The 40,484-nt window shown below is 64.8% G+C and carries 39 protein-coding genes (1 of these 39 cut by a window edge); 18 read left to right on the top strand and 21 right to left on the bottom strand.

All coding sequences use genetic code 11. The annotated features are described in order from the left end of the window. On the bottom strand, nt 1-389 hold a 389-nt coding region (locus AC1D1A_RS18620; protein WP_476948416.1), incomplete at its 3' end, for a thiolase family protein. A 130-nt stretch (nt 390-519) separates the two neighbouring features. Continuing rightward, nucleotides 520-1,941, bottom strand: a complete 1,422-nt coding sequence (locus AC1D1A_RS18615) for an NAD-dependent succinate-semialdehyde dehydrogenase (protein ID WP_476857344.1) — start codon at nt 1,939-1,941, stop codon at nt 520-522. Between the two features lie 177 nt (nt 1,942-2,118). Here AC1D1A_RS18615 and AC1D1A_RS18610 point away from each other — a divergent pair, with 177 nt between their 5' ends. Continuing rightward, entirely contained in the window at nt 2,119-2,877 is a 759-nt protein-coding gene (locus tag AC1D1A_RS18610) for an enoyl-CoA hydratase/isomerase family protein (RefSeq protein WP_476857345.1), read from the top strand. Further along, the gene (locus AC1D1A_RS18605) at nt 2,877-3,755 is read left to right on the top strand and encodes a 3-hydroxyacyl-CoA dehydrogenase family protein (RefSeq protein ID WP_476857346.1); all 879 of its coding nucleotides are present in this window, start codon (nt 2,877-2,879) and stop codon (nt 3,753-3,755) included. Before AC1D1A_RS18610 ends, AC1D1A_RS18605 begins: the two co-directional genes overlap by 1 nt. 162 nt (nt 3,756-3,917) lie before the next feature. On the opposite strand, the gene AC1D1A_RS18600 is transcribed toward AC1D1A_RS18605, so the two are convergent. From AC1D1A_RS18600 to AC1D1A_RS18585, 4 genes are all read right to left on the bottom strand, one after another. Beyond that, nucleotides 3,918-5,609, bottom strand: a complete 1,692-nt coding sequence (locus AC1D1A_RS18600; RefSeq protein ID WP_476948415.1) for an HNH endonuclease signature motif containing protein — start codon at nt 5,607-5,609, stop codon at nt 3,918-3,920. Between the two features lie 774 nt (nt 5,610-6,383). After that, a complete protein-coding gene (locus AC1D1A_RS18595) occupies nt 6,384-7,223 on the bottom strand; it encodes an aminoglycoside phosphotransferase family protein (RefSeq protein WP_476948418.1) in 840 nt (279 codons plus the stop codon). A 306-nt stretch (nt 7,224-7,529) separates the two neighbouring features. Next, nucleotides 7,530-9,173 carry a flavin-containing monooxygenase gene (locus AC1D1A_RS18590; protein ID WP_476948414.1) on the bottom strand — a complete coding sequence of 548 codons (1,644 nt, stop codon included), beginning with the start codon at nt 9,171-9,173 and terminating at the stop codon, nt 7,530-7,532. A 50-nt stretch (nt 9,174-9,223) separates the two neighbouring features. Further along, a complete protein-coding gene (locus AC1D1A_RS18585) occupies nt 9,224-10,150 on the bottom strand; it encodes an alpha/beta hydrolase (RefSeq protein ID WP_476857350.1) in 927 nt (308 codons plus the stop codon). A gap of 250 nt (nt 10,151-10,400) precedes the next feature. Between AC1D1A_RS18585 and AC1D1A_RS18580 the strand changes: the two genes are divergently transcribed. Next, nucleotides 10,401-11,477, top strand: coding sequence for an alcohol dehydrogenase (locus tag AC1D1A_RS18580; protein WP_476948413.1), 1,077 nt, complete (start codon nt 10,401-10,403; stop codon nt 11,475-11,477). A gap of 6 nt (nt 11,478-11,483) precedes the next feature. Continuing rightward, nucleotides 11,484-13,343, top strand: coding sequence for a sigma-54-dependent Fis family transcriptional regulator (locus AC1D1A_RS18575; RefSeq protein WP_476948412.1), 1,860 nt, complete (start codon nt 11,484-11,486; stop codon nt 13,341-13,343). A 19-nt stretch (nt 13,344-13,362) separates the two neighbouring features. Here the strand turns inward: AC1D1A_RS18575 and AC1D1A_RS18570 are convergent, their stop codons facing one another. Beyond that, the gene (locus AC1D1A_RS18570; RefSeq protein ID WP_476851123.1) at nt 13,363-14,259 is read right to left on the bottom strand and encodes a LysR family transcriptional regulator; all 897 of its coding nucleotides are present in this window, start codon (nt 14,257-14,259) and stop codon (nt 13,363-13,365) included. A 111-nt stretch (nt 14,260-14,370) separates the two neighbouring features. Between AC1D1A_RS18570 and AC1D1A_RS18565 the strand changes: the two genes are divergently transcribed. From AC1D1A_RS18565 to AC1D1A_RS18555, 3 genes are all read left to right on the top strand, one after another. Then, entirely contained in the window at nt 14,371-15,618 is a 1,248-nt protein-coding gene (locus AC1D1A_RS18565; RefSeq protein ID WP_476948411.1) for a CaiB/BaiF CoA transferase family protein, read from the top strand. Beyond that, entirely contained in the window at nt 15,618-16,817 is a 1,200-nt protein-coding gene (locus AC1D1A_RS18560) for an acyl-CoA dehydrogenase family protein (protein ID WP_476948410.1), read from the top strand. The genes AC1D1A_RS18565 and AC1D1A_RS18560 overlap by 1 nt, the downstream gene beginning before the upstream one ends. A 354-nt stretch (nt 16,818-17,171) precedes the next feature. Next, a complete protein-coding gene (locus AC1D1A_RS18555; protein ID WP_476948409.1) occupies nt 17,172-18,518 on the top strand; it encodes an MFS transporter in 1,347 nt (448 codons plus the stop codon). A gap of 42 nt (nt 18,519-18,560) precedes the next feature. On the opposite strand, the gene AC1D1A_RS18550 is transcribed toward AC1D1A_RS18555, so the two are convergent. Both AC1D1A_RS18550 and AC1D1A_RS18545 read right to left on the bottom strand, forming a co-directional pair. Further along, the gene (locus AC1D1A_RS18550; RefSeq protein WP_476948408.1) at nt 18,561-19,352 is read right to left on the bottom strand and encodes an NAD(P)-binding domain-containing protein; all 792 of its coding nucleotides are present in this window, start codon (nt 19,350-19,352) and stop codon (nt 18,561-18,563) included. Between the two features lie 57 nt (nt 19,353-19,409). After that, the gene (locus AC1D1A_RS18545) at nt 19,410-19,823 is read right to left on the bottom strand and encodes a carboxymuconolactone decarboxylase family protein (protein WP_476948407.1); all 414 of its coding nucleotides are present in this window, start codon (nt 19,821-19,823) and stop codon (nt 19,410-19,412) included. Nucleotides 19,824-19,956: 133 nt separating this feature from the next. Here AC1D1A_RS18545 and AC1D1A_RS18540 point away from each other — a divergent pair, with 133 nt between their 5' ends. Further along, nucleotides 19,957-20,592, top strand: a complete 636-nt coding sequence (locus AC1D1A_RS18540) for a TetR/AcrR family transcriptional regulator (RefSeq protein WP_476851129.1) — start codon at nt 19,957-19,959, stop codon at nt 20,590-20,592. Between the two features lie 74 nt (nt 20,593-20,666). Here the strand turns inward: AC1D1A_RS18540 and AC1D1A_RS18535 are convergent, their stop codons facing one another. The 3 genes from AC1D1A_RS18535 to AC1D1A_RS18525 form a co-directional block, all read right to left on the bottom strand. Beyond that, the gene (locus tag AC1D1A_RS18535; protein WP_476948406.1) at nt 20,667-21,329 is read right to left on the bottom strand and encodes a DUF2182 domain-containing protein; all 663 of its coding nucleotides are present in this window, start codon (nt 21,327-21,329) and stop codon (nt 20,667-20,669) included. A gap of 105 nt (nt 21,330-21,434) precedes the next feature. Then, nucleotides 21,435-22,040 carry a DUF1326 domain-containing protein gene (locus AC1D1A_RS18530; RefSeq protein WP_476948405.1) on the bottom strand — a complete coding sequence of 202 codons (606 nt, stop codon included), beginning with the start codon at nt 22,038-22,040 and terminating at the stop codon, nt 21,435-21,437. Between the two features lie 193 nt (nt 22,041-22,233). Continuing rightward, nucleotides 22,234-22,437: a hypothetical protein gene (locus AC1D1A_RS18525; RefSeq protein WP_043435465.1), complete on the bottom strand. Its 204-nt coding sequence runs from the start codon at nt 22,435-22,437 to the stop codon at nt 22,234-22,236. A 98-nt stretch (nt 22,438-22,535) separates the two neighbouring features. Between AC1D1A_RS18525 and AC1D1A_RS18520 the strand changes: the two genes are divergently transcribed. Then, nucleotides 22,536-23,309, top strand: coding sequence for an ion transporter (locus AC1D1A_RS18520; protein ID WP_476948404.1), 774 nt, complete (start codon nt 22,536-22,538; stop codon nt 23,307-23,309). Between the two features lie 54 nt (nt 23,310-23,363). Here the strand turns inward: AC1D1A_RS18520 and AC1D1A_RS18515 are convergent, their stop codons facing one another. After that, nucleotides 23,364-24,188, bottom strand: coding sequence for a VOC family protein (locus AC1D1A_RS18515; RefSeq protein ID WP_476948403.1), 825 nt, complete (start codon nt 24,186-24,188; stop codon nt 23,364-23,366). Between the two features lie 73 nt (nt 24,189-24,261). Continuing rightward, the gene (locus AC1D1A_RS18510; RefSeq protein WP_476851134.1) at nt 24,262-24,591 is read right to left on the bottom strand and encodes a carboxymuconolactone decarboxylase; all 330 of its coding nucleotides are present in this window, start codon (nt 24,589-24,591) and stop codon (nt 24,262-24,264) included. Nucleotides 24,592-25,040: 449 nt separating this feature from the next. On the opposite strand from AC1D1A_RS18510, the gene AC1D1A_RS18505 reads away from it, so the two are divergent. Together AC1D1A_RS18505 and AC1D1A_RS18500 are read left to right on the top strand one after the other, a co-directional pair. Beyond that, nucleotides 25,041-25,694 (top strand): TMEM175 family protein, encoded by a 654-nt coding sequence (locus AC1D1A_RS18505; RefSeq protein ID WP_476857362.1) that lies wholly within the window; start codon nt 25,041-25,043, stop codon nt 25,692-25,694. 204 nt (nt 25,695-25,898) lie between these two features. Beyond that, a complete protein-coding gene (locus AC1D1A_RS18500) occupies nt 25,899-26,234 on the top strand; it encodes a carboxymuconolactone decarboxylase family protein (protein WP_476851136.1) in 336 nt (111 codons plus the stop codon). A 634-nt stretch (nt 26,235-26,868) separates the two neighbouring features. Here AC1D1A_RS18500 and AC1D1A_RS18495 read toward each other — a convergent pair. Continuing rightward, nucleotides 26,869-27,642, bottom strand: coding sequence for an ion transporter (locus AC1D1A_RS18495; protein ID WP_476851137.1), 774 nt, complete (start codon nt 27,640-27,642; stop codon nt 26,869-26,871). Between the two features lie 433 nt (nt 27,643-28,075). Between AC1D1A_RS18495 and AC1D1A_RS18490 the strand changes: the two genes are divergently transcribed. Next, nucleotides 28,076-28,765, top strand: a complete 690-nt coding sequence (locus AC1D1A_RS18490; RefSeq protein ID WP_476851138.1) for an HAD family hydrolase — start codon at nt 28,076-28,078, stop codon at nt 28,763-28,765. A 118-nt stretch (nt 28,766-28,883) separates the two neighbouring features. On the opposite strand, the gene ppsA is transcribed toward AC1D1A_RS18490, so the two are convergent. Together ppsA and AC1D1A_RS18480 are read right to left on the bottom strand one after the other, a co-directional pair. Next, entirely contained in the window at nt 28,884-31,301 is a 2,418-nt protein-coding gene (gene ppsA, locus AC1D1A_RS18485; protein WP_476948402.1) for a phosphoenolpyruvate synthase, read from the bottom strand. Nucleotides 31,302-31,452: 151 nt separating this feature from the next. Further along, nucleotides 31,453-32,271 (bottom strand): pyruvate, water dikinase regulatory protein, encoded by an 819-nt coding sequence (locus AC1D1A_RS18480; RefSeq protein ID WP_028276194.1) that lies wholly within the window; start codon nt 32,269-32,271, stop codon nt 31,453-31,455. A gap of 123 nt (nt 32,272-32,394) precedes the next feature. Between AC1D1A_RS18480 and AC1D1A_RS18475 the strand changes: the two genes are divergently transcribed. Beyond that, nucleotides 32,395-32,733, top strand: coding sequence for a hypothetical protein (locus AC1D1A_RS18475; protein WP_476857366.1), 339 nt, complete (start codon nt 32,395-32,397; stop codon nt 32,731-32,733). A 31-nt stretch (nt 32,734-32,764) separates the two neighbouring features. Here the strand turns inward: AC1D1A_RS18475 and AC1D1A_RS18470 are convergent, their stop codons facing one another. Both AC1D1A_RS18470 and AC1D1A_RS18465 read right to left on the bottom strand, forming a co-directional pair. Next, the gene (locus AC1D1A_RS18470; protein ID WP_476851141.1) at nt 32,765-33,088 is read right to left on the bottom strand and encodes a hypothetical protein; all 324 of its coding nucleotides are present in this window, start codon (nt 33,086-33,088) and stop codon (nt 32,765-32,767) included. Nucleotides 33,089-33,100: 12 nt separating this feature from the next. After that, nucleotides 33,101-34,564, bottom strand: coding sequence for a protein adenylyltransferase SelO (locus AC1D1A_RS18465; RefSeq protein ID WP_476948401.1), 1,464 nt, complete (start codon nt 34,562-34,564; stop codon nt 33,101-33,103). Nucleotides 34,565-34,668: 104 nt separating this feature from the next. On the opposite strand from AC1D1A_RS18465, the gene AC1D1A_RS18460 reads away from it, so the two are divergent. Next, nucleotides 34,669-35,253, top strand: a complete 585-nt coding sequence (locus AC1D1A_RS18460; protein WP_230010261.1) for an HhH-GPD-type base excision DNA repair protein — start codon at nt 34,669-34,671, stop codon at nt 35,251-35,253. A 15-nt stretch (nt 35,254-35,268) separates the two neighbouring features. Here AC1D1A_RS18460 and AC1D1A_RS18455 read toward each other — a convergent pair whose 3' ends face one another. Further along, nucleotides 35,269-36,312 (bottom strand): Gfo/Idh/MocA family protein, encoded by a 1,044-nt coding sequence (locus AC1D1A_RS18455; protein WP_476857370.1) that lies wholly within the window; start codon nt 36,310-36,312, stop codon nt 35,269-35,271. A 356-nt stretch (nt 36,313-36,668) separates the two neighbouring features. Here AC1D1A_RS18455 and AC1D1A_RS18450 point away from each other — a divergent pair, with 356 nt between their 5' ends. From AC1D1A_RS18450 to AC1D1A_RS18440, 3 genes are all read left to right on the top strand, one after another. Further along, nucleotides 36,669-38,117 (top strand): sugar porter family MFS transporter, encoded by a 1,449-nt coding sequence (locus tag AC1D1A_RS18450; RefSeq protein ID WP_476857371.1) that lies wholly within the window; start codon nt 36,669-36,671, stop codon nt 38,115-38,117. Between the two features lie 51 nt (nt 38,118-38,168). Beyond that, nucleotides 38,169-39,308: a LacI family DNA-binding transcriptional regulator gene (locus AC1D1A_RS18445; RefSeq protein WP_476857372.1), complete on the top strand. Its 1,140-nt coding sequence runs from the start codon at nt 38,169-38,171 to the stop codon at nt 39,306-39,308. A 95-nt stretch (nt 39,309-39,403) separates the two neighbouring features. After that, a complete protein-coding gene (locus tag AC1D1A_RS18440; protein ID WP_476857373.1) occupies nt 39,404-39,865 on the top strand; it encodes a hypothetical protein in 462 nt (153 codons plus the stop codon). Between the two features lie 32 nt (nt 39,866-39,897). Here the strand turns inward: AC1D1A_RS18440 and AC1D1A_RS18435 are convergent, their stop codons facing one another. Then, nucleotides 39,898-40,290 carry a VOC family protein gene (locus AC1D1A_RS18435; RefSeq protein WP_476857374.1) on the bottom strand — a complete coding sequence of 131 codons (393 nt, stop codon included), beginning with the start codon at nt 40,288-40,290 and terminating at the stop codon, nt 39,898-39,900. Between the two features lie 48 nt (nt 40,291-40,338). Here AC1D1A_RS18435 and ligD point away from each other — a divergent pair, with 48 nt between their 5' ends. Next, nucleotides 40,339-40,484: the 5' end (the start) of a non-homologous end-joining DNA ligase gene (ligD, locus tag AC1D1A_RS18430; RefSeq protein ID WP_476851147.1), read on the top strand. It continues 1,099 nt past the right edge of the window; 146 of the gene's 1,245 nt are visible here — the first part of the coding sequence; the start codon lies at nt 40,339-40,341; its stop codon lies off the right edge, out of view.

Genomic DNA, 40,484 nt, shown 5'->3' with positions numbered 1-40,484 from the left:
GTCTTCGGCAGCACCCACGGGGCCCGGGACATCGATTCGGCGCCGCCGATCAACATCAGCTCGGCGTCGCCGGTGTTGATCTGGCGGGAGGCGATGATCGCCGCGTCCAGGGAGGACCCGCAGAGCCGGTTGACCGTGGTGCCCGGGACCGAGACCGGCAGCCCGGCCAGCAGGGTGCCCATCCGGGCGACATTGCGGTTCTCCTCGCCCGCGCCGTTCGCGTTGCCGAACACCACCTCATCGATCCGCTCCACGTCCAGGGCCGGGGCGCGCTTCACGGATTCGCGGATCACGTGCGCCGCAAGGTCATCCGGGCGGACCCCGGCGAGGCCGGAACCGAACTTCCCGAACGGCGTCCTCACAGCGTCATAGATAAATGCCTGATTCATGATCTTCCTCTAAGTTCTGTGGCGCCCAACTACGCAGCAGCAGGGGTGGTTTGAGGGCGCAAAACGACCCCCTGCTGCTGCCTTGGGCTGGCTGGCCGCCCTCGGCGACTTGGCTGTGATTCGAGCGGGCCTACGCTGCCGGGATCCGGATCAGCTTCTTGTTGGCGAACTCATTGATTCCGTATTGCGCCAGTTCTCGTCCGACGCCGGAACGCTTCACCCCGCCAAACGGAAGGTCGGCGGCGCTGCGGCTGATGCTGTTGATCCAGACCATTCCGGTCTCCAGCTGTTCGGCAAGCTGCCGGGCGGCCTCAACATCCGCGGTGTAGACGGAGCTTGAGAGGCCGAAAGGCGAGTCGTTGGCCAGGTCAACAGCGGCTTCGGGAGAGTCCACCCGGTAAACCACGGCGGCCGGGCCGAAGATCTCTTCCGAGTAAGCCCGCATGTCCGGCGTCACACCGGTCAGGACGGTTGCGGGGTAGTAGGCGCCCGAGTCGTTGGGGGCGCCTCCACCCGTGACTGCGGTCGCGCCCTTGGAGACGGCGTCCTGGACCAGCTCGGCGATGTCATCGACGGAGGCCCGGGATGACAGCGGCCCGAAGGTCGTCTGCCCATCGGTCGGGTCACCCGGGGCGATCTTGGACATGGCCTCGGTGTAGCGGCGCAGGAACTCGTCGTAGATTCCGCCGACGATGATGAAGCGCTTGGACGCAGTGCAGGCTTGGCCGCCGTTGTACATGCGGCCAGCCACGGCGCCGGCTACGGCTTTGTCCAGATCGGCGTCGGGCAGCACGATGAACGGATCGGAGCCGCCAAGCTCCAGCACATACTTCTTCAGATGGCGTCCGGCAATTTCTGCCACGGCGGATCCGGCCTTCTCGGAGCCTGTCAGGGAAACACCCTGCACCCGGGGGTCGGCGATCATGGTGGCGATCTGGCCGCTGGTGGCAAACGCGTTGATGTAGACATCGGCCGGCAGCCCGGCGTCGCGGAAGACCGCCTCGATGGCCAGCGCCGACTGCGGGCAGTTGCGTGAGTGCTTGAGGATCACGGTGTTGCCCAGCACTATGTTGGGTGCGGCGAAGCGGGCGACCTGGTAGTAGGGGAAGTTCCAGGGCATGATCCCGACCAGCGGTCCGATGGGTTCGGTGCGGACCACGGCCGAGCCGGGTCCCCGGATCTCCAAGGGTTCATCGCGGAGGAAGCGCTCGGCGTTGTCCGCATAGTAGGCGTAGATCGAGGCCACGAGGGCAACCTCGCCGCGTGCTTCGGCGATCGGCTTGCCCATCTCCAGGGTCAGCAAGGCGGCGAGTTCTTCGGAACGTTCGCGGTGCAGCTCGGCCACGCGGGTCAGCACGGCGGCCCGTTCCGCCAGCGGAGTGGAGCGCCAGGTGCGGTATTCCGTGAAGGAGCGCTTGAGCGCATCCTGCACTTCCTCGTCGGTGAGTGTCGGGAACTCGGCAACGCGCTCTCCGGTTGCCGGGTTGATGGTCGCGTAGTTGCTCATGATCCGGAACTCTTTCTGCAGGTACGTCTTTGTCTTAGCAATCACGATCCCAGCTTCCGGCTATGCAGTCCAATACTTATTAGCCTCAAGATCAATGAGGATTTTGGATCAATGACGGCGTCGTGAGTGACTGCCCTCGGGCCTGATCTATCCAATTCCGACAATAACGGCCGGTCCATTAGGTATTGGACGCTGTGTAATAAACGATGCCATGGTGGGCTGGTGAAGACGATCAAAATCCACGACGCCGACGCGACCGTCCATGTCGAACTCAACAGGCCAGAAGTCCGCAACGCCATAGACCAGCTCATGGTGGACGAATTGCACACTGTATGCGCGGATTTGGAGCGCAATCCCAAAATACTCATCCTCTCCGGGGCGCAGCTTCCCTCCGGCGGCGTCTTCGCCTCCGGAGCCGACATCGCCCAACTCCGCGAACGCCGCCGTGATGATGCCCTGGCCGGCATCAATTCCGGCCTCTTCCAGCGAATCTCCAGGCTGCCGATGCCAGTGATCGCAGCCATTGACGAGTTTGCGCTCGGCGGCGGCGCTGAGCTGGCCTATGCGGCGGATTTCCGGATTGCGACGCCACGGGCAAAGATCGGCAACCCCGAAACCGGTCTGGGCATCCTCGCCGCCGCCGGCGCAGGCTGGCGCCTCGTGGAGCTCGTCGGCGAGCCTTTGGCCAAGGAAATCCTGCTCACCGGAAAAGTGCTCGACGGCGCTGAGGCAATGGCTGTTCGGCTGGTCACGGAGTTGCATCAACCAGACCAGCTGATCCCCGCGGCCTTCGCACTCGCGGCCCGGATCGCATCCCAGGATCCACTCGCGGTCCGCCTCACCAAGAGCGTCCTCCACGCCCCAAGGTCAGCACACCCGGCCATTGACGAACTCGCCCAAGGGATCCTCTTTGAATCAGAGGCAAAATTTGAGCGGATGCAGGCGTTTCTGGACCGAAAACAACGCAAAGGAACCAACTAATGACCCCTTCCACTCCCCCACTTGAAACCCAGGGCGTCCCCACGAGGGTAGGCGTTCTCGGCGGAGGCCGGATGGGCGCGGGCATCGCCCACGCTTTCCTTGTCTCCGGAGCTGCGGTGACAATAGTCGAACGGGACGAGGCCGCAGCCGCAGCGGCCCGCGACCGCGTGAGAGTGACGCTGGCCAAGGCCCTCGAGAGGAACGCGATAACCGAGGACCTGGAGTCGCTCTTGGGCCGGTTTGCGGTCTCCACGGACGCCGTCGACTTCGGCGGGGCGGGCCTTGTTATCGAAGCCGTGCCGGAGGACTTCAAGCTTAAGCAGGATGCCCTGCTCAACGTGGAGCGCCACCTGGGCACGGATGCCTGGATTGCCACCAACACGTCCTCGCTCTCCGTCACCGACCTGGCTGACTCGCTCGGCCGGCCGGAACGGCTGTGCGGGTTGCACTTCTTCAATCCGGTCCCGGCCTCGACGCTGGTGGAAGTCGTTCTTGGCCCCCGGTCCGCCCCTGAACTCTCCGACGCCGCCACCGGCTGGGTCCGCGGGCTCGGTAAGACTCCCATCGTGGTCAATGACGCGCCCGGCTTCGCGAGTTCGCGCCTTGGCGTGGCAATTGCGCTGGAGGCCATGAGGATGCTGGAAGAGGGCGTGGCCAGCGCCCAGGACATCGACGCCGCCATGGAACTCGGCTACCGGCACGCATCCGGACCACTGCGCACCACGGACATCGTCGGGCTGGACGTGCGCCTCGGTATCGCCGAGTACCTGCATGAAACCCTCGGCGAACGCTTCGCCCCGCCCCGGATCCTCCGCGACATGGTGGAGCGCGGCGAGCTGGGACGGAAGTCCGGCAAAGGGTTCTACGACTACTCCTGAGCTGTCAGAACCGATAGCCCGATGGCGGCCAGCGTTCTCGCTGGCCGCCATCGTGTCCAGCTGAGCTTCGTTGAGCAAAGCTGGGTTCTTCAACGCAGTCGTGGCGGCGGCGTCGCGCCGATCCCTCCGACCCAAAGAACCGGAAGGCACACGATCAACGGCTCACGCACATTGGAGCGGGCGGTCCTCCGCGGAAGGGCCTTCCAGAAGTTCCGGCCAGCCCGGATCGTCCGTTTCCGTGTCGGCAAATGGGTGCCCGGCGATGAATTGGTGCCAGTCCGGGAAGGGGTCCGGAGGCAGTTCAATTTCGGGCTCCGGAACGGGATCGTGGCCGGGATGGTAGTCCGGAAACGTTTCCGGTTCGAGACTATGTCCTGGCTGGTCTTGATCGGGGTCGGGGCCGGGTTCCGGGCCGGGTTCGTCCGTGGCCTGGATGTGGGGCAGCCAGTCCTCGGGCCAGTGGGGTGGTTCCCAGTCCTGGTGTTCGCTGGGATAGTGCCGTCCGGACGGTGAGGTCCAGCCCGGCGGGTGGTCCCTGCTGRCCCGGTCCGGTGTCCAGGCGGAGGCGTGTTTGAGCCGGTGGTGTTTCGGGCAGGGCTGGCCCAGGTTCGAGATACCGGTGGTGCCGCCGTCGGCCCAGGCCAGGAGGTGGTCTGCCTCGTTGTCCAGGGAATGGTTGCCGCAGCCGGGGAACGGACACCGGCCGTCGCGGAGCCGGAGCCAGTGGCRCTGGGCCGCCGTAAGCCGGTAGCTGGTCCGGCCGATTTCCAGCGGGGCACCGTCCCGGGGGTCGGTCAGGACCCGGGAGAAGGAACCGGCGCCCTCGGCGATGAGGCGGCGGGCCATCGAGGGCGGGATCGGCCCGTRSCCRTCCAGGACGGCCGGTTCGTCGGTGGCGCCGAGCAGGGMCAGGACCGGGACGGTGACCAGGACCTGCGCCCGCGGGACCGGAACACCCGCGCCGGTRCCGGTGCCGCCGTCGTCCGATCCAGCACCCGTGCCGGTGCCGGTGGTGAGGAGCCAGATGGCGGTGATGTCGGCGCGGAGCTGGGTCAGGGTCCGGGACTCGTCCGGGCCCTGGAGGGCGCGGGCCGCGGCGGTGGCCCGGTCCCAGATCCCGGCGGCGGTATCGGCCGGAAGGTGGGCGGAAAGCCAGGCCATGCCGTCCCGGTCCGGGGTGTACTCGACCCGCCGGTCCGCGGCGCTTGTGGTGTGGCGTTCTTCGATGCCGGCGGGGTGGTGGCGTTCGCGCCAGGTGCGGGCCTTGGCTCGGAACCGGGAGGGAACGAGGTCCCCGGCCGGGCAGCCGCGGGCGGGGTTGGGTGCTTCGGGGTCCAGGAAGTGCGCTTCGAGCCCGGCCGCCCCGGCCGCATCCAGGCTGCTGGTTTCGTCCACGAGGATCCGGGCGTGGGCCCAGGAGATCGTGCCGGACTCAAGGGCGGCCAGGGTCAGCGGCAGCGCCGTCGTCAGGGCGTGGGCTTCGGCGAGGAGGGCCGCTGCGGTGCGTTCGCTGACGGTCAGGACACAGGCGACCTCGGCCACCAGTGCCATCTCCTGTAAGGCGCGGTCCCGCGGTGACGGCGCCGGCGGCGCCAGGAACCTGGTTGCGTGCGCGTAGTCGGCGGCCAGCCGCACCCTCAACGCCGCGGTCCGGGCCTCCATCCGGGCGACCTCGGCAAGTCCGTCCAGACAGGCATCCGCCCGCCGCCGCAACGGATCGCCGTCTCCCAACGGGTCGGCAGCAGGCGCACCGGCGTCGTCAGCGCCGGCGCCGGCGCCGGCGCCGGCCAAGGCAGCCAGCGCGGCAACAGAGGCGGCGACGGCCTCCAGGGCCGCCCCGCTCTCTGCACTCAACTCCGCACTCCACGCTGTCCCGCGATCCATACGCCAAGCAAATCACGAGCCACCGACAATATTGATGCGACCGAAACGGTGCCCGCACGAAGCCGGCACGTTTGTGAATCGCAGCGGTAGGTGGCGGTCTTTTCGCCGCGTGTGTGGCGCCCCCGGTGCCTGTAGTCCAATCATGCACCGGGTGGTCTGGCGGGGGCAGCAGCAGAATTCGAGGAAAGGACGTCTTTGCGGACCGCCCAACGGCCGATCGCTGYCGCTGCGCCAACTGTGGCCCATGGGATCAGCAGCCAGGGCTGCCAGCCGAGACCCAGGACGCTTCCCAGCAGCCAGAACGCGAGGGTGGGCACCGCGAAAAAAGCTCTGATGTGGATCCACTGTTGCCGGACCGGGCGCAGTAGGTAGGCCAACACACAGGCCAGTGGCGCCGCGAACACCAGGGCAACTCGAAGCCATAAAGAACCACCATGCCCAAAAAGCCCCACACGTGGCCGGCATCGGTTCCGTCCAGCGCGGCGGCTACGCCATAGTGTGCTGCAACCAGGAGCAGCAGAAAGCCTACCCAGAGCGAGGTGGCGATCAGCCAGCCCTTGATGAACGCGTACGCATCCAGGACCACTCGGCATGGACGCCCGCAAACCCCTGACTGTCACCCGCTACCCAGCCACCAAAGACTACGTCGCGAAACGAACAAGCTAAGGACGCACCAAGAAAGAGATCATCCGCAGCCTCAAGCGATACATCACCCGGCAGATCTACCGAACCCTCAACCACCGGTTAGTGCTGGCTAGCAGCACCTGAACCAGTGGGGGTAGAAACCGAAAACTCTCGGTCATTGAGGATGCGCGCCAAGGTGCTCCGCCCGAGCGCGCTCATCCCTGGAACCGTTTCCCGGTAGTACCAGACCAGGCCCATTGCCTGCTGGAACGCCCAGGCGGCTCCACGCCTCCACTCGAGGTCACTAGACGCCAGCTCCCGGCGTAAGAGTGCCCGCCTTTCGTTATCGAGCATGTGCCAGGCTGCGACAAGGTCAAGGGAAGGATCGGCAGGAGCAAAACCCCCACCATCCAAGACGCCAAGAAGTCGGTCGCCTCCGACGAGGAGATTGCCGGGAATCAAATCCCCGTGCGTCATCACCGCCGGGCCAGCAGAGGGCAGGCTCCGGAATTCTGACCAGAGCGCACGGAGCCGGTCTACCGGAAGCAGGCCATCGCTCTTAAGAAAACAGACTTCCATCCACTCGTCAGAGTTCTTTAAGTCGCCGCCACGACCGGATCCCGTAAAAGGGCGGCCTCTCGCATCGGCGGCTCGAAGCGAATGAACGAGGGTGGCGAGGTCACGGGTGAACACTTCCGAGTGCGCCAAGCCATCGGGTGTTGCAACGACGCCGGGTAACCACGTTTGCACAGACCACGGCAACGGATAGCCGTGACCAGGACGGCMCAAAGCCACTGGCTCCGGTGTGGGGACGGGACAGCATGTTGCCAATTCACGCATTGCGGCTGCCTCCCGGACGAGCTCAGCGCTTATGTCAGTTGGGTCAGCGGATCGGAGCGGGAAACGTGCCGTGAGATCGGCGCCGATTCTGAATATGGCGTTGACCGTGCTGTCCGTCATGACGCGGCTGATGCGCTCGTGACCCCAACCTGGGAATTGTTCGACTACCAGTCGGCAAGCGAGGTCCTCGTCAATGTGCAACTGGTCGTCGTGCATAGTCATGCAGCTGACGTTAGCCCACTTACTAGTGCGTGGTCAGGACGAGATGGGAGATGCTTTCTCCCACGTCAGGACCTGGAACACTGCTTGACGAATATAGAAGCGTCCAAGCCTACCAATGGGCAAATGCTTCGCCATGGGACCGCAGAACGGCGACTACCACTCCCCCAAGGTGTGGCAGCCGCCGTCGCTGTCATTTGATTGTGGTTACTCCGCCGGGGCGAGTACCTTCAGGTCGAAGCCCTCGTAGCCCGATTCGCGAACTTCGGCGAGCTTGTTCCGGTAGTTGCCGAGGCCGCCGAGGTAGAACATGACCGTCCTCTTCTTGCCGGGGATATTGGCACCGAAGATCCAGGAATCGGCCTTCGGGAAGAGCGTCATGTCGGCGATCTCCTGGCAGGTCTCGGTCCAGGCTTCTTCGGCCTCGGCCGTCGGTTCCACGGAGGCCACCTGGCCGGCTTCTGCGTCCTTGACCAGTTGGGAGATCCACTCGACCTGGGTCTCAATGCTCGGCGGCAGGTTCGTGAAGGGACCGTTCGGTCCGAGGATCATGAACATGTTCGGGAATCCGGCGGTGGTGATGCCGAGGTAGCTTGTGGGGCCTTCCTTCCAGTGGTCCTGGATGGTTTCGCCGCCGCGGCCACGAATGTCCATCCGCGTGTAGTTACCGTCCACGGCGTCGAAGCCGGTGGCGAAGATCAACACATCGAGCTCGTGCTCAACGCCGTCGGACGTCCTGATGCCCTTTGGTGTCAGCTCGAGAATCGGCGTCTCCTTCACGGATACCAGCTCAACGTTGTCCCGGTTGAAGGTGGCGTAGTAGCCGCTGTCGCAGAGGGGGCGCTTGGCGTAAAGGTCGGTCGGGGTGAGCTTGCGGGCCGTCTCCGGGTCCTTGACGATCTCGGCGATCTTGCCCCGGACAAAGGATGCGGCAGCTTCGTTGGCGTCCCGGTCCGTGGCGATGTCGCCGAAAGTGTTGAACATGAAGCGGAATCCGCCGCCTTCTTCCCAGGCCTTCTGGAAGACCGCCTGACGGTCCGTTTCAGACACACTCATGGCCGGAACGGTGCTCTCCTCGAATCCGAAGGCGACGCCGGAGGCCCGGACCTGTTCCCAGATTTTGGGGTAGTCCTTCTTGACGGATGCGACGTACTCCGGCGTGACAGTGGTGTTGCCGACCGGGACGCTGTATTGCGGCGAGCGCTGGAAGACGGTGAGGTGCCCCACCTTGGGCGCGATGGCGGTGATGATCTGCAGGCCGGTGGAACCGGTGCCCATGACGCCGACGCGCTTGCCGGTAAGGTCCACGCCTTCGGGCCAGGCGCCGGAATGGTAGATCTTGCCCTCGAACGAGTCGATGCCCGGGATGTCGGGGATATTGGTGGCCGAGAGCAGACCGAGGCCGTTGACGATGTACTTCGCCGTGATGGTTTCCCCGGCGTCCGTTCCGATGACCCAGCGGTCGGCGGACTCGTCGTAGCGGGCCGAGGTGATCCCGGTGTTGAGCTGGATATACTTGCGCAGCTCGTACCGGTCAACCACGTGTTCGAGGTAGCTGAGGATTTCGGGCTGCGTCACGTACTTGTGCGTCCAGTTCCATTCCTTCAGCAGTTCGTCGTCGAAGGAGTAGCGGTACACGAAGCTCTCGGTGTCCGACAACGCACCCGGGTAACGGTTCCAGTACCAGGTGCCGCCCACACCCCCGGCGCGGTCGAAGGCGCGGACGTTGAGGCCCAGTTCGTTGCCCAACTTGTGCAGCATGTAGATGCCGCCAAATCCAGCGCCCACGACGACGGCGTCGAATTCGGCGGTGGGGGTGGTGGAGGCAGTCTGCCCCTGTTCTTCAGCCATGATGAAATACTCCTTTGTGCTTCAGGTCTTTGTAGTGAAGTGGCCGGGGCTCAGTACTTGTACCAGCCGGCAATACGGGCGAGTTCGGCGTCGGCAACCTCGGAGTCGCCGGCCAGGAACGGGTACACGTGCTGCTGTCCTTCGCCGATGGAGAGCGTCACGTCGACGCCGGCGGCTTCCGCCAGTGCGTTCAGGCGGGTGGCGTTGTCCAGGAGGGATTCGGACGAGCCCGCGGTGATGTACAGGCGCGGGAACCCGGCGAAATCGGCGTAGAGCGGGTTGGCCAGCGGGTTCTGCGGGCTGACGGACTCGCCCAGCACGCCGGCGATCATGCCCTCGAGCAGGGGCACGGAGATGAGTGCGTCCGATGCGTCGTTGGTGATCAGCGTTTCGCCCTTGTTCTCCATGTCCAGCCAGGGTGAGAAGGCGATGACCTGGCCGGGCAGCGGCTCTCCCTGTTCTTTGAGGGCCAGGGGAATGGCAACCGCAAGGTTGCCACCGGCGGAGTCGCCGATGGTGGTGATGTCCTGCGGGTGGATGCCGCTCTCGACGAGGGCCTTGAAGGCGGCCACGCCGTCTTCGACCTGGGCCGGGTGCGGGTGCTCGGGCGCCCTGCGGTAGTCAAGGACAAAGGTGACGACGCCGATTGCCTTGGCAACGTGGCCGGCAAGCTTGCGGTGGCTTGACGCGGAGCCGACGGCGAAGCCGCCGCCGTGGGTGTAGAGCAGCACCTTTGTGCGGTCGGCACCTTCCGGGAAGGCCCAGATGCCGGGGACACCGCCGACGACGCCTTCCTTGTAGGTGACTGCCTCAGGCTCGCGCGTGGGCTGGTGCCACTCGTCGAAGATGCTGCGGAACAGGCGCATCGTCAGGTTGGGCGTGGTGGCGATGATTCCCGACCAGTCCGCGTACAGGTCGCGGAGGGGGTCGGTCGCCTGAGATGTTTCAGTCACTGCTGCTTCGGTCGAGATAGTCATCTCATACTCCTTCGTATGGAGAGCGCCCCCGCGTTGCCCGGGAACGGATGGATCGGTTGTTGGCTGCGTTTGCCGCTACATATAGCGTGGGTCACATTTCTGCCGGCTCAGTGTTCCACTTTGGAACACTCACGCGGCTCCTGATTGTTGCGCTCAGGACATCAAAGGGGCCGCGATTTAGTATTGGATACCTATCAGAACTGGTGTCATTCTTGAATCAATACAGTCTGCGCAACGATGCGAGGTCACCATGCACGCTTTTGCCGTTTTCCAAGACAGCCCAGAGATCCAGGACATCGAACTGCCGGATCCGCTGCCGACAGGAACCGAGGTCCTCTTGAGGGTCATCCGTTCCGGTGTGTGCCACACGGACACCCATCTTCGTGAAGGTTCGTACGATCTGGGCAGCCGCGGCGCGTTGAAGCTGGTGGACCGGGGCGTCACTTACCCGCTGGTCATGGGGCACGAAGTCGTCGGTGTCGTCGAGAAGGTCGGCGACCGTGTGCACGGGACCAAACCCGGGGACATCCGGCTGGTCTATCCCTGGATCGGCTGCGGCACGTGCCGGGATTGCCTTGCCGGCCGCGACAATGTCTGCGCCAACGGACGCAACCTCGGAGTAGCGGAGCCCGGAGGCTACGCCGAGCAGATCCTGGTCCGTGACGAAAAGTACCTGGTGGATATCGAGGGCCTGGACCTCAGCTGGGCGGCGACACTGGCCTGCTCCGGGCTGACGGCATTCAGCGCCGTGAACAAGGTCCTTCCGCTCGGACCCGACGAACCCGTCGTGGTGATCGGCGCCGGCGGAGTGGGACTCACCGCCATCGCCACCCTGAGCGCGCTCGGGCACCAGGCCATTTGCGCCGTCGACATTTCCGAACGCAACCTGGAGCTCGCGCGGCAGGTTGGCGCAGCCACCACCGTCCAGTCCACAGACGGGGGCCTCAGCGCAAGAATCGTTGCAGCCAGCGGCGGGCCCGTGGCGGCCGTCATTGACTTCGTGAACAACAGCCAAACGGCGCCGGTAGCCTTCGATTCCCTGCGCAAGGGCGGCCGGTTGATCCAGGTCGGGCTCTTCGGCGGCGAACTGACGGTACCCACCGCGCTCATGGCCCTCAAGATGCTCACTATCCAAGGCAGCTTCGTGGGGACCCCGGACGAGCTAAACCAGCTCATCGCCTTGGCCAAGCGGGACGCCATTCCCCACATCCCCATCATCGACGCCGAGCTCTCCGCCGCCTCTGTTGGCGAGAGCCTGGACAAGCTGACGCACGGCGGCGTGCCCGGACGCGTCGTCCTGCGCGCGGCAGACGGAGCCCAGGGCTGACCAGCCATGCAAAACCCCAGGAAGGTGCCCGATGATGCGCTCCGCGCTGCCCGGGAACAGCTCATCCGCCGCGGCCTGCTGAATGGGACCCAACTGACGGAAATCGTCTCCCCGGATATCGAGCACAGCTGGCGCCGCTCTATCGGCGTGGAGGCGTCGGCAGGGCCCGAGGCATTCCTCTTCGTCAACGACTTCGATCCGGACGGAATCCTCATCCGGGCCGCCAAGAGCGTGATGGATCACTGGCTGGAGAGCCTCAACGGCATGGGCATATCCCTGTTCCTCAGTGACCAGTCCGGTCAGATCATCGCCCGCAGGCTCGGGGACAGGACGCACGGCAATCGGTTCGATGAGGCATATGCCGCCGAAGGATTCAGTTTCTCGGAGCGCTCCGTGGGAACGAACGGGCTGGGCACCCCCATCGAAGGACGCCAGGCCGTTTTTGTCCGCGGAGCCGAGCATTTCAACGAGGCACTGGCACCCCTGTCGTGTTCAGGGGCCCCGATTCTGCACCCGGTCACCCGCCGGGTGCTCGGATCCATTTCCTTCGCCTGCGACACCGCTTTGGACAACCCGCTCATGCTGGCCATGGCCCGCGAAGCCGGCGGCCAGATCGAACGCCGACTGCTCGATCTCGGCAGCGCGACGGGACTCGCCCTGGGGATGTCGCAACTGCGTTTGAGCTCCTCCAAGGCCCCGGTCATCATGCTCGACGCCCAGGCTGTCATGACCAACGTCTCCGGACTGGCCGTCATGAGCAGCGAACTGCACACCACCCTGTGGGAACAATTGCGCGGCCTCGTGTGGACCGGCGCCAAGCAAACCATCGAGATTCCCTCCCTGAACGTCGATGCCACGGTCCAGCGAATTGACGATTCCGGCGGGAGCTCGGCCTTCGCCCTGGAGCTTTCCCGCGTTCCGGAGGCCGCAAGCAGTCCGGGCAGGGCCGAGCCTGGGGTGGCCGACGGCGGCTCTTGGGGCGGCGGGGCGGCGTTTGGGCACATCATGCGGAATGCTTTCGATCGCGCAGGTCAGGGGCCCGGGGCGATTGCTGTTTGCGGGCAGGGCGGCTCCGGCAAGCTTCACCACACACTCGCCTGGCTCAATGGGCAGGACTCCGGCCCGAATCCGCTGATCCTCGACGCCTGCCTGCTGCCAGGGGAACAGGATGCCACCTGGTTCTCTGACTGCCGCGAGGCGATCGCGGCAGGCCGGAGCGTCGTCCTGCGGCATCTGGAGGATCTTCCCCGGAGCGAGCTTAACAGGCTGAAGGCGCTGGATGTGGCGGTGCGGCAGCAGCCGGCCGGGCCGTCGGCGGGCGCCACACACGCAGGTACACCGCCGTACAGCGACACGGCCGGCCCCTCTCCAGCCCGGCTCGTCTTGACGATGAATCCGGACGCATGCCCGGACTTCGTATCCGAAGTGGTGTCCCAGATCGCCGCGCGCGTGAATGTGCCGAGCCTCTCCGCCACCAAGGAACGCATCCCGGTACTGGCGGCACATTTTCTGGACGCAGCAGCTCCGGCCGACAGATCCACGCTCTCCGCAGCGGCGCTGCAAGGGCTCATGCGCTGGCATTGGCCAGGCAATGTCGCCGAGCTGCGCGCCACCCTCGAATCACTCGGGCGGGCACATCCCGGACGCGTGGTGCAGGCCAATGACCTCCCGGAACATCTCAGAAGCACGGGCAGGCGGAAACTCTCCAAACTGGAATCCCTCGAGCGCGATGCGATCGTGGCCGCACTCGAACAGAGCGACGGGAACCGTTCGGTCGCCGCGGAATCCTTGGGCATGGGCCGGACCACGCTCTACCGGAAGCTGCGCGCACTGGGGATCGAAACACCCGAGTCCATGGCGACCTGACCCAGTCATCCGGCGCCTGTCATCCGGCGCCGGGCAGGATCCTCTCAGCCAACTCCAGGACCGCCCGCAAGGCGGGGCTGGAGTTGTCCCGTCGCCAGGCCATGCGCAGCTCCACCGGAAGGGTCTCGTCCACCAGCTGCACAAAACGCACATGGGGATCCGTGACCGACTCGGCCACCGAGGACAGCGTGAGGGTACAGCCCACCTCCGCCGCCACCAGCGAGAGAGCCGTCCAGGAATCCGGGACAATCTGGACGACGTCGAGCTCGAACCCGGCGGCGTGCGTGAGCCGGCGGAGCCGGTCGTTCAGTACGGCCCCTGCATGCGGCGGCAGCGAAACAAATACGTCGCCCTGGAAGTCTGCCATCCGGGCCTCGGCGGCATCGGCCAGACGGTGGCTTGCCGGTACGGCCACGACGAGGTCCTCCGCCGCAAGCAGCCGCGTTTCGATGCCGGCGGCAATGTAGTCCCAGCGACCGAGGGCGATGTCCATGTCCCCGCTGAGGACACGGTCCATGGCAGGTTGCGCAAAATTCTGGCTGAAGAGTTCGATCTGGATACCCGGGTGGTCGCGCCGGACCTCCCGGGCGAGCCGGCCCACCAGGGTATGGGTGGAAGCGCCCGCGTAGGCCACCCGAACGCGCCCGACTTCGCCCTTGTCCGCGGCACGGACCGCGATGCTCGCCCGGCGCGTGGCATCGATGATCTCCGTCGCCGGCCCGATGAACGCCTCTCCGGCGCCTGTCAGCTTGACGCTGCGGGTGCTTCGGTCGAACAGCCGGGTTCCCAGCTCACGTTCCAGCTGCTGGATACTGCGGCTGACCGGAGGCTGCGCCATGTGAAGTTTTTCTGCCGCGCGGCCGAAGTGCAGCTCTTCTGCCACCGCCAGGAAGGCTCGGATCTGTTGGATCTCCATGCATGTGATTATTACACCTGACGCAACAAAAGGGCCATCAATAAGTATTGGACGGATAGCAATGTCCTCCGTCATGGTGGAGGGAGAGAACACTATTCGAGGAGCCCATCGATGGACAGCCAACACTCCGCCACCCCTGAGACGTCGGCATTCGGCCGCAGTCCGGATGGCCCGCTCAGCGGCATCGTCATCGCAGATTTCGGCAGGGTGCTGGCCGGGCCATACTGCACCATGCTGCTGGCCGATCTCGGGGCGACCGTCATCAAGATTGAGAGCCCGGCCGGCGACGAGACCCGGGCATGGCGCCCGCCCACCCGCGCGGATGACTCGACGTATTTCCTCTCGATCAACCGCAACAAGACCTCGATCAAGCTCGATCTGCGCGATCCGGACGACCGCCGGACGGCCCAGCGCATCGCGGAACGGGCCGACGTCGTCGTCGAAAACTTCAAACCGGGTGACCTGGTGCGCTACGGACTGGACTACGACACCGTCGCGGCCACGAACAAGGACGTTGTCTACGCCTCGATCACGGGTTTCGGGACCGCCGGCGGCGCCCAGCTGCCCGGCTATGACCTGCTGATCCAGGCCCTGTCCGGACTGATGGACATCACCGGAGCGCCGRACACCGGGCCGTTCCGTTCCGGAGTTGCTGTATTCGACGTCATCACCGGCCTTCATGCCTGCATCGGCATCCTCGCAGCCCTCCGGCACCGGGACCGGATCGGGGAAGGCCAACTGGTGGAAATGAACCTGATGTCCTCCGCGCTCTCCGGCATGGTGAACCAGACGGCGGCCGTCGTGCTGGGCGGGACCGTTCCGGCCAGGCTGGGCAACGAGCACCCCAGCATCTACCCCTACGAGCCATTCGAGACCGGCGAGGGGCAGCTTGTCATTGCGATCGGCAACGACTCCCAGTACCGCACCCTCTGCGCCACCATCGGCCGGCCGGAGCTGGCCACGGATCCGCGCTTCGAGAAGGCGCCGCTGCGCAGCGCCAACCGCACGGAACTGCGGCCGCTCCTGCTGGAGCGCCTCTCGACCCGGACCGCCTCCGAATGGTTCGACATCCTCACCGAAGCCAAACTCCCGTGCGCGCCGATCCAGGACCTGAGGGCCGGGATCGACTTCGCGGAACGGATCGGCTTGGAACCCGTCGTGACCGTGGGGCACGGCGGGAACACGCAGCCCGGCGTGCGCAACCCCATCCGGCTCTCCAGGACCCCGGTGAGCTACGACCTCACCCCGCCCGGTCTGGACAGCGGCGCTGAGCTCGTGCGCGCGTGGCTCGGCGAGGATACAGCAGTTTCGGCCGGCAGCCTTGCCGGTACTCCCACACGATCCCCCGAGGAGCACTGATGACCACCACAACGGACATGTCCGTCAATTCCGACTTCTATGGATTGGACGACTACCTCAACGACGCCGACCGTGCCTTGATCGCCCGGGTGCGTTCCTTCGTCGAGCAGGACGTCACTCCCATCATCAACGAATACTGGAAGAAGGYGGACTTCCCCTATCAGCTGGTACCAAAGTTCGCTGAACTGGGCATCATCGGCACCGCGATCAAAGGCTACGGCTGCCCTGGCCTGACCCGGCTGCAGACCGGACTCGTCGCCATGGAACTCTCCCGCGGTGACGGCAGCATCAACACCTTCAACGCGGTCCACTCCGGACTGGCGATGGGCAGCACCAACCTCCTCGGCAGCGACGAGCAGAAGCAGCGCTGGCTGCCGCCGATGGCCAGACTGGAAAAGCTGGGCGCCTTCGCGTTGACCGAACCGGCGCACGGCTCAGACTCTGTGGCACTGGAGACTTCAGCGCGGCTGGACGGTGACCACTACGTCATCAACGGATCCAAGCGCTGGATCGGGCTGGGCCATGTGGCGGACCTCGTCATCATCTGGGCCCGGGACACCGCGGACCAGAAGGTGAAGGCGTTCGTACTGGAGAAGAACGACGACGGCACCTACCCCGCCGGGTACCACGCCGAGGCCATCACGGGAAAGATGGCAAAGCGGGCCATCCAGCAGGCACAGATCGAGATCGAGGGCCTGCGGATCCCCGCTGAAAACCTGCTGGCAAAGTCGACGTCCTTCCGCGACGTCGGAGCGGTGCTCAACACAACCCGCAGCACCGTGGCCTGGGAGTCCCTTGGCCACGCCACCGCCGCTTACGAGATGGCGGTCAAGTACGCCCGGGAACGCGTCCAGTTCGGCCACCCAATTGCCAGCTACCAGCTGGTGCAGAACAAACTCGCCAACATGCTCGCGGACCTGACGGCCATGCAGCTGATCTGCTTCCGCACGGCGGCGCTTCAGGACGAGGGCCGGCTCAGCAACGAGCAGGCATCCCTGGCCAAGATGTTCACCGGGGACAAGGCACGAACGCTCTGCCGGGATGYCCGGGACATGTTCGGCGGCAACGGCATCCTGCTGGAACACCATGTAGCCCGCCACCTCACCGACATGGAAGTCGTCCACACCTACGAAGGCACCGACTCCATCCAGTCCCTGATCCTGGGACGGGAAATCACAGGTCTCTCAGCCTTCTCCTGAGCGGTTCCGATTCCCAAAAGACACTGCATTCCTCAAGACAAAGCACGGCCATCCGCACTGGATGGCCGTGCTTTCGCATTGCGGACTCTCAGCGCCACTCACCCTGCTCCCTGCCTCGGTCCTGGCCGTTCCCCCACCGGCGCAGCTTCCGCAGCTGTCATCGGAACACCTGTGACGCAGCGCACACCCCTACGGTGGAGGCAGGCACACGGACGCAACGCCGTCAGGCGTTGCGCACTAATCCCGTCCCATTTCTTGTCGCATCATCACCGTCGCTTGCGAAGACCGGAGACAGCGTTGCGCCGACCCACAGTCCTGCTTCAGACCCACAGTCCTGTTTCAAAGGAGAAACAAATGACACACCCAATGACTTCGCGGCCCGCGATGACACCGCGGCGGGCGGCCACAGCTGCGCTGCTCGGCAGCGCCCTGGAGTACTACGACTTTTTCGTGTACGGCGCCGCGGCCGCCCTCGTTTTCAACGTGCTGTTCTTTCCCTCCGGCGATCCCACCGTTGCGCTGATCGCATCGTTCGCCACCTTCGCAGTGGGCTACGTGGCACGGCCCGTCGGCGCGGTAGTGATGGGACACTTCGGCGATCGAATCGGCCGCAAACGCGTCATGCTGGCCACGGTCGTCATGATGGGCATCGCATCCTTCGCCATCGGCTGTCTTCCGACGTACGAGCAGGTGGGCCTGTTGGCCCCGGCACAGCTGGTGGTTCTGCGCGTCGTGCAAGGCTTCTCCGCGGGGGCCGAGTCGGCGGGAGCCTCGACATTGACCGTCGAGCACTCCCCCGTCGGGCGCCGTGGATTCTTCACCAGTTTCGTTATGGTCGGCTACGCAGTCGGCTGCTCGCTGGCCACCATCGTGTTCCTGCCGGTGGCGCTCCTGCCCGCCGGGGAACTCTACAGCTGGGGCTGGAGGATTCCCTTCTGGCTCAGCGCCGTCGTCGTCGTCATTACTTACTACGTGCGGAGCCACCTGGACGAAACGCCGGTGTTCGCCGAGGCGAAGGAAGAAAGCGCAGTTCGCAGGCTGCCGCTGAACGACGTGTTCAAGTACCACTGGCGCAAGGTCATCCGCGTCGCCGGGGCATCACTGATGGCAGCGATGCAGACCCTGTTCGCCGTGTTCAGCCTTTCGTACGCAACCTCAGTCGGGGTGGACCGGAGCGCGATGCTCGCCATCATCTCCGGCGCAATTGCGCTGTCGATTGTCGGTATCCCGGCGGCCGGCTACCTCTCCGACGTCATCGGCCGCAAGAAGACGATGCTGATCGCCTCTGCCGGCTGTTCGCTCACGATCTTCGGATACCTTTGGGCGATCTCGACGACGGATATCGTGCTGATAGCGATTTTCGCGTTCCTCAACATGACGCTGTTCTTCAGCTGCTACAACGGCGTGTGGACATCGTTCTTCGCCGAGCAATTCCCGGCACCCGTCCGGTTCACCGGCATGGCCGTCAGCAACCAGCTCGGCAACCTCCTTGCCGGATTCGCCCCGATGGTCGCGGCGATTCTCCTCAAGCCGGGCCCGTCGGGCTGGCTTCCGGTGGCAATCTTTGGCGCGGTTGCCGCCGGCATTGCCGCGGTCGCGGTGATCGGGCTGCGCGAGACCTCCAAGACCCCGACGGAACTGCTCGGTGGTCCCCGGGCGGCGGACCAGGTGCGTCAACTGGACACCGTCACGACCGCCTGACCTCGCTCCCAGGTGAGCCAGCCTCGGCTGGCTCACCTGGGCTCACTCGTTTCCGGGATCGGCGCCCAGCAGGGCACGTGCCTGGAGGATCGCTTGTTCGACGTCGTCGTTGAGGTCTCCGGTGGGAAGTGAGCCGAGTTCGCCGCGGAGCAGGCCGACGTCCTTGAGGAGCAGGTCGTACTGGACGTCGACGAGGTTGTCGCTCATCCAGCTCTGCCCGGTGGAGACACCGATGACCTCGAAGAGGTCCCCGGCGGGTACTCCGTGTTCGGCTGCGAGGTTGAGCATCCGCGCTGTGGCGGCCAGGTTGTAGGTAGCCAGGGCGTTGTTGAGGAGTTTCACCAAGGCCGGCTGGCCATAGGACTGCATCCGAAAGACGCGGCCGGAGATGTCAGCGAGCAGCCTGCCTTCGGCATCGGTGGGGGCGGGGCCGGCGAGGAAGATGGTCATCGAACCGTGGCGTGCACCCTGCGGGCCGCCTGAGACCGGGGCTTCGAACGCGCGCCAGGACTCCGGAGCCGACGCAAAGATCCTCCGGGCGTCCGCGGGTGCGAGCGTGGTGTGGACGAAGACGGTCAGTGGCCGTTCGGTATGGTCTTTGAGGGCCTCGAACACGGAGGAGACCTGGTCGGCCAACCGCACCGCGATGTGGACGCTGTCGACCGACGACCAGTCAACAGCGGCGAGGTCGTTGCCGGCAGGTGATTTGTTCTCGTCCGACCACTCGCGGATGCGGTCCTGGTTGAAGTCGTAGCCATAAACCGCTTGTCCCAGCTCGGCGAGGTGTGCGCCGATGTTTCCGCCGATGGGTCCGAGTCCTATTACCACATGCATGAGCGTTCCTTGAGGGTGAGGGAGGAGATTGTGGAGGGCGAGGGGCGGAGGAGCATCTCAGTCCGTGGGTGAGTCCGGGGTCAGACCGCGCTCCGCCATGACCTCCTTGACGAGGGTCAGTGCGTTGAGTACGCGCGGGAACCCGATGTAGGGGATGCAGTGGATCAGGGCACCGACGATCTTCTCTTTGGTCAGGCCCACGTTGAAACCTGTGTTGATGTGCAACTTCAACTGGGGCTCGGTGCCCAGGGCAACAAGCGTGGAGATGGTCACCATTGTCTGCTCCTGCTGGGTCAGGGCAGTCCGGGAGTAGATGTCCCCAAAGGCGAAGGAGACGATGTAGTCGGACAGGTCCTCATCCAGGCTCTTGTAGGACTCGACGAGCTTGACGTGGTCGAAGGTGTTGGCGTGTTCCGAGGAGACGAGTTCCATCATGCGGTCGAGTCCGCGCTGGTAACGATCTGTGGCCATGTCGGCGCTCCTAAAAGTGCGTAGGGTGGTTGTGGGTTTGTCGGGTGGGTTGCTTCAACCACCCGCGAAACGCTACGTTGCGTAGCGTTATTAATATTAGCGCTTCTGGCGCGGAACGGGAAGGGGCGTGGATGTGGCTAACCCCACAGTGACGGGCGAGGACGGGACGGCCGCGGCCCCTCAACCCGCGGACACGGGTCGGCGCGCGCGGACGGAGAAGTTGATTCTTGCCGCCACGAGGGAAATGCTCGCGGAGTCTGGAGTCAACGGCCTGACTGTCGAGGGCGTGGCGAACCGTTCCGGCGTGGCCAAGACGACCATCTACCGCCGGTATCGGTCGAAGACCGACCTCGCACTGGCCGTCCTGCTGGACTCGGTCGAGTACCTGGGGACGACGCCGGATGTCGGGGATACGTACGCCGAACTGGCGGCAGTGGTTGACCGCACCATCGAGCTCCTTAGCTCCACCCTGATAGGCCGCATCATGCAGGGCCTCGTATCGGAGGTCGCTGCGGACCCGGAACTTGCGCGTGCTTACCGGGAGCGGGTGGTGAACCGCCGGGTGGCAGATGTACGCCTCCTGGTGGAGCGGGGCATCTCCCGAGGAGACCTGAGCCCGGACGTCGACGCCGAGATGCTCACCGACCTCCTGCTGGGGCCGATCTACTACCGGTTCTTCCTGAGTGGCTCGCCGCTGGATGAAGGCTTTGGGGTCCGGCTGGTCAGCACGCTGTTTTCGCGCCGACCCGCCCACGGGGGCACGCCGTAGAAGCGATGACGGCGCGGGGGCCCGTGCCGACGTCGGTCCCCGGACTGTCATTCGAAAACGACGGTCAGCGTCCCTTACATGGGCGCGGGCATGTATAGCCCGGGCAGCAGCTCCGGGTGTGCCGGGACGAAGAGCGCGAAAACGATCAGCGAGACACCGGTTATCCGGCTGAAGGCGGGCCCGTATTTCCATGTCTTCTCCAGGAAGATAACGACCGTGAGCACGGCCATCCACGCCAGGTTCATCACGCCCACGGCAATCAGCACCACCATGAGCCCCCAACAGCAGCCGACGCAGTACACGCCGTGGTACATGCCGACGCGGACGTCCCGCAAGCGGCCCTTGTACCCGGACACGTGCAACAGGAAGGCTATGGGCGACCGGCAGTGCCTGAGGCAAAAGTCCTTCAGCGGGGTGAGCTGGTAGGCGCCGGCCGCCACGAGGACTCCGGCACCCACCCAGGGTGCGATGTCCGCCGCGTTCTCAGCCAACAGCGCAGACATGGCCGCGGCCGCGTAGGCAACGACGCCGAATCCGATCCATGTCAGAAGGTAGCCGCCTACCAGGGCCGTTGTCCGGATGGCCCTGACCCGGCTGCTGCGTACGGCGCGGATGGATCTGAGATACGTCGAAGTCAGGGGCGCCAGCGCCGGCAACATCATGGCTGCCATCATCAGCGTCCACACCGCCAGGAAACCCCAGAGCCTCAATCCCATCGTTCCCGGGCCCGTGGACATGTCGGAAAGGCCTTGGAACGTCAGATACCAGGCCAGCGCGGCGCACCCGATCAGCGCCAACTCTCCGGCATGGTGGCCAGCTGTCAGGCGGCTCCTGCCCGGCACCTAAGCGGACCAGGCGAAGGGGGCCGAGAATGAGTTCTTCCCGGCGTTATCCCAGGTCATCCCGAACACGTCGACGCGGGCGGTGCTGGATGTGCCGGCTGCCAGAGTGTCGGCCGGGAATCCGACCCCGCTAATTTTCACTCCCCGCCCTGTGGAATCAAATGGATTCATGAAGTCCTCGACCACCATCTCGACTGCACGGCCAATACGCACCTGGTGGACACGCCCGTCGTCGGCGTAGGCCATCTCCAGGGACTCCATGCCCGCCATTTCACCGATCAAGGGTGCGAGGCCCTCCATCGGTCCGCCGAGCTGGCCGCCGAAGACTGCACCGAGCGCTTCGGCCTGCTCGGCGGAGGCGGCGGCGTCCATCAGGAGACCGACCTTCCAGCCCCCCTCACTCATCAGGGCCGGGGTATCGGCGAGGACGCAGACTGTCAGACCGCCGACGTCGACACCGTTGACTTCGCCGGTTTCCACGTGGAAGGCCAAGGCCACGTTGCAGCGGTCATTGTCCGCCGGTGCCGTCTGTCCTGTCGCCGTACACGGGCAGACCATGTCGCAATTGCAATTCTCAAAATATGTACCCTCGACATGCCACGGCATTTAGGGCTCCTTTCGAAGAGGCCCCCCAAAACAAATCCTCCTCGCGGCCCTGAACAGTGTCAACGTCCTGCGGACACCCCTGCAAAAGGCCATTCTGGGGGGCCCTGCGCCTCGAATGAAGGGGCGCGGGACGTCCGGCCGGAATGGGCGCCAGGGCGACTTTTTACGTCTGCCCAGCGGTGCAACACCGCTGCTAGCTGGCCGGCGTCACGACGTCCTCCAGCATTGACCTGTCGAAGAATCGGACCTCACCCGTTGCCTGGAAAAACACCGGCACGACCGAGGTGCTCGGGTCCTTCGAGGTTTCGTAGATCTCAGGCGCGCCCCCGTGTTTGCGCGCGATAGTTCCAACCAGGTCAGTGCCGCGAACCCGGACAGTTCGATATTTGTAGCTCATGTGGACCCCTTCGTCTGCCGACCCCTTCGTCTGCCAAGGCAAACCCTACTCCTGAAAAAGTGTCAGCCACGCCGTTGCTTGCGTGCCAGAATCCTCATATGACCAAGGAACGAAGTGAACTGAAGAGCACCGGATACGAGATCTTCATCGGTATCCTTTCGATCCTGTCGATTATCAATCTCGTGCTCTTGTATGTCGTGCAGGACCAATACCTCGACACGGTGCTCACCGTGATGAACGCCATTTTCAGTGTGATCTTCCTTGCGGACTTCCTCTACCGGATCGTCACCGCGCCATCGGCCGGCGCCTATTTCTTCAAACACTTCGGCTGGGCCGACCTGTTGGCCAGCGTGCCTGTCGCGCAATTCAAGATCCTGCGCATCTTCCGGCTGATCCGGGTGTACCGCCTGCTCCGCGATGTCGGCGTCCGCACGATCAGCCGCGCGCTGATCAAGGATCGGGCCGGCAGTTCCCTGTACATACTGCTGCTCATGGGGATTCTCGTGCTCGAATTCGGCAGCCTCGCCATGCTCCGCGTCGAGCAGTACGCCCCAGGGGCCAACATCACAAACGCCTCCGACGCCATCTGGTACACCATCGTCACGATCTCGACAGTCGGATATGGTGACCAGTATCCGGTCACCGACCCGGGCCGTATGATCGGGGCAGGCATCATTGTCCTCGGTGTCGGCATCTTCGGCACATTCACCGGCTACCTGGCCAACTTCTTTCTGTCTCCCAAGAATCCCGCACCGCCGGTCGATGCCGCCGGGACGGGAACCGCGACGGTCGAAGGACTCCGTCAGCGCCTAGAAGAGTCCGAAGCCAAGCTCACCGAGATCAGAAAGCTGCTTGCCGGGCCAACCGGGTGAACGTTCGTCCCATAGCTGCCGCCATCTGACCCGGCGCCTCTATTGAAGGAGCGCTCATGGCGACGGGGGCGTGAACTGGCTGGCGGTAAACTCCGCTCCCTGGGGGTCCCGGATCAGTGCCGTGCGCGTCCACTCGGTCTCGCTTTGGCTAAGGACTTGGGCGCCGAGTCGCTTCGCCTCAACCACCGTCCGGTCCCGGTCGGCAACGGTGAACGAGACGTGCCAGTGCGGCAGTTCGCCGGGGGCCGTGGTCGCGATCCAGGCGATCGCATCCTCGAAGCCAGGTGGAGGGGCCAGCGCAGACTGCCTTTCCCTGATGCCCGGATCGATTGTCGCCTCAAGGTGATCACCGTAACCGGGCCTGCGGATCATCATCGCGAAGCCGAGGTCGTCGGCCTGCCAGCCAAACACGTCCTCATAGAACTTGATGGCCGCGCCGGGGTTAGGCGTGTGGAGATCGCTGAAATTCCAAGACCCCGGCTGATTGGCCACCTGTGCCCCCAAGCGTCGCTTGGCTTGCCAGATGCGGATCCCGACGCCCCCTGGATCGGTCAGCGCCGCACTGCGGCCGCCTTCTCCAGCGTCTGCGGCTGCCGACCGTACCGTAGCGCCGGCAGCGACCAGACGCTGCACTGCGGTATCCGCGTCCTCGACGGATACGTAGGTATTCCATGTCGCGGCACCCCGGGTGTCCGCCATCCCGGCGACGTCCTGGCCATCGAGCTTGGCAATCACGTATCGGCCTGGCGCGCCCGCCGGCACGGCGTCCTCGAACGTCCAGCCAAAGAGGCCGGCATAGAACTCGGCGGCCGCCTCGACGTCGGGCTGCTCGGTGTCGATCCAACACGGTACGCCCTCAGGGTAGGTTCGCTGGGTCATGTCTCGCTCCCGCAGTCCCTTTCGTAGTACCGCCTGGCGTGATCAGTCCTCGGCCGGGGCATCGGCTTCAGCCTCAAGCTCGGCTTCGAGCTCGGCTTCGGCCACTGCGATGACAAAGCCGAGCGCAATGGCGAGGTTTGCTGCCTGCCGCCACGATCCGGGGAGTGCCGACAATGGGCGCAACTGCGATGACGATGCCCTGGACATCATCTGCCGTGACGCCGGCGTCGACCACCGTACCGGCGTTGAGCAGGTAGGAGGCGGGTGGAGCGTCGACGGAGACGAGGGCCGCGATACGGGCCAGCATCAACTCGCGGGGAACAAGTGTGGAGCGTTCGAGCGACACGGCGGTGATGTCGGCGAGGGCGTCGACGACGGGGGTTTCTTCTTCGGCCATGATCATGTCTCCATCTGGATTCGGTGTTGGGTGCCGAGCCGACGGCACGGGCGAGGGGCCCGGCCCGTCTGCAAAGTAACCCTGTACGTCCCAGGGAGACATCACCCCCGCGGGATGAACCGATCGCCGGCCATCGGACTCCGTAACAGACGGGCCCCGACGGCGAAAGGATCACTTCTCGGTAGCCGCCAAGTAGCGAGGTCGCCTTTGACGCACAATTGCTGACCCGCCCAAAAGGATTTGAGCCCGATGTATCCGTCGGCCCCAATGCCGAGAGATATACCCGTTACGGTGTCGGCTGGAAGAAGGTCTGGATGAAACGTAGGAGTCGGTGAGTCCGTCATATGTGGGGCCGAAATCGGCCATGGGGCGTGGCTGCCCCACGGGCAGCGCATCAAGTAGATCGTTCGTTGCGGATGAGCCGGATGTCAAGAAGCGGCTGCCATGCTTGTCCCATGGATGACCAGGTTGGTGCCGCGCAGCCGCAACCCCGGCCGTCTGCCTATCGGACCGGGCGGATGGAAGCATTCAGCGACGGCGTGTTCGCCATCGCGATAACGCTCCTCATTTTGGAGATCTCGGTCCCTGCCGGCTCCCACGAGAACCTCGTCGGCGCGCTGGTCGACCTGTGGCCGTCGTACTTAGCCTACTTGGTCAGCTTCTCGACGATTGGGGCGGTCTGGTTTGCCCACACCGTTATCACCGAATACCTCGACCATGCCGACTCGGTGTTCGTACGGCTGAACCTGTTACTGCTCCTGGTTGTCTCGTTCCTGCCGTTTCCGACGAAGTTGCTGGCCGAATTCATCCACGAAGCCGGGCCCGAGCGGATCGCGGCGACCGTCTACGGCATCAACCTGCTCCTATCGATGATCATGATTTCGGTGACCTGGCGATATGCTGTCCGCGCGCGTCTCGTGCGCCCGGATCTGGCTGATGAGGATGTGAAGACCCTCACCAAACGGCTCACGCCCACGCTGGGCGTGTACGTCGCAATGATCCTGATTGGGCTGGTCCAGCCAGTCATCGCCGTGTTCGGCTACCTGGCACTCGCCCTGTTTATCCTCCTGCCGTTCAGCGCCATCCGGCGCCGTTCCCGTTCCGCTTGACCGGCGGGTAGGCAGAATCGGGGGCTTTGCATTCAAGATTCCTGTCGATGCGCTGCGGCCGCCACGGCGGGCTGAGCATCGGTTCATCCCATGGGGGTGATGTCGTCCTCCGCTTTCGAGGGTTACGTTGATGTCGAGTCGCAGCGACCGGCCCCGGTCGCGCCACTCGCCATACAATCACCGCAACCAGATGGAGACATGGCCATGGCCGAAGAAGAAACCCCGATCCTGGACGCCCTCGCCGACCTCACCGCCGTATCGGTTGAACGCTCGACGCTTGATCCTCGCGAGTTGATGCTGGCCCGGATCGCTGCCCTCGCCGCCGTCGACGCCCCGGCCGCGTCCTACTTTTTCAATGCCAGTACCGCGATGGATGTCGGCATCACCAGTGAGGACATCCAGGGCATCCTGATCGCTGTTGCCCCAATCGTCGGCACCCCCCGGATCGTGGCGGCAACCGGCAACCTAGCCAGCGCCCTGGGCTTCGCCCTCGAATTGACCGAGGCTATGGCCGAGGCAGAAGCGGAAGCCGAGGGCTAATCCCGTCCGGACCACGGCGCCGTGGCGCGCGGGCTCGTGGGAGGGGAACCTGCACGGGCGGCATATCGCCTTCGGGCTACGCCGGAATGATCCTCGTCCCGGTCTGTGCAGACGACGTCGTGGGGTCCGGTGCTGACGTTCTCCCCTCCGGTCCACGCATTCCGGCTCAATGTGGCAGGGGACGCGTAGATCTGCCCCGGGTGGTTATGACCGGTTTGGATCTCACGGATAGGCGGTTATTTCTGGCCCCACCTCGTGACTCGCCGGCACCCTGGTGGATGGAGCCGAGAGTGGAGTTGTTCGCGCGGATCCGAAGCGATGCCCGGGCATGTCGGTTCGTGGTCTTGCGGCCCTCCGCAGGGTTCACTGGAGTCGTGTCGGCCGATCAGGACGAAGCGGCTTCGATGAACTTCTCGTCACCCACCTTCACGGCCTTGACACCGGACGCTGTCTCCGGACGGTGTGGGGCAGGACCGACCCGTCAAAGGCAAGCGGCCTTTCGCACCCGGACCGGGGCGCTGGCCAAACCGGTAGCGAAGGTCCAACTCTTGCCCCGGCAGGCACACACGGGCAGTGCCAAAAGTCATTGGTTCGGCGAAGAACCCTGGCAGGCAGCCGGGCCGGGGAGGCCCAGCTAGGTTGGCTCGGTGAGCAGCTTTCTGATCTCGGTGAGCTTGGCTTCGGACTCTTCGAGGCGCAGGCGGAGTGCTTCGACCGTCGCGCTGGTGTTGGCCGCATCGACGGGCGGTGCGGGTTCCTTTTTCCGGGGAGCCAGGAAGAAGTTGGCCAGGTAGCCGGTGAAGGTGCCGAAGATGCCGACACCGACGACGATGATGCCCGTACCGAGAATACGGCCGGCACCGGTGACCGGATACTGGTCACCGTATCCCACTGTCGAGATCGTGACGATCGTGTACCAGATGGCGTCCGAGGCCGTCGTGATATTGGCCCCCGGCGCATACTGCTCGATGCGGAGCATCGTGAGGCTTCCGAATTCCAGTACGAAAATGCCCATGAGCAGCAGKATGTACAGGGAGCTGCCGGCCCGGTCTTTGCTCAGTGCGCGGCCGATTGTCCGGATGCCGACGTCGCGGAGCAGGCGGTACACCCGAATCAGCCGGAAGATGCGCAGGAACTTGAGTTGCGCGAAGGGCATGCTGGCCAGCAGGTCGGCCCAGCCGAAGTGCCTGAAGAAATAGGCGCCCGCCGATGGCGCGGTGAGGATCCGGTAGAGGAAGTCGGCGAGGAAGATCACGCTGAAAAGGGCGTTCATCACCTCGAGCACGGTGTCGAGCGACTGCTCCCGCGCGGCATACACGAGCACGAGATTGACGATCGACAGGAGCGAAAGTATTCCGATGAAGATCTCATATCCGATGCTCTTCAGTTCACTGCGTTCCCTGGTCATGTGAGGATTCTGGCACGAAAGCACTCAAGTACCCGACACTTTTTGCCCTTCTCTGACCGGACCGCAGTGCCGCTGTTCAACAGCCTGGCGCGCAAGTACCCGGCCTGGGGCCTCGCCGGGATCGAGGCAGGCGCATGGTCTAAATGTCGTTAGCCGCTCCCCCACGGCGACGACCGCTGCATGCACGCCGCCACGAAAATTCCCCTGCATTAAGTAGTCTTACTATGCAAGCTTCCAGCAGAGTCGAGGAGGTTAAAGTGGCCGGACATTTGGAGTTGGAGCACTCGCTGCAGAGTGGTGGCGGCGTTCTGATCGTGGACGCTGAGAAGTCTTTGACAGGTACTTCGGACGCCGGTCTGGAAAGATCCGTTATGGGCCGAGCCGTTGCCTGGTCAGGCACATGCGGCCGCCCTCAACCAAAGGTGGGGTAGCAATGGTGCCAGGTTCAAAATCCGAAAAGAAACGCGGGGTCCTTTTCGACGTCGACGGGACCTTGATTGACTCCAGCTATTTCCATGCCCTTGCCTGGTGGCAGGCGTTCCGGCGGGAGGGGCTGGACATCCAGATCTCGGCTATCCACCGCTGCGTCGGCATGGGCGGCGACAAGCTCATCGAACACTTGGTCCCCGGGTGCACCACGGACATGCAGGAAGACCTCAAATCCGCGCACGGCGCCGTGTTCTCCACGTTTTGGCCTTCCCTGCGCCCCTTCGACTCTGCCCGGGACCTCCTGGCCGCCTGCTCCGGCGCCGGGCTGGCCGTGGGTTTGGCATCATCAGCGCAGGAGCGCGACCTGGACGTCGCCCGGCGCCTCCTGGACGCCGGCACGTCCATCGATGCGTGGACCAGTTCCAACGACGCCGACGAGAGCAAGCCCGCTCCCGACATTCTGCTGGCGTGCCTGGACAAGCTTGAGCTCAGCCCGGCGGACGTCGTGTTTGTTGGCGACGCCGTCTGGGACGTGCTGGCCGCGGCGGCAATTGGAGTTCCCGCCATTGCCCTGACCTGTGGCGGAATCAGCGAAGCCGAGCTGCGGGAGGCCGGTGCCGCCGAGGTTTACGACAATCCGCGGCACCTGTTGGAGAACCTTGAAAGCAGCGCGATTGGAAAGCTGAGCGCCTGAAGCCTTCCGCCCAGGCGGCTTCCAAAGCCTGAACGGCCGCCCAGGCAGCACGGTCTGGAATTCTCAGTCCGTGCTGCCCGGCGGGTGTCCGGCCTGTCTTACTTGGACGCCGCGGCTGTCAGTTCGCCCCGGCGCCGACGCCTGCCTCGACGGCCGGGCCGGCTGTGGCGCCGGCAAGGCGCAGCCAGGTGTCCACCACGGTGTCGGGGTTCAAGGAAACCGAATCGATGCCTTCCTCGACCAGCCACTCGGCGAAGTCCGCGTGGTCGCTCGGACCCTGGCCGCAGATGCCGACATATTTGCCGCGCGCCTTGCAGGCCGCGATGGCCATGCTCAGGAGCTTCTTGACGGCCGGATCGCGTTCATCGAAGCCGCCGGAGACAATCGCGGAGTCCCGGTCCAGGCCCAGGGCCAGCTGGGTCATGTCGTTGGAGCCGATGGAGAACCCGTCGAAGTAGTCCAGGAACTCATCGGCGAGCAGCGCGTTGGATGGGATCTCGCACATCATGATCACCTCTAGGCCATTCTCGCCGCGGGTGAGGCCGTTCTCCCCCAGCAGTTCGATAACGCCGCGGGCCTCATCCAGGGTCCGTACGAACGGGATCATCAGCTTGACGTTGGTCAGGCCCATCTCGTTGCGGACAAAGGACAGGGCCTCACACTCGAGGTCGAAGCAGTCCCGGAAGGACGGCTCCAAGTAGCGTGAGGCGCCGCGGAAGCCGATCATCGGGTTCTCTTCGTGCGGTTCGTAGGCGGGCCCGCCGATCAGGTTGGCGTACTCGTTGGACTTGAAGTCGGACATGCGCACAATCACGGGTTCCGGCGCGAACGCCGCCGCGATGGTGGACACGCCCTCGGCCAGGCGCTTGATGTAGTAGTCGCGCGGGCTCTCGTACGCGGCGATGCGCTCACGGATTTCCGCGGCGACGTCCGCCGGCTGCTCGTCGAGATTCAGCAGTGCCTTGGGGTGGATGCCGATCTGGCGGTTGATGATGAATTCGAGCCGGGCCAGGCCCACTCCGTGGTTGGGCAGTTGCGCGAACGTGAAAGCCTGCTCCGGGGTGCCGACGTTCATCATGACCTTGACGGGGGCCTCGGGCAGCTGGGTAATCTCGGTTTCCTCGACGCTGAAGTCCAGGAGCCCTTCGTAGATCACGCCGGTTTCACCGTCGGCGCAGGACACGGTTACGTCGAGGCCGTCGGAGAGGGCATCGGTGGCGTCCCCGGTGCCGACGACGGCGGGAATCCCCAGTTCCCGGGCAATGATGGCGGCATGGCATGTGCGGCCGCCGCGGTTGGTCACGATGGCGGAGGCCCGCTTCATGATCGGTTCCCAGTCCGGGTCGGTCATGTCGGCGACGAGGACATCACCGGTTTTGAAGGCGGCCATCTGGTCGATCGCGGTGAGGATGCGGACGCTGCCGGCGCCGATTCGCTGGCCAATGGCGCGGCCCTCGACCAGCACCCGGCCGGTCCCGTTGAGCCGGAACCTGCTCAGGCTGCCGGAGGCCCGGCGGGACTGCACGGTCTCCGGGCGCGCCTGCAGGATGTACAGGCCGCCGTCGATCCCGTCCTTGCCCCATTCGATGTCCATGGGGCGGCCATAGTGGTTCTCGATGGCGACGGCGTGCCGGGCGAGCTGCTCGACGTCGTCGTCAGTGAGGCTGAAGCGGTTCCGCAGGAACGCCTCGACCGGCACGAAGTCGATGGTGCGGCCGATTTCGCGGCTGCTCGTGTAGGTCATCTGCAGGGCCTTCTCGCCCAGTCCGCGCTTGAGGATTGCGGGCCGGCCGGCCTTCAGCGCGGGCTTGTAGACGTAGAACTCGTCGGGGTTGACGGCGCCCTGGACGACAGCCTCGCCGAGGCCGTAGGAGGACGTGACGAACACGGCGTCCTGGAACCCGGACTCTGTGTCCATGGTGAACATGACGCCGGAGGCGCCGACGTCGGAGCGCACCATGCGCTGGATGCCGGCCGAAAGCGCCACCTCGGCGTGCTCGAACTTGTGGTGCACCCGGTAGGCGATCGCCCGGTCGTTGTAGAGGGACGCGAACACGTCCTTGATGGCGAGCAGGATGTTCTCGATGCCGCGGACGTTCAGGAAGGTTTCCTGCTGCCCGGCGAAGGAGGCATCGGGGAGGTCTTCCGCGGTCGCGCTGGAACGGACGGCCCAGGACAGGTCCTCAGAGCCGCCGTGCTTGTCCACCAGCTGCTGGTAGGAGTTCCGGATCTGCGCTTCGAAGTCAGGCAGGAAGGGCGTCTCGCGCATGAGGGCCCGGATCTCCTGCCCGGCGGCTGCCAGGGCGGTGACGTCATCGGTGTCCAGGCCGGCCAGCCGGTCGGCGATCTTCTGGTCGAGGCCCGAATCCGCCAGGAAGTTGCGGTAGGCATCCGCGGTGGTGGCGAAGCCGTCGGGAACCTGGACGCCGGCGGAGGTCAGGTTCTGCACCATCTCACCGAGGGAGGCGTTCTTTCCGCCCACGCGGTCCAGGTCCTTGAGTCCGAGTTCTGAGAACCACAGGATGTCTGTCGTCATAGTTACTGCTCCTTTGCAGATGATGGCATGCAAGTGCGCCGCCCCGCTTGCGGCGATGGCCGGTTGATGGGCGCAAGTCCTGTCCACAGTGACAGGTCTCCAGCGCACTTTCCACATGACGTGCGCCACACTAAGTTTGTGAAACTTTTCCCTAATGCTTGAGGTTCATCCGCTGCAGGATGGTTGCCGCCATTTCCTCGACGGACACCGTGGCCGAATTCAGGTACGGAATCCTATGGGAGACGTACAGCTGCTCGGCGCTGCGCAGCTCGAAGCCGCACTGCCGCAGCGACGCGTAGGGTGAGCCCCGGCGCCGTTCGGTGCGGATCTGGCTCAGGCGCAGGGGGTTGGAGGAGAGCCCGAAACACTTCTCAACGAAAGGCCTCAGCGGCTTGGGTAGCCCTTCCCGTTCAAAGTCTTCGTCCACCAGCGGGAAGTTGGCGGCGAAAATGCCGTGCTGCAGGGCCAAGTACATGGTGGTGGGCGTTTTTCCGCAGCGGGACGGCGCCACCAGGATGACTTGGGCCTTTTCGAGCGCCCGCAGGCTTTGGCCGTCGTCGTGTTCCATGGCGTATTCGACGGCGGCCATCCGGGATTGATACCGCTCCGCATTGCCCAGGCCATGGGCCCTGCCGGGTTCGCCGCTGGCCGGCGAACCGAGGGCCTGCTCCAGCTGTCCGACATGTGTCCCGATGAGATCCACGATGATCCCCTGGCACGTACCCAGGACCTGGCGGATATCGCTGCTTACCGCGGTGGAAAAGACGATCGGCTGCAGGCCCGTGGCGGCCAGTTTGTCGATAGTGCCGACCACCGTCCTGGCCTGTTCGACCGTGGTGATGAAGGGGACCGTGATGCGGTCAAAGTGGTTCGCGGGGAACTGCGTCAGCAAAGTGTTGCCGAGCGTTTCCGCGGTGATGCCGGTGCTGTCCGAAAGGAAGTAGACAGGCCGAAGATCGTCTTTGGTCATGAACGCATTCTCCCCCACGCCGGGACCGATCCGGTATCGGGCAGCCGGCGGGTCCCTACCCCGCCTCCGGTCCCGGACGTAGACTGCTCGCTTACAACGCCACCAGCTATCCGGGAGATCGACATGAACTATGCAGGGACCGGGAACGAGAAGGCCGTCACGGCAAGTGACCTTAACCGGACACATGTCGGACTGACCGTGAGCTTCCAGCCGGACGAATTTACCGTGGTCTTCGGCCGGATTGGCGCCATTGCGCGCAAAGAGGGTGGTGTGACCATCGCGCTGGCAGGGGTGGACGGTGCGGGTGGCCTGGCGTCCCATTACAGCCTGCCTCCCGCCCAACAGGTCTACGTCCAGCCGGACATGCTCACCAATACGGAGACGACCATCAAGGATTTGTTCGGCAAGGTGCAGGAGAATCTGCGGAGCCACAAGGGAGATCAGCGGCCGGACACCGTGTAGGGCGTCACTGACCCCTGACACGGTCACAGTGCTACGTGTTGAGGTCCCAGTGGACACGGATCGCTTCGGCAACCGGTCCGGCGGTGACATCAATCCGGAAAGCAACGGGCGCGGTCCCAGTCTCTTCGATGACAGCGTCATGGTAAACGCGGCCGCAAGAGGAGCACAAGGTGTAGAGATCCTCGTCCTCAGGCCAGGTAGCCAGCCCCGCGGGCACGGGAACGTTTCCGCCAATGTGAACGGGCATGCCCTGTGAGTTGGCCTGAATCAATCCCTCGCTGCTGACGGTATTGCCGCATACGCAGGTGATGGTGGTGACGTCATGATCAATGACCTCGGCGAATTCGGTATCCATGATCAGTTCCCCTCAGGTTCCGCAGAAGGTCCGGTACGGGCCAAAGCTTTCCGGGGCGGCAGCGGCGTAGCGCTCGAGGCCGGACCGCTCGTCGAAAGGTGAGGCGACTGCGTCCAGCAGCCGTGCCAGCGGATCCAGGTTTCCGACGGTAGCGGCCGCCAGGGCCTCCTCCACCAGGTGGTTCCGCGGGATGCAGACCGGGTTGACCCGGTCCATGGCGTCAGCATCCGGTGCCAAGGCACGCCATCGCCCCACCCAGGCATCGAAAGCTGCCGTGTCCTGAGCCTGGCCCCGGGCGGCTTCGGCACGGCCGCGGGCGGCATTGCCGAGGTGCCGGAAAAACGAGGTGTAGTCGGCCCGTGACTCCTGCATTAAAGCCACAAGTTCGTCCACGAGAGGCGAGGCCACGTCGTCGTCGAGCCCGTCACGGAACCCCAGCTTGGCCTTCATGCCTGCCGACCAGGCGTCACTGTACTGCCGGCGGAACTCGCCGAGTGCTCCCACCGCGAGCTCGACCGCCTGCTCCTCGTCGTCGTGGAGCAGGGGCAGAAGCGACTCCGCGAGCCGGGCAAGATTCCACTCCGCCACCACCGGCTGGTTGCGGTAGGCGTAGCGCCCGCTCTCGTCGATCGAACTGTAGACGGCGGCCGGGTCGAAGCCTTCCATGAAGGCACACGGCCCGTAGTCGATCGTTTCGCCCGAAATCGTCATGTTGTCGGTGTTCATGACCCCGTGAACGAATCCGACGAGCATCCACTGGGCCACCAGCGAAGCCTGGGCGGATATGACCCCTTGGAAGAGTGCGAGATATCGGTTCCCGGCCTCCGCGGCGGCGGGGTGGTGACGGGTCAGGGCGTAGTCGGCGAGGCGGCGAAGGAGGCCGATGTCGCCCGTAGACCGGGCGTACTGGAAGCTGCCGACGCGCAGGTGGCTGCTGGCTATCCGGGTCAGAATGGCGCCGGGCAGGAGCGTCTCGCGCTGCACCGAACGCCCCGTCGCGACGACGGCGAGGGACCGGGTCGTGGGGATGTGCAGCGCGTGCATCGACTCGCTCACGATGTATTCGCGCAGCATGGGACCGACCACCGCCTGGCCGTCCCCGTTGCGGGCAAACGGCGTGCGTCCTGATCCCTTGAGGTGGACGTCGCGGAGCTGCCCGTCCGCGTGCCCGATCTCGCCCAGAAGGAGTGCGCGCCCGTCGCCGAGCCGGGGGGCGTACCAGCCAAACTGGTGGCCGGCGTAGGCCTGCGCCACCGGACTGGCATGGGCGGGGACGGCGTTGCCGGTCAACAGACGCAGACCCTCCGGACTCCGGAGGAAGGCCGGATCGAGGCCCAGCTCAGCGCCGAGGTGCTCGTTAAGCACCAAAAGGTGCGGCTCGGGCGCCTCCTCCGCGCGCCAGGGAATGGCCATCTCCTGGAACTCCCGGGCGAAGCGGCCATCAAATGTGACGGTTGAATGCGCTGTGCCACTCATCTTTCAAGGATACCGGCCACAGCGTCAGCAATGCCGCTGGTCGCGGCGGAGCAGATTCGGGCCGGTGCCATGACGTGGCGCGGAGCTGGTGGCAGGATGGGCGCATGGAACTGCACATCACGGGCGACGCCGCCGCCGACCAATTGCTCAGCAATGACGCGTTCGCACTCCTCGTTGGCATGCTGCTTGACCAGCAGGTGACCATGGAGTCTGCGTTTGCCGGACCCGAAAAGATCCGGACGCGCATCGGGTCCATGACCCCTGCCGCAATCGCCGAATACGACCCGGCCGGCTTCGTTGAGATCTTCAAGGAGCGTCCATCCATCCACCGCTTCCCCAGCTCCATGGCCGGCCGCGTCCAGGACCTCGCTGCGACCGTCCAAGGCGATTGGAATGGGGACGCAACTGCCATCTGGAACCAGGACGACCCGGACGGTGAGGAAGTGCTGCGCAGGTTGAAGGGCTTGCCCGGCTTCGGAGAGCAAAAGGCCAGGATCTTCCTTGCACTGCTTGGCAAGCAGTGCGGCCTGCAGGCGCCAGGCTGGCGTGAGGCCGCCGGCCCCTATGGCCAGGAGAACGCATTTCTTTCTGTCGCCGACATCGTGGACCCCGAGTCGCTGAAAAGAGTGCGCGCCAGCAAGCAGGCTGCCAAGGCCGCCATCAAAGCCGCGAAGGCATCCGAGCGCTGATACGGAGGGCCTGGATCAGAGGCTTCCAACGGCTTCGCCGGGGAACACGATTCCGAGCTGGTTCCTGATGGCGTCGGCGACGGCCATGGTCCGGATGGATTCGGCGAGCGGCCGCTGGGGAACCTCCAGCCGCCCTGCCGCAATGGCGCGGGCGACGGCGGCAGCCTCGAAGTGCAGGCCCTCGAAGTGTGCTCCGGCCGGCTCCTCATAGGCCAGCCGGGTACCGTCCGGGAAGCGGACGCTGAACTTGCCTGGCATGTTGAAGGGCCCGTCAATTGACAGCGAAGCCTCGGTGCCCACAATGGTGGCGGACGTCGGCGTGAAATTGTGCAATTGGGTGTTCATCATGGCCTGGCGTCCGCCGGCAAAGGACATGACGGCCGAAAGCTGGGCATTGACTCCGGATTCGTGCGGTTCACCGAGCGCCAGGAGGCGGTCCGGTTCGCCCAGGACGGACGTGATGAGCGAAAGCGGATAGGTCCCCAGGTCCAGCAGTGGCCCGCCCGCCAGAGCCGCGTCGAAGATCCGGTGGCTGCGGTCAAAGTGCTCACCGTATTCGGCGAAGACCGTAGTAAGGTCCCCGAGCATTCCGGAGTCGAGCACTTGCCGGATGACGTCGAACTTGGGCAGGAAAAATGTCCACATGGCTTCGGCGGCGAACAGGCCGGCGGCGGCGGCCCGGCTGGCGATGCCGGCCGCCTGCGCACGGTTGATGCCTATCGGCTTTTCGACCAGAACGTGCTTGCCGGCGTCGAGCGCCATGAGGGCGGCCTCGTAGTGGAAGTTGTGCGGCGTGGCCACGTAGACGATGTCGACGTCGGCGGCCGCCAGCTCCTCATAGCTGCCGAAGGCAGCGGGGATGCCGTGCCGTCCAGCAAAGGCTTCGGAACGGTCCAGCGAGCGGGACCCGATTGCGGCGATAATCTGCGAGGTGTGCGCCTGGACGGATTCCGTAAAGCGCTCCGCAATCCAGCCGGGACCCATGATCCCCCAGCGGAGTGGTGGTGCGGCTCGGGAATCCGGGACCCGGGACACCGGGAGTGAAGAGTTCCCGGTCATATGCCGGCCTCCCTTGTGTTGACATCGATTCGCATGAGACGCATAACCCCTTCCCTGAATTTGTCCTGACATAGTAACAAACCGCTTCATCCGGGAAAAGCCCCTGAAGAGGTAGCCGCTCCACCGCGGCGCCAGACACTCGGCCTCCGGCTCCCTTCCCGCCGCCCCGCCCGCGGACTTGTCCCTGACCGTGCGCCTCCAGGATGCCCGTCGATACTTTGAGCGCATGTCAAGACAAACTCTTGACTGTCTCGTTAGAGCGCTCTAACGTTGAAGGTGCGTGATCCAGCACCCTCCCGGGAACGCTCCCAATTCAAAGTCCGCCCTCCAGGTCGGCCGAATCGAGGAAGTCAACAATGTCGTTGCACACAGCAAGCTCGCCCGCATCGGGCTCAAAACACCGCGGGTATCTCGCCCGTCTCACTGTCATCTCCACACTCGGCGGACTCCTGTTCGGCTACGACACCGGCGTGATCTCCGGTGCGTTGCTCTACATGCAGGACTCCCTGAGCATGAGCCCGGTCGAAGAGGCCACCGTCGTCAGCGCACTGCTCTTTCCTGGTGCCGCGGTGGGCGCACTGAGCGGCGGCAGGCTCGCCGATAAGCTTGGGCGGCGCGGCACGCTGCTCGTCTGTGCGCTGCTCTTCCTCCTCGGCGCGATAGGCTGCGCCATCGCACCGACCGTCGGGTTCATGGTCGTTGCCCGCGTCATCCTCGGTCTTGGCGTCGGCGCCGCCGCCGTAACGTGCCCCCTCTACCTTGCGGAAATGGCGCCTGCACACCTGCGCGGACGCATGGTCACCATCAACGAACTGATGATCGTGACCGGCCAGATGCTCGCTTTTGCCATCAACGCACTCCTCGACGCCGTCATCCACGACGCCGAAGTCTGGCGCATCATGCTTGGCATTGCCTCCATCCCCGCCATCGCACTCCTGATCGGCATGCTCGCCCTGCCCGAATCGCCGCGCTGGTTCGCTATCCGCGACAGGCTCGACGACAGCCGCCGCATCCTCAACCTCAGCCGCAGCCCTGAGGAAGCCGATTTCGAGTACAAAGAAATCGTTGAGTCCGCGAATACCGCCCGGAACGAGCGCTCCAGCGCCTGGCGCGATCTGAAGAACAATCCATGGATGCGCCGGCTCCTCTGGGTCGGCATTGGGCTCGCCGCAGCCCAGCAGGCAACGGGCATCAATACCGTGAACTACTACGCCCCCACCATCCTTGAACGCAGCGGCCTTGGCGTGAGCGCATCGCTCGTGGCAACCATCGCCGTCGGTGTGACGTCGGTGTTGATGACCGTCCTGGGCATCTGGCTACTGGGCTTCGTCGGGCGCCGCCGCATGCTGGTCATCGGCTTCTCCGGGGTCGTGGCTTCGCAGGCACTCCTCGCCGTCGTCTTCACGCTCCCCCAATCGGACCTCGTCAGTTACACCATCTTGGCGGCGATGATGCTGTTCGTGGCCTTCGTGCAGTGCTTCATCGGCACGTGCGTGTGGCTATTGCTCTCCGAGATTTTCCCGTTGGCCATCCGTGGCTTCGCGATGGGCATTGCGGTGTTCGCCCTCTGGACCGTGAACGCGGCGATCTCCTTCCTGTTCCCGATCCTCGTCGTGGCCCTGGGCTCAACCGGCACGTTCACCCTGTTCGTGCTGGTGAACATTGTTTCCCTGATCTTCGTGGCGAACTTCGTGCCGGAGACAAAGGGACAGTCGCTGGAAGAGCTGGAGGTGCATTTCCGCACCGGAGGCATACCAATCATCGTGCCTCCCACGGTACCGGGCGAGAAGGCGGTGTCTCTCTGAGAATCGAACGTCCGCAGCCTTTGCCGCCGAGGCCTCCCCCACGGGACAGACATGCGGCCGGCATCAGGCAGCAGTGGAACCGGTGCGGTTGCCCATGGGGCGGAGGCCGGAACCGCTGTGTTTCCCGCGATACGCTTGCCGGCAGGAGGCCATTTGTCCAGGAGCGAACTGAACCGGCATGGAGCGGCCAAACGCGCCACCATTGAGGATGTGGCGCGCGAAGCCGGCGTATCTCGCGCACTCGTATCCCTGGTGCTGAGGGGTTCACCAAAGGTGAGTGAACAAAAGAGGGAAGCTGTTGCCATCGCCATAGCCGCACTCGACTACCGGCCCAGCAATGCGGCCCGCTCGCTCGCCAGCGGGCGGACGCAAACAGTAGGAGTGCTGCTGGACGACCTCTCCAATCCCTGGTTCGTGGAGCTGCTCGACGGCATGCAGAACATCTTCCGGGAGCAGAACCTCCGGATGGTCCTCGGCGATCCACGCTATTTGGCCCGCCCAGGGGAAAGCCCGGTGTCCGCCTTCATGGAATTGCGCGTCGACGGCCTAGTCATCGCCGGAGACTTCAACGCCGATGAAGACCTCACCCGCGCCACACTGCTCACGCCAGCCGTCGTCGCCGGCACCCGCGCCTTCGACCTCCCGGCAGCGGACCGCGTCACCAACGACGACGCCGCCGGCGCCCGGATGGCCGTCGAGCACCTGATTGGTCTCGGCCACAGCGACATTGCCTTCCTCACCGCTCCCACCGGCTCTGCTACCGTGCGGGCCGACGCCTACCGGGACACCATGACCCGCCACGGCTTGCAGAACTACATCCGAGTGATACCAACGGACTTGAGCGAGCATTCCGGCTTTGAGGCAATGAGCCGCCTTATCGACGGCGGCCAGCCCCCCTCAGCGGTCTTTGCCGCCAACGACATCCTCGCCGTCGGTGCGCTCTCGGCCGCCGACGAGCGCGGCATCAGCGTGCCGGGACAACTCTCACTGGTCGGATACGACAACACCTATCTCGCCGGGATCCGCCACGTCTCCCTGACCACCGTCGACCCCGTCAGCCGGGACGTAGGCATCCGCGTCGCGGAGCTTCTCCTCGCCCGCATCGCCGACCCCTCCCCGCAGCCACGTACCGAAGTGCTGGCCCCGCGCCTCGTCGTTCGAAGCACCACCGCTCCCGCCGCCCACACCTGACACTCTTGGCCACCCAAGGCGGGCGGCCGGCGGCCGCTGCCCTCTGTCGTGGTGCAGTGGCCCTGACTAGACTTGAATTGCGCCGGATTAGACGCATGGATTCGTCTCTGGAGGGCAGGATCATGACAGACCGCAGCGACTCCGAATTGCCCGCGGACCAGGCGCCCGCGGACGTGAAACCAGAAGATAAGGAGCTCCGGGGCCGGTACGTCGAAGGAGCGTACGGTAAGGCTGGCGTGCAGAGAGGCCGGCACGCCGAGGACGAGGAAGGCCAATACGTCCAAGGTGACTACGGTGCGGCCGGCAGGGAGGGCGGCCTGCCCGAACCCTTGGGAGACCGAGCCAAGGAATCCGGGCGCTACGTAGCAGCCGACTACGGCGGCGCTGGCACGGCTCCGGGACGCACGGCCGGGTCGGAAATCGGCCAGTATACCGAAGGTGACTACGGCGCGGAAGGTACTGTAGATCCGCTGCGCAAGGCCGGAACAGGTACGCCTGGCGAAAAGCCGCCGGCCACGGACAAGCCCTTCGACACCGGCACCCAGGAGGGCACTTAAAGCGCCTGCCCGGGTGGGCAAGCAAGGACGTATCACGAGGCGATTCCGGGCTGGTAGGTGCCGGCGCTCCATTCCTGTCCTTGGGGATCGAGCACCCGGCAGCGCCGGGCGCCCCATTGGGTGGCTTCGGGCTCGATCACTGAGGTTCCGCCCGCGGCGAGGGCCTTCTGATGAAAGGCGTCGACGTCGTCGACCAGGAGATACAGTCCCTGGCCGGTTGACTGACCAATAAATGGCGGCCGCTGGTAGGCGGCATCGCTACTTGCCACCATTAGCACCGCCTCCCCCATGGAAATCTCGGCGTGCAGCACTGTCCCTGCGGGGCCGTCCTGCCGCTGAATAACGCCAAATCCCACGGCCTGGAGCCAGTCCAGGGCTGCGGATGCGTCACTGTAGCTGAGATAGGCGAATAACTTGGCGTCCATGCCGGAATGCTATTCCCAAGCGCAGCCGTCCGGAACTAGCGTGGCGGAATGAACTCGTCGAAGACCCCCGCCGAGATCCTCAACATTGCCGGCAACGAGGTTCGCATCTCGAGTCCGGACAAGGTGGTGTTCCCCGAACCCGGGCTGACCAAGCTCGACCTGGTCCGCTACTACCTCGCCGTCGCCGACGGTGC

Source organism: Arthrobacter sp. P1_B9, assembly GCF_056406495.1.
The sequence above is the reverse complement of the archived record's forward strand: the minus strand, read 5'-3'. Positions and strand labels throughout refer to the sequence as shown.

What these genes read in the sequence shown, in the direction of transcription:
- AC1D1A_RS18605 (WP_476857346.1), top strand. Translation starts at nt 2,877, where the DNA reads ATGACCCCTTCCACTCCCCCACTTGAAACCCAGGGCGTCCCCACGAGG.
- AC1D1A_RS18590 (WP_476948414.1), bottom strand. Translation starts at nt 9,173, where the DNA reads ATGGCTGAAGAACAGGGGCAGACTGCCTCCACCACCCCCACCGCCGAA.
- AC1D1A_RS18585 (WP_476857350.1), bottom strand. Translation starts at nt 10,150, where the DNA reads ATGACTATCTCGACCGAAGCAGCAGTGACTGAAACATCTCAGGCGACC.
- AC1D1A_RS18580 (WP_476948413.1), top strand. Translation starts at nt 10,401, where the DNA reads ATGCACGCTTTTGCCGTTTTCCAAGACAGCCCAGAGATCCAGGACATC.
- AC1D1A_RS18575 (WP_476948412.1), top strand. Translation starts at nt 11,484, where the DNA reads ATGCAAAACCCCAGGAAGGTGCCCGATGATGCGCTCCGCGCTGCCCGG.
- AC1D1A_RS18570 (WP_476851123.1), bottom strand. Translation starts at nt 14,259, where the DNA reads ATGGAGATCCAACAGATCCGAGCCTTCCTGGCGGTGGCAGAAGAGCTG.
- AC1D1A_RS18555 (WP_476948409.1), top strand. Translation starts at nt 17,172, where the DNA reads ATGACACACCCAATGACTTCGCGGCCCGCGATGACACCGCGGCGGGCG.
- AC1D1A_RS18550 (WP_476948408.1), bottom strand. Translation starts at nt 19,352, where the DNA reads ATGCATGTGGTAATAGGACTCGGACCCATCGGCGGAAACATCGGCGCA.
- AC1D1A_RS18545 (WP_476948407.1), bottom strand. Translation starts at nt 19,823, where the DNA reads ATGGCCACAGATCGTTACCAGCGCGGACTCGACCGCATGATGGAACTC.
- AC1D1A_RS18535 (WP_476948406.1), bottom strand. Translation starts at nt 21,329, where the DNA reads ATGTCCACGGGCCCGGGAACGATGGGATTGAGGCTCTGGGGTTTCCTG.
- AC1D1A_RS18530 (WP_476948405.1), bottom strand. Translation starts at nt 22,040, where the DNA reads ATGCCGTGGCATGTCGAGGGTACATATTTTGAGAATTGCAATTGCGAC.
- AC1D1A_RS18525 (WP_043435465.1), bottom strand. Translation starts at nt 22,437, where the DNA reads ATGAGCTACAAATATCGAACTGTCCGGGTTCGCGGCACTGACCTGGTT.
- AC1D1A_RS18520 (WP_476948404.1), top strand. Translation starts at nt 22,536, where the DNA reads ATGACCAAGGAACGAAGTGAACTGAAGAGCACCGGATACGAGATCTTC.
- AC1D1A_RS18515 (WP_476948403.1), bottom strand. Translation starts at nt 24,188, where the DNA reads ATGACCCAGCGAACCTACCCTGAGGGCGTACCGTGTTGGATCGACACC.
- AC1D1A_RS18510 (WP_476851134.1), bottom strand. Translation starts at nt 24,591, where the DNA reads ATGATCATGGCCGAAGAAGAAACCCCCGTCGTCGACGCCCTCGCCGAC.
- AC1D1A_RS18505 (WP_476857362.1), top strand. Translation starts at nt 25,041, where the DNA reads ATGGATGACCAGGTTGGTGCCGCGCAGCCGCAACCCCGGCCGTCTGCC.
- AC1D1A_RS18500 (WP_476851136.1), top strand. Translation starts at nt 25,899, where the DNA reads ATGGCCGAAGAAGAAACCCCGATCCTGGACGCCCTCGCCGACCTCACC.
- AC1D1A_RS18490 (WP_476851138.1), top strand. Translation starts at nt 28,076, where the DNA reads ATGGTGCCAGGTTCAAAATCCGAAAAGAAACGCGGGGTCCTTTTCGAC.
- ppsA (WP_476948402.1), bottom strand. Translation starts at nt 31,301, where the DNA reads ATGACGACAGACATCCTGTGGTTCTCAGAACTCGGACTCAAGGACCTG.
- AC1D1A_RS18480 (WP_028276194.1), bottom strand. Translation starts at nt 32,271, where the DNA reads ATGACCAAAGACGATCTTCGGCCTGTCTACTTCCTTTCGGACAGCACC.
- AC1D1A_RS18475 (WP_476857366.1), top strand. Translation starts at nt 32,395, where the DNA reads ATGAACTATGCAGGGACCGGGAACGAGAAGGCCGTCACGGCAAGTGAC.
- AC1D1A_RS18470 (WP_476851141.1), bottom strand. Translation starts at nt 33,088, where the DNA reads ATGGATACCGAATTCGCCGAGGTCATTGATCATGACGTCACCACCATC.
- AC1D1A_RS18465 (WP_476948401.1), bottom strand. Translation starts at nt 34,564, where the DNA reads ATGAGTGGCACAGCGCATTCAACCGTCACATTTGATGGCCGCTTCGCC.
- AC1D1A_RS18460 (WP_230010261.1), top strand. Translation starts at nt 34,669, where the DNA reads ATGGAACTGCACATCACGGGCGACGCCGCCGCCGACCAATTGCTCAGC.
- AC1D1A_RS18455 (WP_476857370.1), bottom strand. Translation starts at nt 36,312, where the DNA reads ATGACCGGGAACTCTTCACTCCCGGTGTCCCGGGTCCCGGATTCCCGA.
- AC1D1A_RS18450 (WP_476857371.1), top strand. Translation starts at nt 36,669, where the DNA reads ATGTCGTTGCACACAGCAAGCTCGCCCGCATCGGGCTCAAAACACCGC.
- AC1D1A_RS18445 (WP_476857372.1), top strand. Translation starts at nt 38,169, where the DNA reads ATGCGGCCGGCATCAGGCAGCAGTGGAACCGGTGCGGTTGCCCATGGG.
- AC1D1A_RS18440 (WP_476857373.1), top strand. Translation starts at nt 39,404, where the DNA reads ATGGATTCGTCTCTGGAGGGCAGGATCATGACAGACCGCAGCGACTCC.
- AC1D1A_RS18435 (WP_476857374.1), bottom strand. Translation starts at nt 40,290, where the DNA reads ATGGACGCCAAGTTATTCGCCTATCTCAGCTACAGTGACGCATCCGCA.